Source organism: Nanhaiella sioensis, from assembly GCF_046557775.1.
GTDB lineage: Bacteria > Bacillota > Bacilli > Bacillales > SM2101 > Nanhaiella > Nanhaiella sioensis.
The window spans coordinates 2,295,343-2,353,013 of record NZ_JBKAEG010000001.1 but is presented as its reverse complement, the minus strand read 5'-3'; the positions used below and the strand labels follow the sequence as shown (position 1 = coordinate 2,353,013).

At 35.4% G+C, this 57,671-nt stretch carries 55 protein-coding genes and 1 pseudogene (1 of these 56 running past the window's edge); 15 read left to right on the top strand and 41 right to left on the bottom strand.

Going from position 1 to position 57,671, the window contains the following annotated elements; genetic code table 11:
- From icmF to V1503_RS11085, 7 genes are all read right to left on the bottom strand, one after another.
- Positions 1 to 1,722 carry the 5' portion of a fused isobutyryl-CoA mutase/GTPase IcmF gene (gene icmF, locus V1503_RS11115; RefSeq protein WP_410626907.1) on the bottom strand. 1,536 nt of this gene lie to the left of the window's left edge, so 1,722 of the gene's 3,258 nt are visible here — the first part of the coding sequence; it begins with the start codon at positions 1,720 to 1,722; its stop codon lies off the left edge, out of view.
- Entirely contained in the window at positions 1,712 to 2,347 is a 636-nt protein-coding gene (locus tag V1503_RS11110) for a TetR/AcrR family transcriptional regulator (protein WP_214480899.1), read from the bottom strand. The genes icmF and V1503_RS11110 overlap by 11 nt, the downstream gene beginning before the upstream one ends.
- A 142-nt stretch (positions 2,348 to 2,489) precedes the next feature.
- Positions 2,490 to 3,629, bottom strand: coding sequence for an acyl-CoA dehydrogenase (locus tag V1503_RS11105; protein WP_214480900.1), 1,140 nt, complete (start codon positions 3,627 to 3,629; stop codon positions 2,490 to 2,492).
- Positions 3,630 to 3,662: 33 nt separating this feature from the next.
- Positions 3,663 to 4,796: an acyl-CoA dehydrogenase gene (locus V1503_RS11100; RefSeq protein ID WP_214480901.1), complete on the bottom strand. Its 1,134-nt coding sequence runs from the start codon at positions 4,794 to 4,796 to the stop codon at positions 3,663 to 3,665.
- 23 nt (positions 4,797 to 4,819) lie between these two features.
- A complete protein-coding gene (locus tag V1503_RS11095) occupies positions 4,820 to 5,671 on the bottom strand; it encodes a 3-hydroxybutyryl-CoA dehydrogenase (protein WP_410626904.1) in 852 nt (283 codons plus the stop codon).
- Positions 5,672 to 5,717: 46 nt separating this feature from the next.
- The gene (locus tag V1503_RS11090; RefSeq protein WP_410626902.1) at positions 5,718 to 6,899 is read right to left on the bottom strand and encodes an acetyl-CoA C-acetyltransferase; all 1,182 of its coding nucleotides are present in this window, start codon (positions 6,897 to 6,899) and stop codon (positions 5,718 to 5,720) included.
- Between the two features lie 684 nt (positions 6,900 to 7,583).
- Positions 7,584 to 9,701 (bottom strand): (Fe-S)-binding protein, encoded by a 2,118-nt coding sequence (locus tag V1503_RS11085; RefSeq protein WP_410626900.1) that lies wholly within the window; start codon positions 9,699 to 9,701, stop codon positions 7,584 to 7,586.
- Between the two features lie 184 nt (positions 9,702 to 9,885).
- Here V1503_RS11085 and cls point away from each other — a divergent pair, with 184 nt between their 5' ends.
- Positions 9,886 to 11,088 carry a cardiolipin synthase gene (gene cls / locus V1503_RS11080; protein ID WP_410626898.1) on the top strand — a complete coding sequence of 401 codons (1,203 nt, stop codon included), beginning with the start codon at positions 9,886 to 9,888 and terminating at the stop codon, positions 11,086 to 11,088.
- 563 nt (positions 11,089 to 11,651) lie between these two features.
- Here the strand turns inward: cls and argS are convergent.
- From argS to speE, 4 genes are all read right to left on the bottom strand, one after another.
- Positions 11,652 to 13,322 (bottom strand): arginine--tRNA ligase, encoded by a 1,671-nt coding sequence (gene argS, locus V1503_RS11075; RefSeq protein ID WP_410626896.1) that lies wholly within the window; start codon positions 13,320 to 13,322, stop codon positions 11,652 to 11,654.
- A complete protein-coding gene (locus V1503_RS11070) occupies positions 13,319 to 13,765 on the bottom strand; it encodes a YwiB family protein (RefSeq protein WP_410626894.1) in 447 nt (148 codons plus the stop codon). The genes argS and V1503_RS11070 overlap by 4 nt, the downstream gene beginning before the upstream one ends.
- Before the next feature lie 436 nt (positions 13,766 to 14,201).
- Positions 14,202 to 15,077: an agmatinase gene (speB, locus tag V1503_RS11065; RefSeq protein WP_214480909.1), complete on the bottom strand. Its 876-nt coding sequence runs from the start codon at positions 15,075 to 15,077 to the stop codon at positions 14,202 to 14,204.
- A 39-nt stretch (positions 15,078 to 15,116) separates the two neighbouring features.
- The gene (speE, locus tag V1503_RS11060) at positions 15,117 to 15,944 is read right to left on the bottom strand and encodes a polyamine aminopropyltransferase (protein WP_410626892.1); all 828 of its coding nucleotides are present in this window, start codon (positions 15,942 to 15,944) and stop codon (positions 15,117 to 15,119) included.
- A gap of 289 nt (positions 15,945 to 16,233) precedes the next feature.
- Between speE and V1503_RS11055 the strand changes: the two genes are divergently transcribed.
- Positions 16,234 to 18,300 carry a transglycosylase domain-containing protein gene (locus V1503_RS11055; protein WP_410626890.1) on the top strand — a complete coding sequence of 689 codons (2,067 nt, stop codon included), beginning with the start codon at positions 16,234 to 16,236 and terminating at the stop codon, positions 18,298 to 18,300.
- Between the two features lie 376 nt (positions 18,301 to 18,676).
- Here V1503_RS11055 and V1503_RS11050 read toward each other — a convergent pair whose 3' ends face one another.
- Positions 18,677 to 19,192, bottom strand: coding sequence for a YwhD family protein (locus V1503_RS11050; RefSeq protein WP_214480912.1), 516 nt, complete (start codon positions 19,190 to 19,192; stop codon positions 18,677 to 18,679).
- 78 nt (positions 19,193 to 19,270) lie between these two features.
- Positions 19,271 to 19,936 carry a site-2 protease family protein gene (locus tag V1503_RS11045; protein ID WP_214480913.1) on the bottom strand — a complete coding sequence of 222 codons (666 nt, stop codon included), beginning with the start codon at positions 19,934 to 19,936 and terminating at the stop codon, positions 19,271 to 19,273.
- 344 nt (positions 19,937 to 20,280) lie between these two features.
- On the opposite strand from V1503_RS11045, the pseudogene thmT reads away from it, so the two are divergent.
- Positions 20,281 to 20,508 (top strand): annotated as a pseudogene (gene thmT / locus V1503_RS11040) (2-hydroxymuconate tautomerase); the annotation flags it as partial.
- A 115-nt stretch (positions 20,509 to 20,623) separates the two neighbouring features.
- Here the strand turns inward: thmT and V1503_RS11035 are convergent.
- From V1503_RS11035 to V1503_RS11025, 3 genes are all read right to left on the bottom strand, one after another.
- A complete protein-coding gene (locus V1503_RS11035; RefSeq protein WP_214480915.1) occupies positions 20,624 to 21,130 on the bottom strand; it encodes a YwgA family protein in 507 nt (168 codons plus the stop codon).
- A gap of 119 nt (positions 21,131 to 21,249) precedes the next feature.
- Complete coding sequence (locus tag V1503_RS11030) at positions 21,250 to 22,563, bottom strand: HD domain-containing protein (RefSeq protein WP_410626888.1); 1,314 nt, start codon at positions 22,561 to 22,563, stop codon at positions 21,250 to 21,252.
- A 166-nt stretch (positions 22,564 to 22,729) separates the two neighbouring features.
- The gene (locus V1503_RS11025) at positions 22,730 to 22,957 is read right to left on the bottom strand and encodes a YuzB family protein (RefSeq protein ID WP_214480917.1); all 228 of its coding nucleotides are present in this window, start codon (positions 22,955 to 22,957) and stop codon (positions 22,730 to 22,732) included.
- 427 nt (positions 22,958 to 23,384) lie between these two features.
- Here V1503_RS11025 and V1503_RS11020 point away from each other — a divergent pair, with 427 nt between their 5' ends.
- Positions 23,385 to 24,020 carry an RsfA family transcriptional regulator gene (locus V1503_RS11020; protein ID WP_214480918.1) on the top strand — a complete coding sequence of 212 codons (636 nt, stop codon included), beginning with the start codon at positions 23,385 to 23,387 and terminating at the stop codon, positions 24,018 to 24,020.
- Positions 24,021 to 24,320: 300 nt separating this feature from the next.
- Here V1503_RS11020 and lipL read toward each other — a convergent pair whose 3' ends face one another.
- Positions 24,321 to 25,163: an octanoyl-[GcvH]:protein N-octanoyltransferase gene (gene lipL / locus V1503_RS11015; protein WP_410626884.1), complete on the bottom strand. Its 843-nt coding sequence runs from the start codon at positions 25,161 to 25,163 to the stop codon at positions 24,321 to 24,323.
- Between the two features lie 26 nt (positions 25,164 to 25,189).
- Positions 25,190 to 26,167: a phosphate acetyltransferase gene (pta, locus tag V1503_RS11010; RefSeq protein ID WP_410626882.1), complete on the bottom strand. Its 978-nt coding sequence runs from the start codon at positions 26,165 to 26,167 to the stop codon at positions 25,190 to 25,192.
- 485 nt (positions 26,168 to 26,652) lie between these two features.
- Here pta and hemQ point away from each other — a divergent pair, with 485 nt between their 5' ends.
- The 3 genes from hemQ to gerQ all read left to right on the top strand — a co-directional run bounded on the left by hemQ (position 26,653) and on the right by gerQ (position 28,481).
- Positions 26,653 to 27,396: a hydrogen peroxide-dependent heme synthase gene (gene hemQ, locus V1503_RS11005; protein WP_410626880.1), complete on the top strand. Its 744-nt coding sequence runs from the start codon at positions 26,653 to 26,655 to the stop codon at positions 27,394 to 27,396.
- A gap of 217 nt (positions 27,397 to 27,613) precedes the next feature.
- The gene (locus V1503_RS11000) at positions 27,614 to 28,036 is read left to right on the top strand and encodes a cell wall hydrolase (RefSeq protein WP_214480922.1); all 423 of its coding nucleotides are present in this window, start codon (positions 27,614 to 27,616) and stop codon (positions 28,034 to 28,036) included.
- A gap of 28 nt (positions 28,037 to 28,064) precedes the next feature.
- Positions 28,065 to 28,481 (top strand): spore coat protein GerQ, encoded by a 417-nt coding sequence (gene gerQ, locus V1503_RS10995; RefSeq protein WP_214480923.1) that lies wholly within the window; start codon positions 28,065 to 28,067, stop codon positions 28,479 to 28,481.
- 473 nt (positions 28,482 to 28,954) lie between these two features.
- Here the strand turns inward: gerQ and V1503_RS10990 are convergent, their stop codons facing one another.
- The 12 genes from V1503_RS10990 to deoR all read right to left on the bottom strand — a co-directional run bounded on the left by V1503_RS10990 (position 28,955) and on the right by deoR (position 40,117).
- Complete coding sequence (locus tag V1503_RS10990; protein ID WP_214480924.1) at positions 28,955 to 29,326, bottom strand: DUF423 domain-containing protein; 372 nt, start codon at positions 29,324 to 29,326, stop codon at positions 28,955 to 28,957.
- Positions 29,327 to 29,345: 19 nt separating this feature from the next.
- Positions 29,346 to 29,597 (bottom strand): YwdI family protein, encoded by a 252-nt coding sequence (locus V1503_RS10985; RefSeq protein WP_410626876.1) that lies wholly within the window; start codon positions 29,595 to 29,597, stop codon positions 29,346 to 29,348.
- 233 nt (positions 29,598 to 29,830) lie between these two features.
- Positions 29,831 to 30,829 carry a potassium channel family protein gene (locus V1503_RS10980; protein WP_410626874.1) on the bottom strand — a complete coding sequence of 333 codons (999 nt, stop codon included), beginning with the start codon at positions 30,827 to 30,829 and terminating at the stop codon, positions 29,831 to 29,833.
- A 466-nt stretch (positions 30,830 to 31,295) separates the two neighbouring features.
- On the bottom strand, positions 31,296 to 31,976 hold the full coding sequence (locus V1503_RS10975) for a uracil-DNA glycosylase (protein WP_410626872.1): 681 nt from the start codon (positions 31,974 to 31,976) through the stop codon (positions 31,296 to 31,298).
- 42 nt (positions 31,977 to 32,018) lie between these two features.
- The gene (locus V1503_RS10970; RefSeq protein ID WP_410626870.1) at positions 32,019 to 33,065 is read right to left on the bottom strand and encodes an LCP family protein; all 1,047 of its coding nucleotides are present in this window, start codon (positions 33,063 to 33,065) and stop codon (positions 32,019 to 32,021) included.
- A gap of 499 nt (positions 33,066 to 33,564) precedes the next feature.
- Positions 33,565 to 34,746 carry a toxic anion resistance protein gene (locus V1503_RS10965; protein ID WP_410626868.1) on the bottom strand — a complete coding sequence of 394 codons (1,182 nt, stop codon included), beginning with the start codon at positions 34,744 to 34,746 and terminating at the stop codon, positions 33,565 to 33,567.
- A gap of 50 nt (positions 34,747 to 34,796) precedes the next feature.
- Entirely contained in the window at positions 34,797 to 35,468 is a 672-nt protein-coding gene (locus V1503_RS10960; RefSeq protein WP_410626866.1) for a 5-bromo-4-chloroindolyl phosphate hydrolysis family protein, read from the bottom strand.
- Between the two features lie 443 nt (positions 35,469 to 35,911).
- Complete coding sequence (locus V1503_RS10955) at positions 35,912 to 36,367, bottom strand: cytidine deaminase (protein WP_483297242.1); 456 nt, start codon at positions 36,365 to 36,367, stop codon at positions 35,912 to 35,914.
- A 135-nt stretch (positions 36,368 to 36,502) separates the two neighbouring features.
- Positions 36,503 to 36,676 (bottom strand): XapX domain-containing protein, encoded by a 174-nt coding sequence (locus V1503_RS10950; protein ID WP_214480932.1) that lies wholly within the window; start codon positions 36,674 to 36,676, stop codon positions 36,503 to 36,505.
- Between the two features lie 50 nt (positions 36,677 to 36,726).
- On the bottom strand, positions 36,727 to 37,416 hold the full coding sequence (gene deoC, locus V1503_RS10945) for a deoxyribose-phosphate aldolase (protein WP_214480933.1): 690 nt from the start codon (positions 37,414 to 37,416) through the stop codon (positions 36,727 to 36,729).
- 42 nt (positions 37,417 to 37,458) lie between these two features.
- A complete protein-coding gene (locus tag V1503_RS10940; protein WP_214480934.1) occupies positions 37,459 to 38,673 on the bottom strand; it encodes a NupC/NupG family nucleoside CNT transporter in 1,215 nt (404 codons plus the stop codon).
- A gap of 502 nt (positions 38,674 to 39,175) precedes the next feature.
- Positions 39,176 to 40,117, bottom strand: a complete 942-nt coding sequence (gene deoR / locus V1503_RS10935; protein ID WP_214480935.1) for a DNA-binding transcriptional repressor DeoR — start codon at positions 40,115 to 40,117, stop codon at positions 39,176 to 39,178.
- A gap of 514 nt (positions 40,118 to 40,631) precedes the next feature.
- Here deoR and V1503_RS10930 point away from each other — a divergent pair.
- On the top strand, positions 40,632 to 40,994 hold the full coding sequence (locus tag V1503_RS10930; RefSeq protein ID WP_214480936.1) for a hypothetical protein: 363 nt from the start codon (positions 40,632 to 40,634) through the stop codon (positions 40,992 to 40,994).
- Between the two features lie 604 nt (positions 40,995 to 41,598).
- On the opposite strand, the gene tatA is transcribed toward V1503_RS10930, so the two are convergent.
- Positions 41,599 to 41,805: a twin-arginine translocase TatA/TatE family subunit gene (gene tatA, locus V1503_RS10925; protein WP_214482906.1), complete on the bottom strand. Its 207-nt coding sequence runs from the start codon at positions 41,803 to 41,805 to the stop codon at positions 41,599 to 41,601.
- Positions 41,806 to 41,893: 88 nt separating this feature from the next.
- Entirely contained in the window at positions 41,894 to 42,502 is a 609-nt protein-coding gene (mobA, locus tag V1503_RS10920; RefSeq protein ID WP_352223491.1) for a molybdenum cofactor guanylyltransferase, read from the bottom strand.
- A gap of 357 nt (positions 42,503 to 42,859) precedes the next feature.
- Here mobA and V1503_RS25180 point away from each other — a divergent pair, with 357 nt between their 5' ends.
- Positions 42,860 to 44,338 (top strand): methyl-accepting chemotaxis protein, encoded by a 1,479-nt coding sequence (locus V1503_RS25180; RefSeq protein WP_410626860.1) that lies wholly within the window; start codon positions 42,860 to 42,862, stop codon positions 44,336 to 44,338.
- Between the two features lie 37 nt (positions 44,339 to 44,375).
- Here the strand turns inward: V1503_RS25180 and V1503_RS10910 are convergent, their stop codons facing one another.
- Entirely contained in the window at positions 44,376 to 44,909 is a 534-nt protein-coding gene (locus V1503_RS10910; RefSeq protein WP_410626857.1) for a methylated-DNA--[protein]-cysteine S-methyltransferase, read from the bottom strand.
- 379 nt (positions 44,910 to 45,288) lie between these two features.
- On the opposite strand from V1503_RS10910, the gene V1503_RS10905 reads away from it, so the two are divergent.
- Positions 45,289 to 46,521, top strand: a complete 1,233-nt coding sequence (locus V1503_RS10905; RefSeq protein ID WP_410626855.1) for an aminopeptidase — start codon at positions 45,289 to 45,291, stop codon at positions 46,519 to 46,521.
- 456 nt (positions 46,522 to 46,977) lie between these two features.
- Here the strand turns inward: V1503_RS10905 and V1503_RS10900 are convergent, their stop codons facing one another.
- The 3 genes from V1503_RS10900 to V1503_RS10890 are packed head-to-tail and all read right to left on the bottom strand — an operon-like array spanning position 46,978 to position 48,901.
- Complete coding sequence (locus V1503_RS10900) at positions 46,978 to 47,763, bottom strand: ABC transporter permease (protein ID WP_410626853.1); 786 nt, start codon at positions 47,761 to 47,763, stop codon at positions 46,978 to 46,980.
- Positions 47,760 to 48,665: an ABC transporter ATP-binding protein gene (locus V1503_RS10895; protein WP_410626851.1), complete on the bottom strand. Its 906-nt coding sequence runs from the start codon at positions 48,663 to 48,665 to the stop codon at positions 47,760 to 47,762. Before V1503_RS10895 ends, V1503_RS10900 begins: the two co-directional genes overlap by 4 nt.
- A complete protein-coding gene (locus V1503_RS10890; protein WP_320257929.1) occupies positions 48,662 to 48,901 on the bottom strand; it encodes a PLD nuclease N-terminal domain-containing protein in 240 nt (79 codons plus the stop codon). Before V1503_RS10890 ends, V1503_RS10895 begins: the two co-directional genes overlap by 4 nt.
- Positions 48,902 to 49,038: 137 nt before the next feature.
- On the opposite strand from V1503_RS10890, the gene V1503_RS10885 reads away from it, so the two are divergent.
- Positions 49,039 to 49,584 (top strand): helix-turn-helix domain-containing protein, encoded by a 546-nt coding sequence (locus tag V1503_RS10885; RefSeq protein WP_410626848.1) that lies wholly within the window; start codon positions 49,039 to 49,041, stop codon positions 49,582 to 49,584.
- Between the two features lie 352 nt (positions 49,585 to 49,936).
- On the opposite strand, the gene V1503_RS10880 is transcribed toward V1503_RS10885, so the two are convergent.
- Positions 49,937 to 51,319 (bottom strand): glycine--tRNA ligase, encoded by a 1,383-nt coding sequence (locus V1503_RS10880; RefSeq protein WP_214482897.1) that lies wholly within the window; start codon positions 51,317 to 51,319, stop codon positions 49,937 to 49,939.
- A 427-nt stretch (positions 51,320 to 51,746) separates the two neighbouring features.
- A complete protein-coding gene (locus V1503_RS10875) occupies positions 51,747 to 52,196 on the bottom strand; it encodes a MarR family winged helix-turn-helix transcriptional regulator (RefSeq protein WP_410626845.1) in 450 nt (149 codons plus the stop codon).
- Between the two features lie 290 nt (positions 52,197 to 52,486).
- Between V1503_RS10875 and V1503_RS10870 the strand changes: the two genes are divergently transcribed.
- Positions 52,487 to 52,906: an organic hydroperoxide resistance protein gene (locus V1503_RS10870; protein ID WP_214482895.1), complete on the top strand. Its 420-nt coding sequence runs from the start codon at positions 52,487 to 52,489 to the stop codon at positions 52,904 to 52,906.
- Between the two features lie 137 nt (positions 52,907 to 53,043).
- On the opposite strand, the gene V1503_RS10865 is transcribed toward V1503_RS10870, so the two are convergent.
- The 3 genes from V1503_RS10865 to V1503_RS10855 all read right to left on the bottom strand — a co-directional run bounded on the left by V1503_RS10865 (position 53,044) and on the right by V1503_RS10855 (position 55,090).
- Complete coding sequence (locus tag V1503_RS10865) at positions 53,044 to 53,382, bottom strand: AzlD domain-containing protein (protein WP_250886660.1); 339 nt, start codon at positions 53,380 to 53,382, stop codon at positions 53,044 to 53,046.
- Between the two features lie 51 nt (positions 53,383 to 53,433).
- On the bottom strand, positions 53,434 to 54,186 hold the full coding sequence (locus V1503_RS10860; RefSeq protein WP_410626842.1) for an AzlC family ABC transporter permease: 753 nt from the start codon (positions 54,184 to 54,186) through the stop codon (positions 53,434 to 53,436).
- Positions 54,187 to 54,280: 94 nt separating this feature from the next.
- The gene (locus tag V1503_RS10855) at positions 54,281 to 55,090 is read right to left on the bottom strand and encodes a TrmB family transcriptional regulator (RefSeq protein ID WP_214482893.1); all 810 of its coding nucleotides are present in this window, start codon (positions 55,088 to 55,090) and stop codon (positions 54,281 to 54,283) included.
- Positions 55,091 to 55,471: 381 nt separating this feature from the next.
- Here V1503_RS10855 and V1503_RS10850 point away from each other — a divergent pair, with 381 nt between their 5' ends.
- The 3 genes from V1503_RS10850 to V1503_RS10840 are packed head-to-tail and all read left to right on the top strand — an operon-like array spanning position 55,472 to position 57,637.
- Positions 55,472 to 55,972: a hypothetical protein gene (locus tag V1503_RS10850; protein WP_410626839.1), complete on the top strand. Its 501-nt coding sequence runs from the start codon at positions 55,472 to 55,474 to the stop codon at positions 55,970 to 55,972.
- An 11-nt stretch (positions 55,973 to 55,983) separates the two neighbouring features.
- The gene (locus V1503_RS10845; RefSeq protein ID WP_410626837.1) at positions 55,984 to 57,219 is read left to right on the top strand and encodes a glutathionylspermidine synthase family protein; all 1,236 of its coding nucleotides are present in this window, start codon (positions 55,984 to 55,986) and stop codon (positions 57,217 to 57,219) included.
- A gap of 22 nt (positions 57,220 to 57,241) precedes the next feature.
- Positions 57,242 to 57,637, top strand: coding sequence for a DUF350 domain-containing protein (locus V1503_RS10840; RefSeq protein ID WP_214482890.1), 396 nt, complete (start codon positions 57,242 to 57,244; stop codon positions 57,635 to 57,637).
- The last annotated feature ends 34 nt before the right edge of the window (positions 57,638 to 57,671 follow it).

The window sequence follows — 57,671 nt, the reverse complement described above, 5'->3', positions numbered from 1 at the left end:
TACGCCAGCTGAATATGGAAATGCCCCAGGTACATTCTCTTTGAAAACCCAGCGTAAAATCTCCCCAAAATCCTCGTATTTCGGCAAAGCGATTTTAGGTATGTCTAAGCCTGACAAGCTTTTCGTAGTTAACTCCGTTACTATTTCTTTCCCCCTAATCAATGAGGTAAATTGTTTAGAAGAATATTTTTTCTGTTGTTCGCCCCAACCTTCTAATATAGCCTTTGATTCCTTCGTTAGCATATTATCAAATTCATTTTTAATCGCTGTTAACGAGGAAATAACAGCCTCATTTCCTTCTTTTTCTTTCACACTTGCTATTGCACCATCAATTTGATAGAGCTTTCGAGCAATTTGCACTTGCTGCTCAGCCTTTTGATGATAGTCTCGCACTGTATCAGAAACTTCTCTTAAGTAATGACGTCGATCATTCGGAATAATGATATTTTGCTTTTCAACATCTGTTACCATTTGCAAATCAGTCGTCCAATTGGTACTATATTTTTCATTAATTTTGTTAACTAAAGCAACAAATAAAGTATTCGTACCAGGATCATTAAACTGACTAGCCATTGTAGCAAAAACTGGCATTTCATCTAGCTCTTGATCATACAACATATGACTGCGTTGATATTGCTTTTGTACTTGTCGTCTAGCATCCTCAGATCCTTTTCTTTCAAATTTATTAATGACTACCATATCTGCAAAATCTATCATATCAATTTTTTCTAACTGTGAAGGTGCGCCAAATTCACTCGTCATTACATACATGCTAAGATCACATATTTCCGATATTTCTGCATCTCCTTGACCTATTCCACTCGTCTCTACGATGATAAGATCAAACCCAGCTGCCTTCACAATAGCTATTGAGTCATGAATAGCTAATGACAGCTCAGATTTAGAACCTCTTGTAGCTAAACTTCTCATATAGACGTTAGGAGAAAAAATTGCATTCATGCGTATACGATCTCCTAAAAGTGCTCCTCCAGTTTTTTGCTTTGTAGGATCTATAGATAAAACAGCTACTCTTATATTCGAAATTTCATTTATAAAACGACGAATAAGCTCATCGGTTAACGAGCTTTTCCCTGCACCTCCAGTACCAGTTATCCCAATAACTGGTACATGCTGCCCTAAATCCTTTATGCGTTCTAGAGTAGTAGAAACTAACTCGTCAGTTTCATTCACATTTATTTCGGCAGCAGTAATCATTTTAGCTATAGACCTACTATTTGTTGATTTTACCTCTTCTACTTCATCCGCTAACGAAGACGACATCGTGGGAAAATCACATTCTGCTAACATTTTGTTAATCATTCCTTGTAACCCTAAGTTCCTCCCATCATCAGGAGAAAATATTCCAGCAACGCCATACTCTTGTAGCTCTTTTATTTCACTTGGAATGATTACTCCTCCACCACCACCGTATATACGGATGTGTGAAGCTCCTTTTTCTTTCAATAAATCGTACATATACTTAAAATACTCAACGTGACCACCTTGGTAAGAAGATATCGCTATACCTTGTACGTCCTCTTGAACAGCAGCATTTACTACCTCTTCCACAGATCTGTTATGACCAAGGTGAATGACCTCTGCGCCACTCGCTTGAAGAATTCGTCTCATAATGTTGATTGATGCATCGTGCCCATCAAACAAACTGGACGCTGTCACAAAACGAATATGGTTTGTTGGACGATATACTTGTTCAGTATCCATGGTGCCCCCCTCTTATTCCCTTTAGTAATAATTCCGTCTGAAGTTCTATATACTCCTCTAAACTATATAATTTCTGAAGTGCCCAGCGTCGAAAGCCCCACATTTGGCCTTGCACAAAGATATTATGTGCTAGCAACTTTATCGCCCTATCACTTAGATGAAATTCATTGTTTTCGACACAGCGATTGATAACACTTTCAAACATGCCAACCATCTCTATTTCTTTTTTTAGCACATAAGGCAACGCATCCTTAGAAAGTGATTTAGCCTCCTGATACATAACGAGTACTTCATCCTGCATTTCATCCATGACTTTAAAATAAGATGAAATAGCTAGTTTTAAGCTTTCAGTGGTCCCTTGCTTTGTATCGATATTTTCTTCTAAGCGGTTATGCACCTCATCATAAATACTGTCACATACTAAATAAAGAACATCCTCCTTCGTTCTGATGTATTCATACAAAGTTCCGATACTAAAACCAGAAGCCTTTGCTATCTCTCTTGTAGTTGTCCTATGAAAGCCTTTCGCCTTGAAAAGTGTTACTGCTCCTTTAATCATTTGGCTTCGTCTCTTTTTAACGAGTTGCTCATCCTTAACAGAAGCAAGCACCTCTCGTTTATTCATTGAATCACAACCTTCAGCCGAGATATATCTAAAGCATCGTTTGAAGAGTATATACCCTACCTCTACTACGATTATTTAAAAAGGTGGTGTGAGGATGAATCTACTCACACCATAAATTGGTATTATGCCGTTACCTAATTAGTTATTTCGTTAACATGCGTGATATTACAAGGCGTTGTATTTCTTGTGTTCCTTCATATATTTGGGTAATTTTTGCATCTCTCATAAAACGTTCAACTGGATATTCCTTCGTATAACCATACCCACCAAATACTTGTACAGCTTCAGTTGTCACATTCATAGCAGCATCTCCTGCAAATAACTTAGACATAGCAGACTCCTTACCGTATGGTAAACCCTCTGACTCTAACCAAGCTGCTTGATAAGTCAATAATCTAGCTGCTTCAATACTTGTTGCCATATCCGCTAGCTTAAAGCCTATCCCTTGCTGGGCAGCTATCGGTTTACCAAATTGATGCCTTTCCTTTGCATATTCAGTCGCCGCATCAAGTGCTCCCTGAGCAATACCAACTGCTTGCGCAGCAATGCCATTTCGCCCACCATCCAGTGTCATCATAGCAACTTTGAAGCCTTCTCCCTCTTGACCTAATAAATTCTCCTTAGGTACACGACATTCCTCAAAAATAATTTCAGTTGTTGGTGAGGAACGAATACCAAGTTTACTCTCCTTCTTACCTATAGAAAACCCTGGGAAATCTTTTTCAACAATAAACGCACTCGTGCCTTTATGTTTATGAGAAGGATCCGTTACTGCAAAAACAACGTAATAGTCTGCTATTCCACCATTCGTTATGAAAATTTTGGAGCCGTTTAGTACATAGCTGTCACCATCAAGTCTTGCAGTCGTTTTCATACCTCCTGCATCCGACCCAGATCCTGGTTCTGTTAAACCATAAGCACCTACCGCACTTCCTTGCGCCATTGGTGTTAAGTATTTTTGTTTTTGCTCTTCATTACCAAACTTAAAAATTGGCCAACCCGCTAAAGATGTGTGCGCAGATAATGTCACTGCTGTAGAAGCACATACCCGAGATAGCTCCTCTATCGCGATACAATAAGCCAAATAGTCACTACCAATTCCTCCGTATTCCTCTGGCCAAGGAATACCTGTCAAACCTAACTCTGCCATTTTTTTAAATATGCCATGATCGTATCGTTCTTCTTCATCACGTTCTGCAGCAGTAGGCGCAACCTCATTTTTTGCAAAGTCCCGGACCATTTTGCGAATCATTTCATGCTCTTCAGATAATTTGAAATGCATATCAAAATCCCCCTTAAATTAAATAGAAAACGTCTACAAATGTTTGTTAATTACAATCCGTTGTATTTCACTTGTTCCCTCATAAATTTCAGTTACTTTGGCATCACGAAATAATCTTTCGACAGGATACTCCTTCGTATATCCATATCCACCAAATATTTGAATGGCTTCTGTTGCATTTTCCATAGCCGTTTTGGAAGCGAACAACTTAGCAATCGATGCTTCCTTGCTACATGGCAACTGATTTTCCCGTAAAAATGCAGCTTGATAGACTAGTAGTTTTGCAGCTTCAACATTTGTAGCCATATTTGCAAGTTTAAATCCGATCCCTTGCTGTGCAGCTATCGGTTTACCAAATTGTTGTCGTTCTTTGGCATAAGCAATTGCATGTTCTAAAGCTGCTTCTGCAATTCCTAGTGATTGAGCAGCAATGCCAATTCTTCCTACGTCAAGGTTTGCCATTGCAATCTTAAATCCTTGACCTTCTTCACCTAACAAGTTTTCAGCAGGAACCTTCATATCTTCAAAAGAAAGCTGGACTGTTCTCGACCCGTATAAACCCATTTTGTGTTCATCTTTACCAATTATTAAACCAGGTGTATCTTTGTCAACGATAAACGCTGAAATCCCCTTACTGCCTATATGATCTTTATTAGTGCGGGCAAATACGATATACGTGTCTGCTTCCCCGCCATTTGTAATAAAAATTTTCGAACCATTTATAATATAATAATCATCTTGCTTTTCTGCTCTCGTTTTTAAACTAGCGGCATCAGACCCTGCACTCGGTTCAGTCAAACAAAACGCTCCTAAATATTTCCCTGATGCAAGCTTAGGTATATATTTTTGTTTTTGTTCTTCATTCCCAAAATATAGAATCGGATTTGTTCCGACTGAAGTATGCACAGATAAAATGACTCCAACCGTAGCACTTACTTTAGACAGTTCGTGAATGGCAATAATATACGATGTAAAATCCATCGCAGCACCGCCATATTGTTCAGGAATAGTAATCCCCATGAGACCAAGATCCGCCATTTTATTTATGATGTGGCGAGGAAATACTCCTTGCTCCATTTGTTCAATGGACGGGGTAATTTCTGCTTGTGCAAAATCTTGAACCATCTTCCGCATCATTTCTTGTTCTTCTGTAAAATTCAGGTTCATTTTCTGTTCCCCCTTATCACTAATTACTCATACACATAAAAGCCACGGCCAGATTTCTTTCCTAACCACCCAGCTTTCACATACTTTCTTAATAATGGGCATGGACGATATTTGTCATCACCAAACCCTTCGTGTAATGTCTCCATAATGTACAAGCAAGTATCTAAACCAATGAAATCTGCAAGCGTTAAGGGGCCCATTGGATGGTTCATCCCTAACTTCATCACTTGGTCAATTGCCTCTTCGGATGCTACACCTTCATATAACGTATAAATCGCCTCATTAATCATAGGCATGAGAATTCTATTTGAAACAAACCCTGGAAAATCATTGACTTCTACAGGTGTTTTGTTCAGTTGGTTTGTCATCGCTTCAATCGCTTCGTACACCTCGTCGCTTGTAGCTAAACCACGAATAATTTCTACTAACTTCATAACTGGTACAGGATTCATAAAATGCATACCAATCACTTGTTCTGGACGTTTCGTTGCTGCCGCTATTTCAGTAATTGGAAGTGATGATGTATTTGTTGCTAAAATAGCATGTTCAGGAGCAATTTGATCGAGCTCAGCAAAAATTTTTGTCTTCACTTTCATATTTTCAACTGCTGCTTCAATGACTATATCAATGTCTTTTGCATCTTGTAATTGCTCTGAAGAAGTAATTCGATCTAATATCGTTTGTTTTTGTTCTAACGACATACGGTCTTTTTCTACTTGTCTCGATAAATTTTTCGAAATATTAGCTAAGCCGCGATTTACAAACTCTTCTTTAATATCATTCAGTATGACTGAGAAGCCTGCTGTCGCACATACTTGAGCAATACCAGACCCCATCTGTCCTGCTCCAATGACCATAACTTTTTTTATATTCATTTCTATACCCCCATACCTAAAGCTTAGTTAACAGCATTTATTGACATTATTTAACTTCAACCATGATTGCATCCCCTTGGCCTCCACCGCTACAAATAGCAGCAATTCCTAAACCACCTCCACGACGCTTTAGCTCATGAATGAGTGTAATAATAATCCTAGCTCCACTAGCTCCAATTGGATGCCCAAGTGCTACTGCACCCCCATTTACATTCACTTTTTCTTGGTCAAGTGATGCTATTTTTCCACTTGCTAATGCCACAGCGGCGAATGCTTCATTAATCTCAAATAAATCGATATCGCCCACTGTTTTTCCAGTTTTTTGAAGTATTTCATTTATGACTAAACCAGGTGTCTTCGGAAAGTCTTTAGCTTCAACAGCGATAGCTGCATGCCCAACGATTGTTGCAAGAGGTTCTCTGCCTTCACGATGTGCCCTCTCTTCACTCATAAGAACTAGAGCTCCAGCTCCATCATTAACGCCTGGAGCATTACCTGCTGTAATCGTGCCAGTTTGATCAAATACTGGCTTTAAAGTTGACAACTTTTCGATAGATGTATCTTTTCTAGGTGCTTCATCTTGCTCAACAATGATAGATTCTCCTCTTCGTTGAGGTACTTCAACAGATACAATTTCTTCAGCAAGCTTACCTGATTCAATTGCCGAAATAGCGCGTTGATGACTTCTGAAAGCCCATTGATCCTGCTCTCCTCTGCTAAGTTCAAATTCTGCAGCTACCCCATTTCCATATGTACCCATATGTACTCCCGTGAAGCTACATGTTAAACCGTCGTGAATCATCAAATCTTTGACATCCGCATCACCCATTCTCATACCCCATCGAGCTTTTGGCATCATGTAAGGTGCATTACTCATCGATTCCATCCCACCAGCAACGATCACTTCTTCATCTCCAGCACGAATAATTTGATCAGCTAAAGTGACACTGCGTAAGCCTGATGCACAAACTTTATTGATCGTTTCAGTTTTTACCTCCCAAGGGATTCCAGCTAATTTAGAAGCTTGGCGTGAAGGAATTTGACCTTGTCCCCCTTGTAGCACAGAGCCTAGAATCACTTCATCTACATCTGAAGCTTCCACATTCGCACGTACTAGTGCTTCCTTTACAGCTATAGCGCCTAAATCAACAGCTTTTTTAGAACTTAGACCGCCTCCAAACTTTCCAAAAGGTGTACGAACCCCACTTAAAATAACTGTTTTCCCCATGTAAATCCCCTCCATAAATTTTGTGGTTTATTTAGTAAGCGTTTTCATTTTTGCGTTAAAAAACTGTCTTCACATGAATCCGAAGCATCTGTTCTTGCTAATAACAATACCCATCCTATGGAATGTGGTTTGCTGGCGTAATTTGAACCAAAGCTACGAAAAGAGCCAAATAAGTAAAGGTCAATGCTTTCCTATACCAACTAAAACCGACCTACGTCTTGTCAGCAACGGTAGCATGTCGTTAACTATGATTCCTTTTATGAACCGATTTTTTACTTAGGAGGTGTAGAATGAAGCGACTCAGTACAGCTAGAACATGTACCAGCACCTTATGCTTGCCAAAAGAACTGCTCTGTATAGCTGACTGAACGCTCGCTCATTCATCTCCATTTGAAGGAGGTGTACTTAAGCACACCTCTAGATTACTAACTTTGATTTAGGACGTTTTCGAATCAATTGTTGTTATTCGTATTAAGAAATAAACCGTACTCAACTAGTGTTCGTGGCATCTTTTTTTCTGTACAAAGATGACTAACAATATAAATCCAGTTTTGTGGTACTAAATTGATAACAATAGCAACAAAGTTTACGAAAATAGCCTTAATTTATAACTCTATTGTACTGAAAAATAGTCAAAATAGAAATACTTTACTAAATTTTCTATCTGTTTTATGTTACTAAAATTTAAGATGCTACTTCTTCCGCACTACCAATGACTGATTTTTCTAGAAGTTCTGCTACATCATATGTTCCAATACGCTCTTCAACTTCCTTCGCCTTCGTGCCATCACTTAACATCGTTAAACAGTATGGACATCCAGAACTAATGACAGTTGGATTCACAGCTAATGCTTGCTCAGTTCTAGCCACATTAACGCGATTTCCTGTCGTTTCTTCCATCCACATCAGTCCTCCACCTGCTCCACAACACATACCTGTTTCGCGCTTGCGTTCCATCTCAATAAGCTCCACACCAGGGATAGCTTTTAAAATATCACGAGGTGGTTCATACACTTCATTGTATCTACCTAAATAACAAGAATCATGGAATGTAATTGTTTCTTTTACTTCGTGCTTAGGTACTAACTTCCCTTCTCTTACTAATTGATCTAATACCTCAGTATGATGGAATACTTCAGCTTCTAATCCGAAGTCTGGATACTCATTTTTGAAAGTATTATAAGCATGTGGGTCAATTGTTACAATCTTCTTCACATCATGTTTTTGTAGCTCAGCAATATTATTCGCAGCTAGTTCTTGGAATAAAAATTCGTTACCTAAGCGTCTTGGCGTATCACCTGAGTTTTTCTCTTTGTTACCAAGGATAGCAAATTTTACTCCCGCTTCATTCAATAGCTTAGCGAATGAAAGAGTTATTTTTTGGCTTCGATTATCAAACGCTCCCATCGAGCCCACCCATAATAAATATTCAAACTGTTCTCCAGCTTTTTTCATTTCTTTCACAGTTGGGATATTCACATCTTCACGAATATCACGCCATTTGTCTTTTTCTTTACGATTTAATCCCCATGGGTTACCTTGTCGCTCGATATTCGTCATTGCACGTTGCGCATCTGCATCCATTTTTCCTTCTGTAAGAACTAGATAACGGCGAAGGTCAATAATTTTATCTACATGTTCATTCATTACAGGACATTGATCTTCACAGTTCCTACACGTTGTACATGCCCATAACTCCTCCTCCGTAATGACATCACCAATTAAGCTCGGGTTATATGCAAGCTCTACAGCTGCTGCAGATTCATTCACACCTTTTCCAGCGCCAGATACAGCTAATTGATTCCCTTGAGTATTTGAAAATGCAAATGTTGGCACCCAAGGAGCTTGTGAAGTAATAGCTGCTCCCTTATCAGTTAAATGATCTCGTAGCTTTAAAATGATATCCATCGGTGAGAGCATTTTTCCTGTCCCTGTTGCAGGACACATATTCGTACAGCGTCCACACTCAACACATGCGTATAAATCAATTAATTGTGTTTGAGTAAAGTCTTCAATTTTCCCTACCCCATAAGTTTCTTGCGTTTCATCTTCAAAATCGATCTTTTCAAGCTTTCCAGGGTTTGATAAACGATTAAAAAATACATTGGCAGGACCTGCAATCAGATGAGCATGCTTAGATTGTGGTACGTAAACTAAAAACGTTAATAAAATAAGTAAATGAATCCACCATGACACATAAAAGACAACGATTGAAGCTGTTTCACCAATCCATCCAAAAAGGTATGCTATCGACGAAGCAACTGGCTCACTCCACGATAACTCTTCACCATGCCATACTAGCCCCATGCCATTACCAAGAAGAACTGAAAGCATTAAGCCACCGATAAATATAAGCACTAAACCTGACTTAAATCCTCTTTTTAAACGAACAAGCTTTTCAATATAACGGCGATAAAATGCCCAAATAACTGCAACTAAAATGACTAAAGTAACAAGCTCTTGAAAAAAAGTAAACGCAGGATATAGAGGTCCTAGCGGTAAATGAGAACCTGGCTTTAATCCTTTCCAAATAAAATCAATCGCTCCAAATTGAACGAGGATAAAACCATAAAAGAACATGACATGAATTACGCCACTTTTTTTATCCTTCAATAATTTTTTTTGCCCAAACACGTTTATCCATATTTTATTCAGGCGTTCTTTATATTTTTTATCAAATTCAACCTTCTTTCCTAACTTTATATACGCAATTCTTGTTTTCACAAGGTATGCAAATAAATATAAACCGTAAGCGGTTACAAGTAGGAATGCTATTAAATTAATGATTAGTAGATTCTCCACGGTAGTAATCTCCCCTCAAATAATTAATTTTCTGACTAATATTATAATTCCATTATATAATGAATGAGCATTCAGTCAATATTTTTTATATAAATAATGAACTCTTATTATTTTTTGCAAAAAATAAAATCAGCTAAAATCGGTAAAAATAACACAATGATGTATTGGATGGAGGGATAAATGAATGAAATTTGTTCTTTTTCTAGCAATTTTGTTGTTACTCTTAATTATGTGGGTACGTTTGGATTTAAAACTTGGACGACATAAGTATATGAAAAAAGTAACGGATAAAACATATCCATTACATCAAGGTGAGTTAACTTTGTTTACAAATGGTCATGAATTCTTCAATGATTATTTTCAATACATTAGAAACGCAGAAACACACATTCATGTGCTATTTTTTATTATTAAAAATGATGAGATTAGCTCAGAATTTTTCTCATTATTAAAGCAAAAAGCAAGGGAAGGCGTTGAGGTTCGTTTACAAGTAGACTGGCTCGGTGGTTTTAAAGTTTCTAAACAAATTGTACGGTCTTTACGTGAAAATGGAATCTCCTTCTCTTATAGCAACACCCCTAAGTTCCCATTCTTTTTTTATACACTAAATAGACGTAATCATCGAAAAATAACAATTATAGATGGAAAGGTTGGCTATCTAGGTGGGTTTAACGTTGGAAGAGAATACTTAGGGAGAGATCCTAAAATGGGATTTTGGCGTGATTATCATTTAAAAATTATCGGAGAAGGAGTTGTTGACTTACAAAAACAGTTTAATAAAGATTGGTATTCGGCAACAAAAGAAAAGCTTAAAGACGAACCAAAGAAGATAAAGTTAAACGATGATTCCATTGTATTACACCGTATCGTACCATCTGATGGTGCATTTCTAAAAGAATCTTTCATTACAATGATAAAACAAGCTAAAAGAGAAATTTATATAGGGACCCCCTACTTTATTCCTGGTAAAGAAATTGTCAATGAATTACTTGCTGCAGCAAAGAGAGGAGTGAACATCAATATTCTCGTCCCAATGAAAGCTGATCATCCATTTGTTAAAGAAGCTGCATATCCATTCTTTAAGCCATTGCTCGTTGCTGGTTGTCATATATTTCGGTTTTATAACGGATTCTATCATGCAAAAGTCGTAGCAATCGATGATGACATATGTGATATCGGGACTGCAAACTTTGACAAAAGGAGTTTTTTTATCAACCATGAAATCAACTGCTTTATTTATGATCAGAAATTTAATGAACAAGTGAAGACGACAATAAAAAAAGACATTCAGCTTGCAGAACCATTAACAATTGATTACTTTACAAAACGCTCGTTACTAGATCAAGGTAAAGAATCTTTTTCAACATTAATCAATGGTTTTTTATAAGAAAAGCGAAAGTGCCTTGTTTATCCCCGACAAGCGCTGGAGGCATTTCTCAAGAAGTCGCTTTTTGACTTCATGTGAAATGGTGAAGCGACTCGAGGGGATAGGCACTGTAGCTGGACAGGAAGAAAAGCGGAGCCGACTGCTTAGTCCCGACAAGCACTGGAAGCATTTCATCCGAAGACGTTTTTTGCCTTCGGATGAAATGGTGAAGTGACCTCGAGGGACTAGGAGGCAGAGCTGGACAGAAAGAAAAGCGAAGCCGACTTGAACTGCCTCGACAAACGCTGGAAGCATTCACGAGAAGTCGCTTTTTGACTCCATGTGAAATGATGAAGCGACTCAAGGGGATAGGTGATGGAGTTGGACAAAAAGAACAGCGGAAGCTCCTTGATCATTCTCTATAAGCGTTAAATCGCTTTTTATTTCATGTGAAATAGCAAAGTACGAATCCATAGACAACCCAGCAGAAAGACGTTGAATCCTAAACAAACGAAAGGATAGTATTTTTTCTATCCTTTCGTTAATATAATATACTATAAAAATCGTTGACCACTTGCGATAAACTACATTTGTTCAGGTGCTGAAACTCCTACTATAGATAGTGCACTCCGTAAAGTTATTTGCACTGCTTTCATAAGCGCAAGGCGAGCTTTACTTTGTTCTTTATTTTCTATGTTTATCACTTTTTCAGCATTATAAAAACTATGCAGTGCTGTAGAGAGATCATAAATATAATTTGTTATACGATGTGGAATGCGCTTTTGTGCTGCTTCACTTACAGCTATCGGATATTCCCCTAACTTTTTGAGAAGGTCAATTTCCTTTTCAGATGTAATGTGTTGTAAAGCAATTTCTTCATCAATTAATAAGCCTTGCTCCTCACCTTGACGTAGCATACTACAAATCCGTGCATGAGCATATTGGGCATAGTATACGGGATTTTCATTAGACTTTGATACCGCTAAATCAAGATCAAAATCAAGGTGTGAATCTGGACTGCGCATCGCAAAGAAATAACGAACTGCGTCAAGACCAACCTCATCAATGAGCTCTCGCATTGTAACAGCTTTACCAGTACGTTTACTCATTTTGACCTTTTCCCCATTTTTAAATAAGTTAACCATTTGTATGATTTCTACTTCAAGTGTATCTTTTTCATACCCTAGTGCTTGTATAGCTGCTTTCATTCTTGGAATATAACCGTGGTGATCTGCTCCCCAAATATTAATCAGCTTTTCAAAGCCACGATCCAACTTATCTTGATGGTAAGCAATATCTGGAGTTAGATACGTATATGACCCATCATTTTTGATTAACACGCGATCCTTGTCATCACCAAAAGTTGTGGAGCGGAACCATGTTGCACCATCCTCTTCGTATACATGTCCATTTTCACGCAATGCATTAAGTGCTGTATCAATTTTACCGTTTTCATATAATGAAGTTTCTGAGAACCATTTGTCAAAGGAAACTCTAAACGCTTCAAGATCCTTCTGCAGTTTACTAAGCTCAAACTGTAAACCATACTCACGAAAATATGTAAATCGTTCATTTTCATCCATATGAACAAATTTATCACCATGTTGCTCTGCAAGCTCTTTTCCAATTCCAATAATATCTTCCCCATGATAACCGTCTTCTGGCATGTCTTGCTGCATCCCAAGTGCCTGCATGTACCGTGCCTCTACAGAGTAAGCTAAATTATTGATTTGATTGCCAGCATCATTTATATAATATTCTCTACTAACATCATATCCTGCCTTTGCCAAAACATTAGATAATGTATCACCTACCGCTGCGCCGCGTGCATGACCTAAATGAAGATCGCCTGTTGGATTCGCTGATACGAACTCTACTTGAATGGTTTCTTTTCGACCAACATTTGTCTCTCCATATGAATCACCAGCCTTTAATATCGTTGGGATTAACTCGGTTAAATAGCTGTTGTTCATGTGAAAATTAATAAATCCTGGGCCAGCTATGTCAATTTTTTCAATAGATGCCTTTGATTTATCAAAATTATTCACCAGTTCTTCCGCAATCATTCGAGGAGCTTTTTTAGCAATTCTAGCAAGCTGCATTGCCATATTTGTAGAATAATCACCGTGTACCTTCTCTTTAGGTATTTCTAGAATAACCTCTGGAAGTTGCTCTCTTGTAGCTAACCCTGCCTTAACGACAGCTTCAGATATTTCATCCTTCAATCGATCCTTTATTTGCTCAACAATGTTCATATTTGTTCCTCCCTAAATTGTATCGTTACATTGTACCGTCCAGCTAATTCTCCTTGTATTCGTAACAAATATGTTAACAACAAGTATCCACTTTTCTTATCTTCAGTCCACTCGTACTTTATTTGTTCAGTTGTCGTAACCATTTCTAATAAGCCGATTTCATTTCGATACTTTCCGTATGTTTCCTTATGTTGCTGAAAATACTGCTTCATTGATACGGCACCTTTACGCATAATCAGCACATCACCATGTTCATTTATTTTAACAATCGTTTTGATTTCATGTGGTGCTTCACTTTCATTAAAAGACAAATATGTAGTTTTTCCTTTTATGTAGTATAAACCATTTGTCGTAAAAGCAACACGATCGCTTTTTGAGCCATCTTTTATTTCAGAAACAAAATTAACTTTAATTGGAATACCTTTTCCATCTGATTGAACCAAAATATACACTTCCTCAAACGTACGTTATTGACTTAAATAGTATAATGATTCTTAAAAAAAAGTTCAAATACATTTGCTAGTTTTCACTCGGATTTGCTGTTTCTATCCGATTGTTCAATAACCATTATCAACTTTTCCAGCTAATCTTAATGTTATCATTTCAAATTAGTAGTAATACCAGGTAATTGACTTACTAAAATATCCCTGATGCTTTTATTAGCCGAATTATACCCCTTACTGTTCAAATTGAGTCGTTTATTGTCCGAATTCAGTTCTTTACTGTCCAAAATAAAGACTTTACTGTCCGAACTCATTTCGCTATTAAAGAAAAAACTGAACTTTTTTAACAAATAGTTCAGTCTTTCACACAAATTTTGAATGGATTTAAATTCAATAACATCAAAGCGCAGGATACGTAATTACTGTCTTTGAAACATTACTTCTTTACCCAACCGAGTAAAATTTCACGCACGAATTTACTAGCAGCAATTTGTGTTTGTTCAGTTGGATCATACGCAGGTGCTACCTCTACTAGATCAGCACCTATAATATTTAGCTTAGAATTAGAAATAAGTGTAATGGCATCCAATAACTCTTTTGAAGTAATTCCTCCCGCTTCAGCAGTACCTGTTCCAGGAGCATGGGCAGGGTCTAAGACGTCAATATCTATCGTTACATATACATTCCGACCAGCAAGTTTAGGTAATACTTCTTTCAAAGGCTCAACCACATCAAATTTAGCCATATACATGCCTGAATCCTTTGCAAATTGGAATTCTTCCTTCATTCCTGAACGAATGCCGAAAGAATACACATTTTCTGCCCCAATCAGTTCACATGCTTTTCGAATTGGAGTTGAATGTGATAAAGGCTCACCTTCATATTCTTCTCGTAAATCAGCATGTGCATCTATATGAATAATTGCCATATCCTGATATTTGTTGTACATCGCTTTAAAAACCGGCCACGAAACAAGATGCTCGCCACCTAACCCAAGTGGAAACTTATTAGCTTGTAGTACTTTCGTTACAAATTCTTCAATCATTTCTAGACTTCTCGCGGGATTTCCGAATGGAAGTGGAATGTCTCCAGCATCGTAATATTTCACTTCATCTAAATGCCTATCTACATACGGACTATACTCCTCTAGCCCAAGTGACACTTCACGAATACGAGCAGGACCAAATCTTGATCCTGGTCGGAAGCTAACTGTCCAGTCCATTGGCATTCCATAGATCACAGCATCACTTTCTTCGACTAGTGGATGGCTGTTAATAAAAACATTTCCTGAATAAGCTTCATCAAAACGCATTTTGCTTCCCCCATTCTAAAGATACTTCATTATTGTAAACTACTTCGTTAAGTCACTAACAAATTTCGGAAGGACAAAAGCTGCTTTATGAAGCTCTTGCGTATAATATTTCGTATCAATATCATGAAATCTACCATCTTCTACTTGAAGTGGATCATATTTCTTTGAACCTAATGTAAATGTCCATAGACCGCTTGGATATGTCGGTATATTTGCAGTATATAGACGAGTTAGTGGGAAAATTTCTTTCACATCTTTTTGTACAGTTGCAATTAATTCTGGCTTAAACCATGGATTATCTGTCTGAGCAACAAAGATCCCATCCTCTTTTAAGGCTTTTGAAATTCCTGCATAAAAACCCTTTGAAAATAGATTGACTGCAGGTCCAACTGGTTCAGTTGAGTCTACCATAATAACATCATACTCATTTTCACTTTCGGCAATATGCATGAAGCCATCACCGACTATGACTTCTACTCGTGGATTGTCAAAGTGGCTCGCAATGCTCGGTAAGTATTTCTTTGAATACTCAATAACTTTACCATCTATTTCCACTAAAGTGACTTTTTTTACACTTGGGTGCTTAAGAACTTCACGGATTACCCCACCATCTCCACCGCCTACAACTAGTACATTTTCTGGATTAGGGTGAGAAAATAACGGTACATGGGCAACCATTTCATGATAAACAAATTCGTCCTTTTCAGTTGTCATAACCATGCCATCAAGAACGAGCATATTTCCAAATTGTTCAGTTTCGATCATATCTAATTTTTGAAAGTCAGTTTGCTCTGTATGTAAAGTACGCTTAATTTTCGCTGTTATTCCATAACTCTCAGTTTGTTTTTCTGTAAACCATAGTTCCATTTATTCCTCTTCCTTTCTATCTTTAAGCTTCTATTAGTTTTCCCAAACATGATCAGGAAATGTAAATAAGAAAAGCACAACGCGCAATTCCACCGTTGCTCACACCTTGCGAGTAACGGTGGAATGTTGTCATTCAAATCTTATAAGGTACTTGATACCGTCAGCAAGATATTAGCTAAAAAAAGTATAGATGAATCTAGCAAAATTGCAAGCAAATTTTTTAGCAAGGTATAAAAAAGAAAAATCCACCCCATACTGTTCTTGTGATAGAAAGATGAGGTGATTGGTATTGGAAATCATCACAAATCAACGATTTAAAAAAGCACTTAAATATTTTAGAGCTCTTATTTTTGTTACTCTTATACTACTAATCTTCATGTCGGTAACTTTAATTTCTCTTTTTACGTATGCAACCGTTAAAGGTGCCCCACCGTTAACTGTACTGCAATCTACAATTTACTATGCAAATGACGATGTCATCATCGGAGAAAGCCATAGCAAAGAAAAGCGATACTGGATTTCACTTGATCATATTTCTTCTTCTTTAATCGCAGCAACGATTGCGATAGAAGATCAAAGTTTTTTTTCACACCCTGGATTTGATTTTAAGCGAATTGCAGGTGCTGCGTTAGCAGATATAAAAGCCTTAGCAAAGGTTCAGGGAGCAAGTACAATTACACAACAATATGCGAGAAACTTATTTTTAGAGCATGATAAAACTTGGAAAAGAAAATTCGATGAAGCACTTTATACCATACGTTTAGAAATGAACTATAGCAAAAATGACATTTTAGAAGGTTATTTAAATACGATATATTATGGGCATGGGACTTATGGAATTGAAGCAGCTGCTCAATACTATTTTGGAAAGTCAGCTAACGATTTAATGTTAAGTGAAGCAAGTATGTTAGCGGGGGTTCCAAAAGGACCCTCACATTATTCACCACTTATTAACGAAGAAAAAGCAAAAGATCGGCAATGGACGATATTAAATGCTATGGTTAATAACAACTACATTACAGAAAATGAAGCAAGCAAAGCCTATGAGCAAGAATTACAATATGTCGAACAGCAAAAGGTTAAGCATGAAGAAGTAGGGCTCTATTTCCAGGACATTGTGAAGAATGAATTAGTGAACAAACTAAACATTGATGAACGGATTATTGAAATGGGCGGACTTCACGTGTATACAACACTTGATATAGAGCTACAAAAGTTAGCTGAAGAATCAATTTCTAACACTATTAATCCTTCATCTGATATACAAGTCAGTTTCGTAGCTTTGGATCAATATACCGGTGAAGTAAAAGCATTGGTTGGAGGAAGAGATTATGATGAAAGTCCCTTTAATCGGGCTGTTCAAGCTGAAAGGCAGCCAGGGTCAACTTTTAAACCTTTTTTATATTATGCTGCATTAGAAAAAGGTTTTACTGCCTCAACAAAGTTACGAAGTGAACAAACAACCTTTATCTTTGATGAAGGTAGAGCGACTTACACACCTCATAATTATAATAATTATTACGCAGATGATACGATTACATTAGCACAAGCAATGGCTTTGTCCGATAATGTATATGCAGTAAAAACTAATTTATATTTAGGGAATAACATTCTTGTAGAAACTGCTAAGAAATTGGGGATTACAAGTAAACTAGACAATGTACCGTCACTAGCTCTCGGTACTTCTCCTGTCAGGATGATTGACATGGTACAAGCGTATGCTACTATTGCTAACAATGGAAAACAGATACACCCTACGTACATCACAAAGGTTATTGATCATCATGGTAATATTATTTTTGAAGAGGCTCCATCACCTGAACAAGTTCTTGATCCGGACCTAGCATTTGTTACGACGCAGTTAATGAAAGGAATGTTTGATGAGAAATTAAACGATTACACGAACGTAACAGGTAGCATTATTCAAAATGATTTAACTAGGCTATATGCTGGCAAATCCGGCACTACAAAGACGGATAGCTGGATGATTGGTTATTCACCACAAATAGTAACTGGCATATGGACAGGATATGACAGAGATTACACTATTGATAAAGTAGATGAAAGAGCTTATTCAAAACGTATATGGGCTAATTTCATGGAACAATCATTAACAAAAGAACCTGTGCTCACTTTTCGAAACTCAACCGGAAATCTTAAAAAAGTGTACATTAACCCGGACAATGGAAAATTAGCCACAAATGATTGTCCTATTACCTTACAAATGTATTATGTTAAAGGGACTGAGCCAGAGGAATATTGTGATGAACACTCACAAAAGCCGCCACTTGATAAAAAACAAGCACCTATTGAGGATAAAGGTTGGTTTAAACGGTTTATTGACTGGTTTAATTAGGCTGTTTTCGCTTTAATTGTTGTTTTTTCATATTAGAAAAAATTAACACATAAATTGCTAGAGTTTGGTTTCAATGATATTACATTAAACGAGCATAGCATGACATTAGATAAGTAAAAAACCCTTAACTAATCATACATAGTTAAGGGTTTTTGTCCTAGTTTTTACATGTGAATAACATTAAAACTAAGTTTACTCCGATTCGTTTAAAACATCAAGATTAATCATTGTAAAATTTGGCGCTTATTAATCAAGATGAGAAGATGTGGTAAGTAAGTTACAACAGAAAAAAGAAACCACAAACTCTTGAAGCATGTGTTACTTCTTAATACGAAAACAATTATAAATTAAGATGACTCGATAGAATATAATAGCACTATGATGATTGTAGATCTTTCTTTAGCTGCTCACCAGATCTATTCCACATATCAATATTATGCTCTTGTAAAAATTCTGCTAGCACTTGCTTTGAAGATACATCCATATGTTCAACGATAATCTGGCGCTTAAGCGATCTATCCATATTATTTACATGTTCAGGAAGCGATTTATAACCACGACGTATGTCACGATCAACAGTCATTTCACAAGCAGTTACACCTGTATAAAACGGTCCTTCCTGATTCTGTTCTATCGTAACCCAAACGAGCCAATATGATTTTCCATTAGGTACTTCATCTCTGTTTGGTAGAAATTTTATCCCTCTTTCTACATCACTACGCGCATGCATTGCACCGATATCAACAACAGCAGATTTTTCTTCTACATCAATAATAACAGGTGATATATTATCTAAGCTTAAAACACCTACTCCAAACCCACCATGGCCATCTGTCGAATCACTTTTTTTTATAATTGTAAACCCAACTTTTTTCTTGTTATCTTTTTCCATACCATATCTTCCTCCTTTGCGAAACTGCTATATTGAAGTTACTTCACTACACTGTAGTAACATGCCTTACAAAATACACTAAAATATAATATTCATTATGGTTGCTAGTATGTTATTAACAAAAGGAATAAACGTATTAAAAATCGGTTGAATTGTATATCTGTCTAAAGGTGTTATGACTAATATTAAAAAAATGAGAGCTCCATAGTTTTCATACTGTGTCAATTTTGCCCGAATATCAGGTGGTGATAAGTCTTCAATGACGCGATACCCATCAAGTGGTGGAAATGGTAACAAGTTAAATACGAATAGAAGAACATTTAAATTTATTAGTATAATAAAAAACGAATATAAGCTGTCACCAAACCCTATTGGTAAAAGGCCAATGATACCAAAATGAACCATAGCATTCAAAATGAATAGCCCAACAAAAGCAATTACCAAATTACTTAAAGGTCCAGCTATTGATACTAAGACACCAGCCAAACGAGGATTTTTAAAGAAGTAACGATTAACGGGTACTGGTTTAGCCCAGCCAAAACCTGCAATAAATATTAATAAAGTTCCTATTGGATCCAAATGTGAAAGTGGTGAAAGTGTAAGTCTACCTTGATTTTTTGCTGTCATGTCACCAAATTTATATGCGACATAAGCATGAGCAAATTCGTGTAAGGTAAATGCTATTACTAAAGCAATCACTACATATGGGATTTGTTCAATAGGAAATGCTAAAAAATTGCTCACTATGTTTCTCCTTTTTGTTCACTTTTTATATATGCAATAATAGTATACACAATTGACTATGAAAATTCGAATTGTTAAATTAAACGTGGTAGAATTAAAACGAAAAGCGGAGATAATACATAAGTGTATTTTGTACATAGAGCGTTAAGCAAAAGTGAACCCAAGGATAGGGCAAAAGAATGTTGAAACGGTCTTAACATTCCATAAACATCGGAGTCCTCATGCATGGAGTGCTTTGCTTCCGGTAAAGTGGTTTGAGCTCTGTAGCTAAACTTTGAAAAGCCCGTCCATATAGCTAGCGTCCATACTATGAATATAGCTCCTCCGCAAAGCTTACACATGCTAATTTTTATATACCTTACCACTGTAAAAAGGAGAGACATCAAATGCCATATATTACTGTCAAAATGCTTGAGGGACGTTCAGAAGAACAGAAGAAACAGCTTGTTGAAAAGGTAACTGCTGCTGTTTCTGAAACAACAGGTGCACCTGCTGAAAAAATTGTAGTATTTATAGATGAGATGACTAAAAGTCATTATGCTATTGGTGGAAAACGTTTAAGTGATGAATAAAAGGTAGACATTAAAGGGATGAGTGATTAGCTCATTCCTTTAAGCTCTATGTAAACTCTGTTACTACTATTTTTAATAGCAAAAGTGCCATGTAACAAGCAATGCGAAAACAGCCTTAGCTTGTTACTGACTTTCTTAAGACGTCAATATATGTTATAGCTTCTTCAAATTCTTCCTCTGAATAGTTTTGCTTACTTTTTATCGTGAATACCTTTTCCTTCACTTCATCCTTACTTAAATCTTCAAAATAAATAATCGTAGAGACAAGCTCCAAAAATCTAGCATTTTGCTCATTTAAATCACAGATCCAATTTTGCAAAAAAGGCATGTCCAATTCATAGTGATTCAAGAATTGTTCTCCTGATTCAGTTAGTGAATATCGATACTGGGAGTATCCTGCTTTCTTCTCAATTTCTTCATGTATATAACCTAAATTACAAAGCTCTTCAACTCGTAATGTAAGTTCTTCGGAATAAGGTCCGTAAAAATGAAAATTATATTTTTCATAAAATGGATCTTTCATTTTTTTTGCGATAAAAATCATCTTTTGAAGCTTTTTACGTCCGACTATCTCTCCTGCTTCCGAGAATGCTTTCATAACTTTTGCATGTTCTAATAACAATTCCGTTCATCTCCTAACGCCCTTTTAACACACCTTAAAAAAAGAATGGAAAAATGGAAAAATGGCTAAATTTATATAGGATATACTTACGACAATGTTGTCGTCCCTTTTAAATACATCTATGACTTAACCTTCGTATATAGTAATTCTGTTATTTTTTTCTTAATATTTGGATTGGATGAACGATCTTCTAACAAATCCTGAGGGAAATAAAGTTTATGGTCAGTTCTACGCTTTCCAGAAATCGCTTCAACAATTGCTGACTCTCTCGATAGCTCATGGATTTGTTCATTCGCCATTAATAATTGGATAGGTAATCTTTCCTCTTCTTCACCAGGACGGTAAAAATCATAAGGTAAATCTGATGAGGAATCAACTACTAAATAATATTCAGGGTCAATGCCTGCTTCATTAAAAAGCTTTGTTAATTCAATTAATTTAGTCATTTCGTCATTCGATGGATTGAACTCGACATACTTAAATAGATTTCGATTTAAAAAACGTTGACACAAATCACGTAAAATAGCATCTTCTTCCTCTTGCCACGCCTGAAAATAGTACAAGATCACACCTTCGTCTAATTTCAAATAGTCAGCAAGCGCAAGTTTATTCTCGAACAATGAGTAAAAATGTACAGGTGGGCTTTTAAATGAGTAGTTTTCTTTGTATAAGTGCATAGCTCGATGCAATATCTTTGTTAAAATAACTTCAGCACTGCGAGTAACCGGATGAAAATATACTTGCCAATACATTTGATAACGACTCATAATATAATCTTCTACAGCATGCATGCCACTTTGTTTTATTACTACTTGATCTTCACGAGGTCGCATCACACGAAGTATTCGTTCCATATCAAAGTGTCCATAACTAACGCCCGTATAATAAGCATCTCGCTGTAGATAATCCATACGATCTGCATCTATTTGACTTGAGATTAAACCGACTACTAACTTATTTTCGTATGTTTTTGCTATCACTTCAGCGACCTGTTTTGGGAAATGTTGGCCAACCTTTCGCAAAACACGGTTCACCTCTGTATCCTCACGAATAATTAATTGAGTAAAATTTTCATGATCAAGGTGAAAAACCTTTTCAAAAGAATGTGAAAATGGGCCATGACCTAAATCATGTAACAGTGCTGAACACAAGCAGAGTAGCCTCTCTTCACTATTCCATTCTGGCCGGCCGTCAAATACATCATCTATAATTCTACGAATAATTTCATAAACTCCCAGTGAATGACTAAACCGACTATGCTCTGCACCATGAAAGGTTAAATAAGTTGTACCTAACTGTTTAATTCGCCTCAAGCGCTGAAACTCTGCAGTTCCTATTAAATCCCAGATGACTTTATCGCGTACGTGGACATATCGGTGGACAGGGTCTTTAAAAACCTTTTCCTCCGTCAGTTTTTCATTGGCATATGTCATCCAATTCCCTCTTTTCGTTTGACATATTTAATATTATATCTCCTAATCAATGACAAAAAAACTCTTGATTTTATCATTATTTATCTCACTAAAAAAATTTATAAGCACATGGGAATAATCCGTTACAAAAGTAAAAATCACCTTATTCATAAAACAAAGGTGATTTTTACTTTTTCTTCATTTTTTTCTCTACCTTCTCGAGTAACTCATTTTCATCCTTTGCGGAAATAGGACGATTATTTACAAATGCAAATGCTTTTTTTCTCCCAGGTCCACAGTAGGACTGACAGCCTATATCTATGCTTGCATTTGGATCTATTTTCTTTAAACGAGGTAGCAATGTTTTAATATTTGTTGCTTGACAATCGTCACAAATACGAAATTCATTTGCCATACAGTACAGCCCCTTCTAAAACCTTCTTCATGAATAATAATAAAAATATATATTATTTCGTCAATGGCTAAAGGGTATTGTACATTTAATTGATGGGTAATGCAAGTGCTGAGTTTTAATTACACCATTTGCCAGAGATAATATCTTAATCTACTTGGAAAGAATTATATGCACTATCGATAATAAGCTTCGCATTAGCTTTATTGCTTTTTCCGCTTACATTTGAGTAACTGATGTGTAATATATGAATTTTATAGTTTTTATAGGAGGAAAAGTGCCCCGAACGCTTGTTATATTCATCTTTAGCACTAATGACGAAAGCAGCAAACAGCCGAAAGAAACTAAAATAAAAAACAGTAAGTATAAAGCAATTTGAACTTGTCAATGCTATTAATAAAATATTTTATAAAAATTGGGAGTTGAGAGTATGAAAGAAAGACAGGATGCATGGACAGAAGAAGATGATTTATTATTAGCTGAAACAATACTAAGACATGTTCGTGAAGGTAGTACACAGTTAAATGCCTTTGAAGAAGTTGGAGACAAATTAAACCGCACATCGGCAGCATGTGGCTTTCGTTGGAATGCAGTCGTACGTAACAACTATCAGAAAGCGCTAGAGTTAGCAAGAAAGCAACGTAAGCAACGGCAACGCTCTTTAGGAAAACACCAACAGGTTAAAAAGACTCTATTATATAAACCGACTGTTCCTTCTATTAAAGACTTAAATATAAATGCTATAGAAAGTAACAAGGACGTTACACTAGATCAGGTGGTCTCTTTCTTACAATCATTACAACAAAACACTAGTAATATCGATTTTCTACGTAAAGAAAATGAAAGATTACGACAAGAAAATGAAGAAATGTCTAAACAAAATAAAACATTTTCTGAAAACATTTCAAAACTACAGCAAAGTTCTATTTCAATACAAGAAGATTACGATACGCTAATGAAAATCATGAATCGTGCAAGAAAGCTAGTTTTAATTGAGGAAGAACAAAGTCCGGCTACAGCCTTTAAGATGGATAAAAACGGCAACCTTGAAAAAATGGCGAAGTAGGAAGAAAAGCGCAAGGTGCCCGCTTATCGGCGACAAGTAGAAAAGCGCAGCCGACTTGAACTGCCTGGAAAGCGTTGGAACCTTTTCAACAGAAGACGCTTTATGTCTTCTGATGAAAAGGTGAAACGACTCGAGAGGCAAGGAGGCGTAGCTGGACAAAAAGAAAAGCGCATGCGCCTTGATCATCCCCGACAAGCACTGGAAGTATTTCACTTGAAGGCATTTTTTGACTTCAAGTGAAATGCTGACGCGCCTCAAGAGGATATACAATGGAACTAGATATATGAAAAAGCACCTAACCTAGATGTTAAGTGCTTTTTCATTGCGTTCAATGACTCTCTTATAATTGTGTTCAAATAATGCTAATTCATCTGCTGTTAATTGAGAAGAATAGATAGACGTACTCATATTCTTTAGCGTAGTTAACAATGCTAACATCATATCTTGAATTGTGCTTGATTCACCTGTCAATTCGTTTAATGAAGCCATCGTTTCAGGCTTTACGTCAGGGTAAACATATTTAGTTTGGATGCCTTTGATTGATTTGTTATAAAAATCCTTAATCAAATTTGCACGCTCTCCCCCACTACCAGTCACACAAAGATAAATTTGTACCGCTACTCCACCTCTAACCCTTCGTTGAGAAATTCCTGCAAATTTCTTTCCTGCTACACTTAGGTCGTAACTTCCAGGACAATATGAACCGATGATTTCCTTAGCCTCGATCTGTAAATGAAAAGGAGAAAGCATATGCTTTACTAGTTCCACCATGGCATCATAGCCCCTATTTATATCGATCCCTTTTTCTGTATCAGGGAAAATGAGAGATATATTCAAAACTCCTTCATCTAATACAACTGCTAAGCCCCCTGAATTTCTTACAATCACTCGATATCCTTGCGACTGCAAATAACGAACGCCATCAGTTAGGTAAGGGAGCTTTGTATCTTGAATACCCAGCACAATCGTATTGTGATGAACCCATGAACGTGCTGTTGTCACAGCTTCATTTTTCCCTACAGAAGAGCATAACGTATCATCAATAGCAAAGGATTGGAGCGCATCAAAATGTGGACCTACACTAGATTGATCAATGATTCTCCATCTATTTTGCTCTAATAAGCTCTTTGACTGAGTATACATGATATGCGTCCCCTAACATATTTTCATTATTTTTGCAGTGCTTGAGCTGCTGTAATAAGAGCTAATTTATATACATCCTCTTGGTTACAACCACGGGACAAATCGTTGACAGGCTTATTTAACCCTTGCAATATTGGACCTACCGCTTCAAAATTCCCTAATCTTTGAGCAATTTTATATCCAATATTCCCTGCTTCAAGGCTCGGGAATATAAACACATTAGCATCGCCTTGAATAAGCGCATCAGGTGCTTTCTTTTGTGCAACAGAAGGTACAAATGCTGCATCAAATTGCAATTCTCCCTCAACCATTAATTCAGGGTTTCTTTCTTTTGCCAAACGAACTGCTTCAATTACCTTTTCGGTTTCAGGTGATTTGGCTGAACCTTTTGTGGAAAAGCTGAGCATAGCAACTTTTGGTTCAATATTAAACATTTGTGCTGTATGGGTACTTTCTATTGCAATTTCAGCTAAGTCTTGACTATCAGGTGCAATATTAATTGCACAATCAGCAAATACATACTTTTCGGTATCACGAACCATGATGAATACACCCGATGTCTTCTTAACACCTTCTTTTGTTTTAATTATTTGTAATGCCGGACGAACTGTATCTGCTGTAGAATGGGCTGCGCCACTTACTAACCCATGAGCTTTTTCTGTATATACAAGCATTGTACCAAAATAATTTTCATCTAGTAACATTTTGTAAGCTTGTTCTTTTGTAACTTTGCCTTTCCTTCTCTCAACAAAAGCATCGACTAACGTGCTCATTTCATCATATTGTTCAGGATCGTATATTTCTACTCCACTCAACGATACTTCTAGTGCTTCAGCTTTTGCTTGGAGTTCACCTGGATTCCCAATAATGATTGGTTTAATAATTTCCTCTTGTGCTAAACGGCTTACAGCTTCTAAAATTCGATTATCATTCCCTTCTGGAAAGACAATACGGATGTTTTCACCCTTAATTTTCTCTTCTAATATGTTGAATAACTGTGACATATGTTTTTCCTCCTTTGCTCTCATCATTACTCGTTATATTTAGAATACTTGACTATTACTGAAAATCAATAAATCTATCTTAAGATAACGCTTACATGAAAGAAGTTTATCTTTTCATAATTCACAAAAAAAACACATTTATACGTAAGTAGAGGTAAATTTGTCAAAACTAATATACGTAGTCACACTTCGTTCACACATATTACAGCGTTAGCCTTTTCAGAAAGCTCTTTATTATTATTTTGCTGAATTATAAAAACCAAAGAAAGTTCATGCAAGTGTCATCTGTTTTATAGAAGGATAGCTGGCCACAAACTCTAGGGATGTACGTGTTAGTACGAAACACTAATGAACAAAAATGTTTCGTGTTTCTTAGTAATGCATAAACTGTGGTATATTAGAAATGCTATATATTTTATATCATGATCTAATTAGAGTAAACTATAATTGTCATATCATACATAATGAAGGAGATGGGTATCAATATGAGTGAAGCAGCTAAAACGTTAGATGGCTGGTATTGTCTACATGATTTACGTGCAATTGACTGGTCTTCTTGGAAACGACTAACAAGTGATGAGCGTCAAACCGCAATTCACGAGTTTGTTGGTTTACTTGAAAAATGGGGTCTTGTTGAAGAAAACCAACAGGGTAGCCATGCATTCTATTCAATTGTTGGGCAAAAAGCAGATTTTATGCTCATGATTTTAAGACCTACAATGGAAGAAATTAATGAAATAGAAAATGCATTTAATAAAACTAAACTTGCTGAGTATACCATTCCTACATATTCGTATGTGTCAGTGGTTGAGTTAAGTAACTACTTACCAGCTGATGAAGACCCGTATCAAAACCCTGAAATCCTAAAAAGGCTATACCCTACCTTACCTAAAGCAAATCATATTTGCTTCTATCCTATGGATAAGCGTCGTCAAGGTGATGACAATTGGTATATGCTCCCGATGGAGGAACGTCGAGCATTAATGCGTTCACATGGCATGATAGGTAGGAAATATGCAGGAAAAGTTAAACAAGTAATTTCAGGTTCAGTCGGCTTCGATGATTACGAATGGGGTGTAACACTTTTTGCAGATGATGTTTTACAATTTAAGAAGTTAGTGTACGAAATGCGTTTTGATGAGGTAAGTGCTCGTTATGGTGAATTTGGAACGTTTTTTGTCGGTAACCTTTTGAATGAAGAAAAATTAAATCAACTACTACACGTGTAAATATCTATACTCATTCAAACAAAAGGAAAGTGGCTCATATACATATATGGGTCATTTTCTTTTTACTTGAATTTAATGCATATCTAAAATGCTCAACTCATATCTATTAAATAGAAATCATCATTTTTCAAAAATAAGGAACCATTTTCACTTACTTAAATAGAGTAATATTGTACGAAATTGTAGGTGGATACCTATTTGTAAGTGAGGTGAGAAGATGGCGGTAATTCCTTATACAGAAAAAGATGTAGATTTACTTGCACGCTTAATTCGTGCAGAGGCAGAGGGAGATGGCAAACTCGGTATGTTAATGGCCGGTAATACTAGTGTGAACCGAGTTAGAGCCAGTTGTTTAGATTTTAGAGACATTACATCAATACAAAAAATGGTCTTTCAGCGCCCGGGTGGATTTGAAGCAACCATAAAAGGATACTTTTATCAGCGTGCAAGAGAATCTGACAAACAGCTAGCTAGAAGACTCATAAATGGAGAAAGATTTCACCCTGCAACAAATACATTATGGTTTTTCAGGCCTGAAGGCGATTGCCCAGCACAATGGTTTAATCAATGGAATACCGGACGTTTCAAATCCCATTGTTTTTTTGCACCGACTCAGTCGGAATGTCCTAAAGTGTATTAAACCTATTTTGATGTAGAGGAGGAATTTGATGACAAATAATTATAATCAGGGGAACTATGGAGTTTATCAATCCCAGACATCATACCCATATAGATACCCGTACCAATATGGACAGCAACAACAAGTACCACAACCAACTTCTGCCCCAACAACAGGTCCACAAGTACCAGATATGTTACCACTTGAAGAATCTTATATTGAAAATATACTACGATTAAATAAAGGGAAGGTAGCAACTGTTTATATGACCTTTGAAAATGGTCGAGAAGGAAGAACACAAATATTTAAAGGAATGATTGAGGCTGCTGGGCGTGACCATATCATACTTAGCGATTCTGAGTCGGAAAAGCGCTATGTATTATTGATGGTGTATCTAGATTATATTACCTTTGATGAAGAAATAGAATATTACCCAGATAGAATTGTAAGCTACTCTCCTAGGTGATAAAAAAACTAAACTAACTACAATTTCACCTAGAAGCAGCCCTCTTCTTGTGGGCCAGGTGAAATGTCATTAACCATGACTTCTCCTAACAAGCATTCGATCCATTTCAGATGAAGGCGCATTTTGCCTTCGGATGGAATGGTGAAGTGCCCTTGAAGGACTCTGGTGGCTTCGCTACGATAGCATTTAGGATAAATATCCATAAGGTATGTAATCCTAGGCAGTGAAAAAAAGCAATAAAGTTTATGAAAGGCTCTTTTTCGTAAACTTTGTTGCTATTTTTATCAAATTAGTACCATAAATATGTTATTCATCTTTGTACAGAAGAAAAGATGCCACGAACGCTAGATATATACGTGCTTACACCTTAGAACGAAAGGCAAGAATCAATGCGAAAACAGCCTTATGAAAAGAGCTTTACCAATAGAAAAGGGGAGTCTATTTGTCGAAATTCGACTTAGACACCCCCTTTTTTACATATGTTTCATGACTGCATACCCGAGAAGTACCCATCCAATTAAGAACGCCACACCACCTAATGGTGTAATTGCTCCTAACACTTTTACTTGAGTAACACTTAGAACATAAAGACTTCCGGAAAATAAAATAATTCCAATTAACATAAACCAACCAGCCCACGTAAGTGAAGGTGTATTTGGAAATTTACCTGCAATCAAAGCGATAATCATGATTGCCGTAGTATGAAACATTTGATAAGTGACGCCAGTTTTCCATGTCTCTATATACTTTGCTGGAATTTTGCCCTCTAAACCGTGTGCACCAAATGCTCCTAGTGCTACCGCTAAAAAACCATTAATTGCTCCAATCATTAGCAATATTTTCATCTTTGTTAGTCCCCCAATTTTAAAAATCTAGTAATGAATCTCCATTTGCTTCATCTACATTTACTTTATTATGTTGTTTAATTGACATTTGTTGTATTTCTGGAATCGTTTTTTTACGATTGTCCTCTACAGAATTAGATGATAATACGACATCACACAAAGAGTGGATACTAGCAATATGTTCGCGAAGTCTGCCTTCATCATTTGACTGGTTTGCTTTTGACAGCTCTTCACCAATTTTATCAAGTATCATTTGAACTGGTACCTTCAAACTCCCCACCTCCTGAGTTCATATTTTTTAAGAAGGCTCTTTTCGTAAACTTTGTTGCTATTGTGATTCAATTAGTACCAATAAAAAGTGGTTTTACTTGGTTCGTCATTGTTGTACATAAGAAAAGATGCCACGAACACTAATCATGTACGTGTTTGGCTCTTAGTACAGAAAGCAACAATTAATGCGTAAACAGCCTTTAAGAAAGTTCCAAAGTATAGGATAAATGATTATTATATACTAGATTTTGTAGCTTCTTCAAATTTCACTAATTGATCCTTTGCACCAAACACTATTGTTAAGTCACCTTCTTTTAATCGTTCATCTGGGTGAGGGTTACTAATTAGCTCATGTTTTCTTTTTATCGCTACAATCGTTACACCGTACACACTGCGAATATTATTATCTCGTAAAGAGCTATTGACAACTTTTGATCTAGGTTGGATCATAATTTCTTCAACCCCATATTCGTCTTTACCTAATTGTAGAATCGTATCTATGTAGTCAACACTAATAGGTTTTACAACTGACATTGCCATCCTCCTCCCCCCTAGTGAGGAAGGATTAATAACTTTGCTTGCTCCAGCAATGCGAAGCTTTTCTTCAGATTCAACTTTCTCTGCTCTAGCCACAATTTGAATCTCTGGGTTTAATCCTTTTGCAGTTAATGACACAAATACATTTGAAGCATCATCAGGTAACGTTGCTACTAACCCTTTTGCTCGTTCTATTCCTGCATTATATAAAACCCGATCCTCAGTTGCGTCACCTACTATGTATAGAAAATTCTCTTCTATTTGTTCCACTCTTTCTTTATCACGTTCAATAACAACAACTTGAACCCCTTCTTGTATAAATCTCTGCAGCACTTGTTCACCTACACGACCTATTCCGCAAATAATCATATGATTTGATAGATTGTCAATTTGTTGATGCATACGACGCCTCCATACACTTTGTGATAACTTTCCTTCAATAATTGCAGCCGACATTGCTGCTAGTGTATACCCTACTAGTCCAACTCCAATAGGAATAATGAGCAAGCCAAATATGCGCCCGCCTATTGTTTGAGGAATAATATCACCGTAACCTACCGTCAGTACGGTAATTGCTGTCATCCACAAAGCATCAAAAAAACTAATCCCTTCAAGAAAGGCAAACCCAAGTCCTCCAACGATAATAATTATCGTCATTCCTATTAAAGAAATAACGATATGTTTGGATACTTTCACCACGCCCCTCCTTCTATCAAGACCCTCTTTTTCTCTTCTCCTGAAATTTCATGCACGACTTCCCTGAGGATTGGAATACACGTAAGGATGGAATAATGTCTGTTTTAAAATTAAAAGCTTTGCAGCCTCTTGGGAATTTTGGATCCCACGTTGTGTAAAAATGGGTACAATTAAAACAATTTACTCTTTGGTCACTCATATTATTTCACCCTTTATGCTCCCCATTAATTATATTGTGTTTTTATTGTATCACTATCATCTTCACGGTTCAGCAAATATACCTTTAATAGTATACCTAGGGTATTTTCGTAAACTCCATTTATTTATGCTAAACCTTTTACAATTAGATACATTTTATCCAAGCCACATAATTTTTATAGTAAACAAAAATGCCGCTAACGTTAGATATATGCGTGTTTTTCCCCTTAATACGAAAAACAACGATCAATGCGTAAACAGCCTTTATCTATGTATTTAGTGAATCGATTTGCCAATCAATTTCTTCGCTATCAATTTGCCGTAAATAACTATTTGCTTTCGAAAAGGGGTTACTGCCGAAAAAACCACGATTAGCAGAAAAAGGACTCGGATGAGGTGACTCAATGATAAAGTGATGACTATTTGAAACTAGTTTTTGTTTTTCTTGAGCATGTCTACCCCAAAGAATAAAAATTACCGGCTTTTCACGTTCATTTAATACTTCAATTATTTTGTCTGTGAACAATTCCCACCCAAGCCCTCGATGGGAGCTGGGCTGTCCTTTCCTCACAGTTAATGTTGTATTTAACAACAATACCCCTTCTTCTGTCCACTTTAATAAATATCCATGGTTCGGTATAGTGCAACCGATGTCATTTTGTAATTCTTTATATATATTTTTTAACGAGGGTGGAACAGGAATACCAGGTTGAACCGAAAAGCTTAAGCCATGTGCCTGATTTGGACCATGATAAGGGTCTTGTCCAATAATGACAACTTTCACTTTATGATATGGTGTATGATGTAAAGCATTAAATATACTATACATATCAGGGTAAATCGTTTCAGTATTATATTCGTGTTTCAAAGTTTGACGTAGCTTTTTATAATACGTCTTGTTAAATTCTTCCTCTAATAATTGTGACCAGTCATTATTAAGTATTGTCATTCAAAACCACCTATCAACTTTCATAGCATCACTACTAATATATTATTCTTTATTGAAATGTTTCAACAGTTCATTCATCTCATTCACATCAGGTATCCAATAATACAATCGCGAATTAACTAAAGGATCCATCGCATACCCTTCATTTCCTGGTAATTGAAAATAGGAGATATCTTCGGTTGTAATCCCTTTAAACAGCATAGCCATACTAAAGATATCACTTTCAGATACGTTTGTATCAATTATTGCTTGTTTAACGTTTCGATAAATGGTAGGTACCTTTGGAATATTCTTTGGCTGGAGGGCTGTCTTGACTAATGATTTTAGTACGAGTGCTTGATGTTGCTGGCGCCCAAAATCTCCTTCAGACAATGATTTACGTTCTCTAACAAGTGACAAAGCTAGATCCCCATCAAGATAAAGAATATTTTTATTATCAAGCGTAATATTTTTATCTGTCAATGTTATAGGTTCCTTTAGCTCTATTTCAATACCACCCACGGCATCCACAACATCTATAAAGCCTTCAAAATTTGTTTTCACATAATAATTAATTGTGCACTTACATAAATTACTTACCGTTTGTATTGTAGCTTCCGTCCCAGATCCATTTCCGCCTTTAAGCTCTCCAAGTAAATGAGCGTGATTAATCTTAGTGGCACCTACACCTTCTACTTGAACTAATGTATCGCGTGGAATAGATAAAACAGTTATCTTTTCTTGTTCGGGATGGATATTTGCAAGCATAATTACATCTGTACGTGAAGCTTCTTGTTTACGTGCGTCAAGGCCTAGAAGTAACAAATTAAAGCTATCAATTTGTTTGTATTTCTTATCTAAATTCTTTTTTTGTAAGTGAATGGCCTTCCTACCTTTTGTAATATCAGCATTTTCTTCTTGTTTCTCTCCTTCTTCCTTACTTTGAAGACTGTCTTGCACTTTTAATTCGTCTACCTTTTCGGGTATTGCGATTTGCGGTATTTTATGTTCAGCAAAATGATTTACCGGCTTAAGTTTAATATAATAATATCCGCCTATACAACCGAATAAAACAATAACAAACAGCGTTATTCTTATCCCCTTTTTCATTGTTATTCAGTCCCTTTACTCGTCCTATTTACTTATATATATTACCCCTCACCTATTCAAATTACAGCTTATTTTACAAGTTCTTAAATAAAGACTCTTTTTGTAAAACTTGTTTTAATTTCAACTAAATTAGAACATCAAAATGGTAATTATATCTATTTATATAAGATACCAGGAACGTTAATTGTGAACGTTTTTAATACCTTAATAAGTAAATTAACAATGAAGGCAACATTTCAAAAGATTACCAAAGGCTGTTTTCATCACTTTTTGCTTTATAAACACTAGAACGTCTAGGGCGATTTTGTACGGCTATCACAATTGGACATATGGTAAAAATTAAACAAAAGTAGGTCAGAACAAACCAGCCCACGATAAAGTACAACGACTAGCTTGTACCTTATTGTGGGCTGACCCTTTATAGTGTTCATTTATACATTGCCTGTTCAAATATTGCATCTAAAGCAACAAAGGTTATAAATAGCATCTTTCAAGCAAATTATGCGTTTTTCATCGATAATAACTTGTTTTTTAAATCCTGTTCCATTGTTGTAATATCCTTTTCAATTTGCTGGCGCTTCATTCTGCCTTCTTGCTGAATTTTTAACGTTTCTTCTAATGTTGTTAATAAATTCGTTTGTGTTTGCTTTAGTGTTTCAATATCTACTACTCCCTTTTCATTTTCCTTCGCAACATCAATTGTGTTTGCTTTAAGCATATCAGAGTTTTTTAATAGTAACTCGTTCGTTGTTTTTGTTACTTGCTTTTGCGCCTCAACAGCTTTCTTTTGTCGGAAAAGAGTAATAGCTATAACAATTTGATTTTTCCATAATGGAATTGCAGTAAGTATTGAAGACTGAATACGTTCAACTAATGTCTGATTCATATTTTGAATCATTCGAATTTGTGGAGCAGTTTGAATTGTAATTTGCCTGCTGAGCTTTAAATCATGAGTTCGCTTTTCTAATCGATCAACAAATTGCATAAGGTCATTTATTTCTTGAATCTCCATTTGATTACCAGAAGATTGTGCTTTTTGTTGCAAGATGGGGATTGTATTCGTTCGAAGGTCTTCTAGCTTGACTTCAGCTGCGGCAATGTAAATGTTTAATGCTTCAAAATACTCCTTATTTTTCTCGTATAAAGTATCAAGCATCATAATATCTCGAAATAGCATTTGTCGGTTTTTTTCAAGCTTGTCGCCTATTTTATCAATTTCAAGTCCAATCTTCTGATACTTTGACAGTATATTATTAACCGATTGAGCAAAAGAACCAAATACGCGAGAGAAGAAACCACGTTTTTGTACTTCGAAGTCTTCTGGATTTACCTCTTTAATTCTACTCATTAATTCTGTTATTACTTCTCCCACTGGACCTGCATCTTTCGTTTGCACATGATTTAACATATCATGAGAAAACTTAGATAACTCTGCCTGAGCCGCTACACCATATTGAACAATTGCTTGTTGATTAGTAGGGTCTATTTGCTCAGCTAATGATTTGGCCTTTACTTGATGTTCGGGCTTCAAAGTTAAAATAAGCTTTGTTGGTTCTACTGTTTCAGTACTTTGTTCGTTCATTAATGAACGCTGTGGGTCACCAAATGGGTTTTCTAGTAGTGTATCAATATTAGCTGTATCTAAACGATTCATTTGAAGGTTTAATTCTTTTTCATTCATTCTTTTTTCCCCTTTCTTTTACTATAGCGAATAGAGCCTAGCAATATCGTTCATCTAATAATGTTGTTTTTTGCTGAAGCAGTCTGTTCTTTCGTACGCTCTTCAAATGAATAACCAGTTTCCTGAAGTGACTGCTTTACTAATTTACATTCTATATCAAGGTCTGTAATGTCATCTGAAAGGATTTGTAGGAGTTCTTTTTCTATGGATGCTGCTAATTCTTCAAGTGTTTCCTCCACTTCTCTCATCGATATATACAATTCCTTGTTTTTGACTGGTTGTGAAGCTAACTCAGAATATTTTTTTACAATAAGTAATGTTGAGTCCACATACGTTGTAAAAACAGATTGAACGTTTCTATATCGCTGTGGTTCTCTTTCAGCTATCTCTAAAATTTGCTTAAGAATTTTATGAACCTTATTTACTGTTTGATATACTCTAATAGAGCGAACTTTGTATCGATAGCTCCCAATTTCTTTAACTTTAGGTTTTATCTCACGAATATTTTTCTTAACATATGCCCTTTCTTCTTTTACAACGTCCTGATTGGACGGTAGAAATTTTCTACGAAATATTGCCGAAACGAGAAAGTAAGTGGCACCCCCACCTAAAATAGCTGCCCACCATATAAAACCAGTCACAAAGAAAAGTACAACCGCACCAACAACACTTATACTAAATGAAATAGCTATTCTTATAGTATGAAGGATCAATTTTTTCATGTTCACTCTTCTCCTAACTATAGAGTTCAAAATGTAACATTGCACATAAAAAATTCGAATATTAAGGTTATTTTCCCCTTATATTAGCATTGTTACATTTTGTAAACAAGTTTATTCCTGTTATATTTTATACGTATCGTTAAGGCAATTAGTTTCAAAACATGGAGAAAAGTTTTTAACCATTTTTACCGATGGAAAATTAAGTATTCATCAAGGTTCTTTTCGTAAACTTTGTTGCAATTTTTATAAAAAATGGACAATACAATGAGTTTTATCAGACTTAAATAATTCTAAAAGCAGAAAAAACAGAACGAAATGTACGAAAAACAACAATCTATGCCGAAAGCAGACGTATAGAAGTATTCTTCAAATTATTAACTAACCGTTTCCATACAAAAAGCAGACCTATTATTGTTAGGCCTGCCTATTAGTTTTGCGACATATTATTGTTTTTCTAAATCTTTTGGTGAGAATCCACCTGGCAATAAATCCTGTACAGTGGTTTCTTGAACATCACCATTTAGGTTGGTTAATACAACTTCCATATCTGGGTTACACAATTCTGATATTACTTGTCGACAAGCACCACAAGGTGGAACAGGTCGTTCAGTATCAGCGACTACAACTAAAGCTTTGTACTCTTTATTACCATCAGAATAAGCCTTAAAAAGGGCTGTTCTTTCTGCACAATTACACATGCTGTATGCAGCATTTTCTATATTACACCCATGATAGACTTGATCATCCTTTGTTAATAAAGCAGCGCCAACCTTAAATTTTGAGTAAGGCGCATATGCGCGCTCTCTCGCCTTTTTCGCCTCTTGAATGAGAGTTTCTTTGTTCATCTGACTCATCCCTTCAACCCTTTTTTGGAGTTTGTTCAAAAAGTCAAGCAACATGATCAGAATGGTCAAAATTGTTTAATCCGTATTTGCCATTGAAAGATGCAATTCTTAGCTGGACTTGCTTTTACATTTGCACTCTTTTTGAACACTCACTAATAGATAAGAAATAAACCCTTTTCTAAACTCAATTTAGCTTTGGAAAAACATACCGAATAACCAGTTTGCTACAATTCCCCCAAGATACACACCGAATACGCCTAATACGCCTGCTAAAACAGGTGGAGCTGGTAATGGAAGTTTTAATGCTTTAAATACAATGCCGATTATCATACCAGCTAATAAACTTAAGACTAGTTCTTTCATTGTTAACCCTTCTTTTCAAATATTTTGAATAAGCACTAAGAAAATGAGACTTAATATGAAGTCGTTGATTCTTCGCCTTTTACTAGTTTCACGCCAGAGCTCGTTCCGATACGAGTTGCACCAGCTTCTGTCATTGCGTCAGCATCTTGTAAGTTTCGAACGCCACCAGATGCTTTCACACCGATATTAGGTCCAACCGTTTTACGCATTAGTGCGACATCCTCAACAGTTGCGCCTCCCGTTGAAAAGCCTGTTGAAGTTTTTACAAAATCTGCTCCTGCACGAACTGATAATTCACAAGCGCGGACTTTCTCTTCTTCAGTTAATAAACATGTCTCAATAATAACCTTTGTCAATGCTTTCCCTTTTGCTGCTTCAACAACTGCTTTAATATCTTTTTCAACTAGTTCATCGTTCCCGCTTTTTAATGCACTAATATTGATAACCATATCAACTTCTGTTGCTCCATTTTCAATCGCATTATTCGTCTCAAATGCCTTCACTTCAGGAGTTGTTGCACCTAAAGGGAATCCAATTACTGTACAAACTTTTACTTCTGGCGTATCCTTTAACATTTCAGCTGATAGCTTTACCCACGTTGGATTTACACATACTGAAGCAAATTTGTATTCCTTCGCTTCATTTACTAATTTCTCGATTTCTTCTTGACGAGTTTCAGGTTTTAATAAAGTATGATCGATCATTTTTGCTAAGTTATTATTCACTATATTTTCCTCCATTTTATGAAATTACTAAACCCTCTGAAATTTGTATATTCTAATCTATAATAACATTCCAGCGATAGCGGCACTAAGCAATGACGCAAGCATTCCTGCTAACACTGCCTTTAATCCCATTCTTGCTATATCACCACGACGATTTGGCGCTAAATTTCCTAGCCCACCTAAGAGAATTCCTAATGATGATATATTTGCGAATCCACAAAGTGCAAAACTTATAACAGCAACTGTTTTCGGAGTTAGGTCTTCAATTTGTGGAGCGAAAGAAGCATATGCCACAAATTCATTTAACACTAACTTTTGACCGATAAATCCTCCAGCAGTTACAGCTTCGGCCCAAGGTACACCTATTGCAAAAGCGATTGGTGCAAATAAATACCCTAAAATTATTTCAATCGTTAAACCTTCAAAGCCTAATAGATTTCCTACGCCACCTAATAAACCATTCAATAATGCAATTAATGCAATAAATGCAAGTAACATTGCACCAATATTTAACGCAAGCTGAAGACCAACACTTGCTCCTCGTGCTGCTGCATCGACGACATTAGTTGATTCTACATCTTTCTCCATTTTAATATCATCAGTCGTCTCAGATTTTTCAGTTTCTGGCATCATAATTTTTGCTATGATCAGACCTGCTGGTGCAGCCATGAAACTTGCAGCAAGCAAATACTCTAGCGGAACACCTAATAATGAATATCCGACTAAAACTGATCCGGCAACTGAAGCAAGACCTCCTGTCATTACCGCAAATAACTCTGATTGAGTCATCTTCGCTAAAAACGGTCTAACAACTAGCGGAGCCTCTGTTTGTCCAACGAAAATATTGGCAGCTGCTGATAATGATTCAGCTTTACTTGTTCCTAATAGTTTGGAAAGCCCCCCACCAATAAATTTTATCACGAGTTGCATAATACCTAGATAATAAAGCACAGATATTAAAGAAGAGAAAAAGATTACAATTGTTAAAACGTTAAAGGCAAAGACAAATGTAATTTCTTCTGCGGCAAATAATCCACCAAACAAGAAGTTAACACCTTCGTTAGCGTAATTAATGATTGCTTGAACGCCTTCAGAAAATGTTTGCAAACCTCTTTTTCCAGCTTCCCATTCTAGTACTACAAAAGCAAATGTAAACTGGATTAACAAACCTATCAAAACAGTTTGGATCTTAATTGATTTTTTACTACTTGAAAACAAAAATGCGATTCCTAATACTACAAGGACACCAATGATACCCCATAAAAAATTCATGAAGAACACCCCTAAGACAGTTTTCTTGATGCTTACGATGCTTAGTATTCTTAAATAATTATTTTTTAATCCCTATAGTGGATTTATAATTACTTGTTAAACATTGAATCATTTATGAACATTTGTTCATGAACCATTTAAGAATACAAAATAAAAACAAATCTTGTTCTATTGTCATAAACCGTTTTCATTTCTAAAAAAGCTGGTTTATGCTAAAAGAGAATCGTATTGTATTAGCTTCATGCTCCAAAAATAAATTGAACAAAATTTAATTTTCGATATTACTATAACAAGGTATTGAACAAATGTAAACACAATATTGAACAAACGTTATGTCTATTATTTGACAATGTTATAAGAATCAACAATAAAGAGTCACTCGTTTCTATGTCAAAACGAGTGACTCTTTATATTTCATCGACCTTCTTCGATATATCATATTCACATTCTGCTAAATAACGCACAAATGTCATTTGAATAACTTACCATATTCGAGGTTTAATTATAGCTTTTCCAGCAAAGATTTAGCGGTAATTTGATCTGTAATTAACACATTGGCGTATTCTCCCATTAAAGCACCATAAATTCCTTCTAGTCGATCCGCTCCCCCTGCAACGAGAATGGACTGTTCTTTATTTCTTAAATCGTCTAATTCAATACCTAAAGTTCTAGCATTCAAGCTCTCATTACATATTTCCCCATCTTTTGTAAAAAACCTAGAGCAAATATCTCCTACAGCATTGGAGAAAATCATGTCTAAATCCTCTTCTGTAAAATAGCCTAGTCTGAATAACAAAGATTCTGATCGAATGGGGCCTACAGTAAATAAAGCAATATTAGCATTTTTACCAAGCTCCAAAATGCGGTGGATGTGTCGGTCTGCCACCATTGCTTGTTTAACAACCACATGATCAACGATTGCTGGAACTGGTAAATAATGAGGTGTGGTGTTAAAGGCTTTGCCAAATAAATGAAGAATTTCATCAGCATAAGTATTTGTCTCTGAGTGACCAACTGCCCCTTTCAGTTGAACAACTTGCACATCTTTTAAATTTTGTTGATTTAACTTATTAGCAATATTATATAAGGTTCTACCCCATGTGAGGCCTATGATATCACCATCTTTGACTGTTTCATGTAAATATATTGCAGCTTGTTCTCCTAGACTGTTATGGATGACGCTTTTTTCATAATGAGGAATAGATGTTACAACCGCTTTTTTTAACTTGAACTTTTGTTCAAGTTCTTCAGATAAAGATTCAACATCCTCTGTAGGATCATTGATTTTAATTTGAACGATCCCTTCGTTTTTTGCTTGTTGCAAAAGTCTTGACACCGTTGGTCTTGATACACCAAGTTTTTTTGCAATATCGCTTTGATTATAATCTAATAAGTAATATAGTTTTGCTGCCTCAATTACTTTCTTTAATTTGTTTTTTTCCATAATTTCACCTTTTGTACTTTTTAAGTATTGTATGAAATTAATTTTACCAAAAAAATGAACGTTTGAAAAATATATCAAATGTTTATCCATATTCTTAAAATGAGTATAACCTCTATCCATCAAACCTGTATTATTCATTAATCATATTCTGTATTAGTTTAATTTCTATACTCATTATAAAATATAATTATCATCTAGTATGCTTGTATAATATAAAAGTTACTCATCATCTATATTTCACACATTATCTCCGGCACATATCTATAATTATTATTTTTTTAGAATAGTACAATAAATTTCCTGATTTTTGTTATCTATTATTTTTTTATCTGTTATAGTTTTTTGTATCTACTGTTATATTTTTTATTTGGGATTTTTTAGAAATAAAATAAGTGAAAAAGAGGGAGAAAAGAGGTTGAGTTAATGAATGATTTTCCAAATACTGTAGGCACAAATCCATAGTGTAAAACATATATTGTTCTAATTCTAACTAGTAGAAAGGAGATTATTTATCATGCATTTTTTTAGATTCCCACCACCACGTCCCCATCCCCATATTCATCCAGGAGGTAGTATGTTACCCTTCCCTGGATCGACGCCAATTCATGGCACCCAAGCTCTCCATCATGCTCCTTCTGCTCCACCACCTTCTTTTGTACCTCAGCAACATCAACCTGACTTACAAGCTATTGACCCACGAGCACTTATTAGATGTTTATATCGATACACGTATATTTGGCTTCGAGGTAGAAGATCATTTTGGTTTTATCCTACATTTATTGGAAGAAAATCAGTTTCAGGGTACAGATGGACTGGAGTAAGGTGGGTATATTTTGGCATTGATGCACAAAGAATCATATCATTTCAATGTTTTTAAATGTTCCTTTTCGTAAGCTTTGTTGATATTTAACTAAAAAAGCATTGCTAGATGAGAATTTAATGAAGCTTCATCGTTATATCAAGAACTATAATTAATTACTTAGTAGTCTTTTTAGGTCGAATACAGTTTTGTTAACAACAAAGGGTTTGCAGAAATGACCATCATAGAAAGCCCTATCCCACATGAAGGTACTAACTTCCTTCATGTGGAATGCCTGACGCTTGAGTTAGCCAATTGACGCTAACAAGCTATCTAATCAAGGTAAGGAAAAACATTCGATCTAAATGTGGTTTCGTTAGGATGACAAATTGAATATGACCTATAGGGGGAAGTATCGCAAAACAAATAACAAAGACGCAGACACTCTGATCACCAAATTGAGAAGAGACTAATAAAAAAAAAGGGTCACTATTTTTACTAAAAATGGGCAGTATGATAAGTTTTATGAGAGCTAAATAATTGTAAAAGTAGAAAAGATGCCACGAACACTAGATGTATACGTGCTTATATCCTGGAAAGAAAGTAACAACCTATGCGAAAATAGCCAAAAAAAGAAGGTTAACCCAACTTATTCGCCTTGAAAGGTGGATCAACCTAATTATTACTTTTTCTCTTCACTTTTGACGATTTGATTCACTTCTTTTACTTCATCTGTTACGTCACTCGTTAGCTCACGAGCTGATTTTTTAAATTCTTTTAATGTTTCTCCAGTAGCTCTACCAATCTCAGGTAATTTTTTCGGTCCAAAAATTATTAAAGCTAAAACAAGAATTAATATTAATCCAGGTATTCCGATGTTTGTTAACATTCATACCATCTCCTTTTTATGATGCATGCACATATTGTTAGAGATAACTACTAAATGTAGTTTATCATGTTCACCTAAAAAAAACGAACTACTTATTAGGATCTTTGTCCTTTACCCAACGTTTTACCTTTTCATAATCCATCGGATAGTTCATATTAAAAAATACTCTTCCTAAGTCAATGTCTTCTAACTTCATTAACTCCTGCTCATTAATGTATCGTACTTGAAGACGAGATAATACATCTACAACTTTTAATTGATTTTCCTTTAAGCATGAATGAATAATTGGTAATGCACTTTTGCTATAAACTGCATACAATGGATGGATTTTGCCACCAATAATAGGGACGACTGCGTCACAACCATTCGCTTGCGACAGTAAATATGATGTAACTGATGTAGATATAAACGGCATATCACAAGCCACAACAACATTTTTATCATTTTGGGCCGCTTGTAAACCAGCTTGCAAGCCAGCAAGAGGTCCTTTTGCATCTACAAGATCAGGAACAATGGGGATCTCTAAAAACTTGTATTGTTGCTCTTGATTAGTTACAAGGATGATTTCTTCAAACATCAATTGTAACGCCTCTTTCATTCTCACAATATTGTATTTTCCTTCAACCCTTAATAATGCTTTATTTGTGCCCATTCTCTTAGATTGGCCACCTGCTAAGATAATAGCCCCAACATCCACTTTGATCACCTCTGGTTGGACGCTGTAATAATTTTTGGCTGCTTTCGCATAGACTGTTGTTATTCATACAAAAGTATACCACTAGATTTCTTGGCATCTTTTCCTCTAAAAAAGAATGACTGTTAAGTAAAACAACATCATTATCTTCTAGTTTAGGATAAATAGCAACAGGGCTTACGAAAAAAGCCTAGTTATTTATATTAATATTATATCAAATAGCCTTCTCAATATATGAAGTAGAAATTCTATTGTCACAAATATGTCAAAAACCGAATTTATATCTTAATGAATTAATTATATAAAAAATGGTAAAATCAAAGAGCCCAAGAGGCATTTTAGGTAAGGGGGTTCATACTTATGACAAACATAGAATTAGTTGAAAAAAGAAATAAACTACTTATCTCAATACTATGGTTTACATTTACAAGTGTTTTTTTATGGAATTTTTTCCATGCTGGATTACGCTTAAGCCTTATACAATCCATACCTGATCTAATTATTAACACAATCATCACTGTATTAATTTTGAAAAGGAAATTCATCTTTTATACGATGTATCTAGTCGTTCTTTCTTCCGTTATTACTACATATGTCGTTTTTAGTGTAGACCCATCAATTATTATGTTTTTCCTAGTTGTTCTTTACGTAACAGTGATCTCACTGTATGAAAATTACATACCTATCATTTTAACCGCTATTTCAAATATTGCTATATCCAATTATTTCTTTTTGAATCATGATTCTACTGCTTTTGCTGCAATGAATAAGACCGATATTATCGGTATCGATGCGATGATTGTACTTATTATATTGGTAAATATTATTCAAGGTGTATTTAGTAAACGTATGCGTTTAGAAAATCAAGAAACATATGAACAAGTTTTACAAGCGAAAGAACATACCGACTCTTTACTTGGGAATATTAAATCTACAGTTGAATTTTTACATAGATTTGAAACTGACTTAGAAGATCACTCCAAAAAAACAGAAGAAATTTCTGAAGAAATTACTGTTTCATTTTTAGAAGTAACTAAAGGGATAGAAAGTCAAGCCGCTAGTGTTGTTGATATTAATGAAGCTATTCAATCAGCAGATAGCTCTATAGAGAATGTTACATCCGTCTCCAACCATATGAATAACCTATCAGAAGAGACATTGAAAACGATACAAGATGGCAACAACAATGTTGAAGTTTTAATGGGAGAAATAGAGAAAGTTCACACAATAATAAATTCGACAGTAGCTGTTATGAATGACTTAAGCAATCAAAATCATAAGATAGAAGGGATAGTAAATAAAATAACTGGCATCTCAGAGCAAACAAACCTGCTAGCTCTCAATGCGGCAATAGAAGCAGCACGTGCAGGGGAACACGGAAAAGGCTTTGCGGTCGTTGCTGACGAAGTGAGAAAGCTTGCGGAGGACTCTCGACACTCGACTGCAGAAATCACTTCTATTTTAAATGGTATACAAGACAAAACGTTACATGCTGCCGAACAAACAAACCTCGGAGAAAATGCAATTTTACAAAGTGAGCAAGTAATGAAGGTCGTCCAAGAGACCTTTAAAACAATTAAAAGTACAAGTGAAGAAGTAGAAGAAGAATCCGGAAAAGTTAATGACATGCTTGCTGAAATCTTAGGGGATAGTCACCGTATTTCAAACGAAATCTTGTCAATCTCAAGCATAACACAGCAAAGCTCTGCTTCATCTCAAGAGATACTGGCACATATGGAAGAACAAAATAATCGTATTAAAAATATCGTTTCAAGCTTCAAGAAATTAGAAGATATGATCGAAACATTAGAAAATTTAGTAGCTGAAAAAGCTATGTAACAATATAGGATGTAGCTAAGAACGTAACTCCATCCTCTTAAGGGTGAGTTACGTTCTTATAGTATTTTTCTTCATGCTTTAGTAATGCCTCTTTAATATCAATTCCTCCAGCAAACCCTGTTAGCTTACCATTTTTCCCAATCACTCGATGACAAGGGATAATGATAGGTATTGAATTTTTACTATTAGCGCCACCTATCGCCCTAGCTTTTTTCGGGTCACCTAACACTTGAGCTTGTTCTTGGTAGCTTATCGTATGTCCAAAAGGAATCGTTGTTAGTGCTTGCCATGCCTGTTTTTGGAATGACGTTCCTTCCACTTTCAACGGAAGATCAAATTGTATTCTTTGTCCACGAAAATATTCTTCTAATTGCTTTACCGATTCATTTAAAATTTCGTTATTTTCATTGTTATTCATTGAATCATAATACTCTTTATTGAAGGTACTTGACGAAACAAAGATAATTTCATATAAAAATTCATCTGATGCTATTAATAAAATCGGTCCAACCGGACTGTTCATCTGTCTTTTGTTTAATTCTCTTTTTTTTGTAGCCATTACACCAACCATTTGACACCTCTTTATTTCAATTAGCTTTTTTCGTATACTTTTTTGCTATTGTAATTATATTAAAAAGGCAGATGAGTTGTATTCAGCTTTCATCATTTAAGAGCTTGAATACGTACTTATTGTTTAGTACGCAAAACAACATGCATGTAAAAAACAGCCTTTTAATATGTTTAGACATTTGAAAATCTATAGGAAGATAATGATATAATAAGAAAATATTCGAGAAATAAAACAGTAGCACTTAACTGTATTTCCTTGGATCTATTCATTATGCGTACTTAACTTAGTTAGTGTACAATGATGAAAGGATCATTTTCTTACATAAGTATATCATGTCCTCACATACCGAAAAAATATTATGATAAAGGAGAATCTAATGATGGCAAATTTTCAGCGTAATTTAGAAAAATATGCAGAATTAGCTGTGAAAATTGGTGTAAATATTCAAGAAAAACAATCCCTATATATATCAGCATCAATTTCAACAGTTGAATTTGTTCGTCTTGTTACTAAAAAAGCCTATGAAGCTGGTGCAAAAAATGTTCATGTTGAATGGGGCGACGACACGATTACAAGAATGAAATACGACCTCGCTCCAGACGATGCATTTAAAGAATTTCCACTTTGGAAAGCTCAAGGACGAGAAGAGATGGCTGAAGATGGAGCAGCATTCTTATCGATTACTTCTACAAATCCAGATTTATTACAAGGTGTTAACCCTGATAGAGTCGCTGCTGCACAAAAAGCACAAGGTAAAGCATTAGAAAAGTTTAGAAACTATATTCAATCAGATAAAGTTAGTTGGACTGTTATCGCTGTTCCGTCGAAAGAATGGGCAGCAAAAGTATTTCCTGATGCAAAAGAGGAAGAGCAGGTAGGCTTGCTTTGGAATGCCATTTTTAAAGCAACACGTGTTGATTTAGAAGACCCAGTTCAACAATGGCAAGAGCATGACAAAACTTTACAAGCTCGTGTAAAGTTTCTCAATGAAAAGAAATATAAAGCATTACATTATACAGCATCTAATACAGACCTCACCATAGAGCTACCTACGAACCATATTTGGCTTGGGGGTGGAGGCAAAAATGAAGATGGTACGTATTTCATTGCGAATATCCCGACAGAAGAAGTATTTACTATGCCACTAAAAACTGGTGTAAATGGCTATGTATCGAGTTCCAAACCATTTAATTACCGTGGTAATTTGATTGAAAACTTTACATTAACCTTTGAGAATGGCAAGATTGTTGACTGCAAAGCTGAAAAAGGTGAAGAAACATTAAAACGTCTTATTGAAACAGACGAAGGGTCGCATTATTTAGGAGAAGTCGCATTAGTTCCACATGACTCTCCAATTTCAAATTCTAATATTATTTTTTATAATACATTATTTGATGAAAATGCCTCTAATCATTTAGCTATCGGTAGTGCATATCCAACATGTATCGAGGCTGGTACTACGATGGATAAAGAAGAGCTAGAGAAAAACGGCGTAAATACAAGTGTACTTCACGAAGACTTTATGGTAGGTACCGCTGATATGGATATTGACGGTTTATTACCTGACGGAACAAAAGAACCACTGTTTCGTAACGGGAATTGGGCAATATAATAATTCTCATTTATGATGTAAAATAAAATGAAAAACACTCACTGTAAGCAAATTTATTTACCCAAATCTTGTGTGAGCAACCACGAATAACATTAGTTTGAAAAAATTTGGTATAAGAAATGATTAGTCATGTTTTTTGAGCGATCATTTCTTATACCATAACAAACGATGTGCTGTAATTTCCTCAAGATTATTCTCAAATTATAATTCCCACTTTCCAAGTAATTCTTCTTAATAAAGCTGATTTATTTTGTTTAGCATTCGCTATAATATCTTCATATTCGAAACAGGTGTCCCCTGCTATTAGTACAAAGGTATAAATTCGACACTATACTAGAGTTTCATAGTATCTATTGTTCTGAAAACAATGAGAATAGCATAAATGCTATATTATTAGTAAATAGCCTTTTATCATACGCACCTAAGGCTATACATATTTTTTTATCTGTAGCCCATCTATTTATTATACTTTTTGTTGGAAATCCAATAATTTATTACAAAAAGTATAAGTGCAACCCATATAAGTGTTATAAACAAATTACCGGCAGCACTAGAACTTATTGACCCTGTAGCTAGCACTTCCATACCATTTTTACTCATTATAGCAGGATTAACAAAGTCCATAATAGGGTTCAAACCGAGTATCATTCTACACACTAGTAGAAAGACAATGGAAAGAATCGCGATAAGTCCTTGACTGTTAAAGATAGTACTAATCATCGTTGTAAATGTGACAATAAATAGTACCCATACAAGATAAAATAACATAGCAATAATCATTCGTGAAAATGAAACATGTGTAAATAGATAAATAACATATAGATAAGAAACAAAGAATCCTATTATTACACCAAAAGACGCCATTAAGAAATTTGGTATAACCTTTCCACTTATATATGAAATAATATTAACTGGTCTTGTTAAAATAAATGCCAACATACCATTTACTTTATCTGTGTGTATGATACCCATTGTTGAAATGATAAGAATGATAAGTCCAAGTTGATCAAATTGTGAGCCAAAAGTGCTTGCAAGTACTTCTCCTCCGCTTTGGGTATATATACTTGGATCAATTGTAATACCTGTCCCCCCTCCTAATGATTCAATGATTGATGGTAAAAAAAGTGTGACCACTGGTTGAGTTATCCCTAGGATGATAAAAATAAGAGGAAGCCAAATTAATTTATAGTCACGTAACATCTGTACAAACTCTTTTTTAGTTAGGACAATAAAGCTATTCATGCTCCCACCACCATTCTCAAGAAAATATCTTCTAATGTATCACTATTGATTTCAAACTTGACCAGGTTTACTTCATGTTCTAATGCATTTTTTAACAATAAATCTTTACTTGTTTCTATATTTTCGACTTTTATTTTCAATGTATGTCCAGTGACTTCCACATCCTTCACAAAGGGAAGTGCTTTTACAACATCAACCCATTTTTGATCATTGCTATCAATCACTACTCTCAAGATCTTTTGACTATACTGACTTAACAAATCGATGGCAGTAGTATCTTTAATTTTCTTCCCATTTTTAATGATAATAAATCTATCACATATTTCTTCAGCATCTGCAAGTATATGAGTTGATAATAATACTGTCGTCTCCTTTTTAATTTCTTCGATCAAATTTAACACTTCTCTTCTCCCAATGGGATCTAAAGCTGATACTGGTTCATCCATTACGATAAGTGCAGGTCGATGTAATAAAGCTTGAGCTATACCAAGCCGTTGTTTCATTCCACCAGAAAATGTACCTACTTTTGAATTTTCTTCTCCTTTCAACCCCACTTTTTCTAAAACATTAGGTATTGAGTGAGTTAATTCCTCTTTGTTTACATTAGATAACTGACCCATAAACATTAATGTTTCAATGGCTGTCATCCATGGGAAAAATTCTGGATGTTGAGGCAAATAACCGATTTCCCTCTTCATTTTTGAAACATGCTTCCCATCCAATAGCACTTCTCCTGAATTAGGAAAAATAATATCAGAGATCACTTTTAATAATGTAGATTTCCCCGCCCCATTTGGTCCTATTAAACCTACACATTCTCCTGTTTTTATGTCCATTGAGAAATGATTTACAGCCAATTTACCCTTAAATTTTTTTGTTACATTCTTAACCTCTAATTTCATCTTACCTCACCATCCTTTCTCCCATGAATAAAGTAAAATACCGGTCCAAATGTATTTACCAAAAGTATAATAAAGGACCACATAAGTACGTTTTGTCTCGTATTTCGATGCCTATACAAGTCAATTAACGCAATTAAAACCAATAATGTACTCAATGCTATCACTGGCAAAATAACAGGTAACAAAGGCATAAAATCAACACCTTTTAATTCATCCAGCCCATAATGTAACTTCATATTATCACTCCTCAATTTTATTATCATTATTGATAATGATAACATTGAACTGTACGTATTGCAAACGTTATTATTATTATTTATAATGAGAATGAAATTAGAACAGTAAAACACACTACTAATAAAAGGTGAGATATATGAAAAATAAGGTAGAAATCTTAATGCACCCTGTGAGAATGAAAATTTCTCAGGTGCTTATGCGCAACAATAAAAATGGACTAACACCATTAGAGATGGTTAAGCTCATTAAAGATGTACCCCAAGCAACACTATACAGACATATACAAGTTATGCTTGATGCTGGTGTTATTAGCGTATTGAAAGAAAAAAAGGTGAAATCTGTTTCAGAAAAGTATTACACCTTAAATGAGGATGCAGCTAGACTAAATATTGCAGAATGGCAAACAATTTCTAGTGAAAAAAAAATTGATTATGTTTCCTATTATCAATTGACACTATTGAATCAATATCAAAGTTATTTGACTAAATTAGAAGAGCAAGGTAATTCAGAGGATGGCGCTACTTTTTCGGTAGTGGAGCTAAAATTAAATGATGAAAAGTTTTTAGAATTTCAAAGCGACCTCAATACATTAATAACTAAATACTACAATCATGCTAACGATCGTAATGAAGAAGATATTCCAGTTCGAACACTTGCCGTTACTATCATTCCTGAATCTTAAGTTACTTGACTAATAAATCACACTTTCATTTATTGAAGCCCTTTACTTTCTATGAGGTTCTTGATTGCATCAAAACAGCTGCTTACGCTTTTTTAAATTTTTTAGCTAAGGATCGCTTACAAAGAAACACCAGAAGGTAAAATGCACCCTCTGGTGTTTTTGGGTTCCACCGTCGCCCACAGGACGTGGGCTGGTTTTAGATGGAATTGGGTCGGCTACACTTTTCTACCTGTCCAGCTACTGCGCCTATCCTCTCGAGTCGCTTCACCATTTCTCATGAAGTCAAAAAGCGACTTCAAGCGAAATGCTTCCACCGCTTGTCGGGGATGAACAAGGCGCTTACGCTTTTCTATTAAAATCTAACTTTTTCTTCTAGGAAGCTTTTTAATTCATTAATAGGTAAACGCTGTTGTTCCATTGTATCACGATCACGAACGGTTACCATGTTATCATCCTTCGAATCGAAGTCATATGTGATACAGTATGGTGTTCCAATTTCATCATGTCGACGATAACGTTTCCCAATAGAGCCGGCATCATCGTAATCAACCATAAAGTCTTTAGCAAGATCTTGGAATACTTGTTTTGCTTCATCGGATAGTTTTTTCGATAATGGCAAAATTGCAGCCTTAATAGGTGCTAAAGCTGGATGAAAATGCATCACTGTTCGGGAAGTTCCATCTTCCAATGCTTCTTCTTCATAAGCATCAATTAAAAATGCTAATGTTACACGGTCCGCACCAAGCGAAGGCTCAATACAATATGGAATATAACGTTCATTTGTCGTCTGATCAATATAATTGAAGTCCTCACCTGAGTGTTCCATATGCTGCTTAAGATCGTAGTCCGTTCGAGATGCAATTCCCCATAACTCACCCCAGCCAAATGGGAATTTATATTCAAAATCAGTTGTAGCATTACTGTAGTGAGATAATTCTTCATCAGAATGATCTCGCAAACGAATGTGATCCTTCGTCATACCTAAAGAAAGTAGCCACTGTTCAGCCTGTTCCTTCCAATAGTCAAACCAATCAATTTCTTCACCTGGCTTACAGAAAAACTCAATTTCCATTTGTTCAAATTCCCTTGTACGGAAAGTAAAGTTACCAGGCGTAATTTCATTACGAAAACTTTTTCCTATTTGAGCGATACCAAAAGGTAACTTTTTTCTCATTGTTCGCTGAACATTTTTAAAGTTAACAAAAATCCCTTGAGCTGTTTCTGGTCGTAGATAAATCTCATTGGTACTTGATTCAGTAACTCCTTGATGTGTTTTAAACATAAGGTTGAATTGACGAATACCCGTAAAATCATCACTTCCACAATCTGGACATGTAATTTGATGCTCTGTCATCAAATCTTCCATTTTTTCAAATGGAAGTCCATCAACTACCAATTCAATCCCTTTGTCTTCAAGTGCATTTTCAATTAACTTATCGGCACGATGTCTTGCTTTACATTTTTTACAATCAATCATCGGATCATTGAAATTTCCTAAATGTCCAGATGCTTCCCACGTCTTTGTGTTCATTAAGATGGCAGCATCAAGTCCTACATTATAAGGTGATTGCTGAACAAATTTATTCCACCAAGCTTTTTTAATATTATTTTTCAACTCTGTACCTAGTGGTCCATAATCCCATGTATTAGCTAATCCCCCGTATATTTCCGAACCTGGGAAAACAAACCCTCTATGCTTTGCATGTGCTACAACTTGCTCCATTGTTACAGACATAGTTAGACACTCCTTCAAAAAATGTGTTTTATATGGAAATTATTAAGCTTTTACACCTAATAACGCCCATATTTTATATCATTACTATTCCTCCTGTAGATAGAGAAAAAACAAAAAAACCCCCATCCCTCGGCGAATAGCGCCTAGGGACGAGAGTTTGTCTCCCGCGGTTCCACCCTAGTTGATACTAATAATTAAGTACCCTCTTTGGAAAATTAACTCCAGATTGCCGTTTCACTGATTTTTTATCAGGCTTCCACCATCCCTGATTCGCTTAAACAACATTTTCAGTTACTATTGATCCTTCATCGTTTAATAAATATATAAGTTTGAAAATTATTTTATCAAAAATCTACATTAATGCAAGTGGTTAAATATCATTACATTTTAATTTTAACATTTTATATAATTGCATGTATGATAATCACTACTTTTTTACATTCACTTGATGTACTTGATTAAGTAGCTGTTGAACTAGTTTCCTCATACTAACCAATTCATTTGATGACATCTCACCATTGTCAATTAATGACATTGGTATACAAATAGCTTTTTCTTGTAACAGTTTCCCGTCCTCTGTTAATTTAATTAACACTCTTCTTTCATCTACACTAGACCTTTCTCTAACGATCAACCCTCCATCTTGCATTCTTTTTAATAAGGGCGTTAAAGTCCCAGAATCTAAAAACAATTGTTCACCTAACTCTTTCACTGTGCTCTCTCCACTTTCCCACAGTACAAGTAAAACAAGATATTGAGGATATGTTATGCCAATCTCATCTAATAATGGTCGGTACATTTTAGTAATTTCTCTAGATAAGGCATAAACAGAGAAACAGAGCTGGTTATCTAATTTAAGTAATTCATCATTGTTCATTTTTTCCACCTACATTTCAAAAAAGTTGTGCACAATTAATTTCTTACAAATAAAATTATCTTTTTACACATTAATTGTCAACTACTCAGAATACGTTAGTTATTTTTAACGTAAAAACATATTGAATATTTACATGTTGATCAGCACATAATGATTCTGATGACACAATACTCTTCCAAAACATAAATAAAAACTGTTGACAAATAAAATTTTACTAGTTATATTAGTATTACAAAATTAAATTGTGCACAACTAAATTGTGTAACGCTTATTATAAAGGAGAATGAAAAATGGAAGCAATTTATACAGCAAAAGCTACAGTTCAAGGTGGAAGAGAAGGAAAGGTTTCTTCAAGTGATGGTGCTATTCAATTAGATTTAAGCATGCCGAAAGAACTTCAAGGTCCTGGTGGAAGTGGAACTAACCCAGAGCAATTATTTGCAGCAGGATACGCAGCTTGTTATGAAAGTGCATTAAAATTAGTTGCTCGTAATAAAAAGATGGCGATTGGAGATACTCAAGTAACTGCACAAGTATCAATTGGAAACGATCCAGCTGGCGGATTTAAATTAGCAGTTCAACTTGATGTGAAGATCCCTGGTGTGGAAGTTGATGTGGCGAAGGAATTAATTCAAGAAGCTCATCACGTTTGCCCATATTCAAAAGCTACTCGTGGTAATATCGATGTAGTATTACGTGTTGTAAAATAACTTACTTGAAAATAACAAAAAGGTGGAACAAGATTGTATCCACCTTTTTTGCGTTGTCTTATTATGACCTCATCGTTATGGGGCTCAGATAAAACTTCATCACTCTACCCATTAGCAACAAAGCTTCCGAAAAGAGACTACATCATTATTAACATGATAACGACAGCTATGATTGAACCTGATAACACTAACAAAATGTGTAAACGTAATAACGACAATAATACAGCAACAATTCCTCCGGTTAAGCCAATAAAAATATTATCTTCTTGAATTGTTAAAATCCCTGGGAAAATCAGTGCCCCCAATGCAGCATATGGGATATATGATAACCAACGATTAACCCAATTGGGAAATGTAACAAAATTAATGACAAATGCTGGGATAACACGAGGTATAAATGTTACAATTGCCATACCAATAATAATTAATAATATCTCCATATCATCTACAAACCTCATTTCTATCATTGATAACATTTATTAACCTACCCTTTTGTGATTGGGTATACTTTGATCAATGCAAGTTTACTAGCTATTTTGTTGTATAGATTCTCGTTCTTTGAAAAACACACCTATGAGGCTACTTATAAGTGTAGCTATGACAATAGCCCAACCTGAGCTTACAATCATTGACGCAAATGTACAAATGACCATACTTATTACAACGATGCACAATACTAACCTTGATTTCCGCGCTACTGGTACTACCAGGGCAATGAACATTGCATATAGACCGACGGACATACCTTGACTAATAACCGGCGGAAAAATACTCGAAAAAAGTCCACCAACAAGAGTCCCTGCTATCCATGATACATACGCTGTTGCAAATATGCCTAGAATAAAAAAATGATTTGTGGCATCTTTTTCCTTACCTTGTAATGAAAATACTGAAAATGTTTCATCTGTTATACCGAAAGATAACAAAGCTTTCCACTTAATCGGAATATGGTTTAGTTTATTTATGAATGACATGCTCATAATGAAATGACGAAAATTAAGGACAAATGTAGCTACAATAATTTCGATTACTGTTGCATTGACCATCACCATACTTGCTGCCATAAATTGACTCGCACCTGCAAAGACAGCGATTGACATAAAGGTTGAATGCCATAGCGACAAACCTGATTGGACAGCAATCATTCCGAATGTAACTGCAATCGGAAAATAACCAATCGCAATTGGTAGAGCAACCCTTGATCCTTTTAAGAACAAGTGACTATTTTGTAGTTTTTTTCTCTGGGATATGTTTTTTTGTTCAACATTTATGCTAGGCATCACATTTCTCCCTTCACAAGTTTACATAACAACTTAATATTAGATGTTATCTTTCTAACTACTAATAATTCGTGTGTAAAAAAGGCGGCTCAATTCATTTGAACCGCTTTCCTGTTACAACATGAAGAAGGTCATTGTCCTTTCTCCATAGTGAATCTAATTTATCCTCACCAAATTTACGAGTGATTTCTTCAATCATAATATCATGCCTAATATATTCAGTTGCGACTAATATAAGTGCAGGATCTTTCGATTTGACTGCCCAAGCAGGTGTTTCTTCAGAAAAATTTGCTATGATTACCTCTTCTCCATCTCTAGCAGCAATTGTTAAATGACCACCTGTTCTTTCTTTCACTACATCTGGTGGCATGTAGTTATGGTGATAAGTCGAACCTAATTGTAAATGTCGATTACCGAACAAAATAGTAAAGATTTTAACTCCTTCTTCATGACGCTGATCGACAGCTTCTTGTATCATAGGAGTTTGTGGCTCCCATACTGATAACCATAGTTCTTTTTCAGCCTTGCCAATTAAATCAACTATTTCCGCTATAACTAGTTCGTCACTTCGGATATGCCAAATAACATCTGCTTCGCGTTCTCCTTCTAATGTCATTAAATTTTTTTCTAGGTAATCAAATGACTGTTCAAATTGGCTCCTAAACCTTGTAATTAATTCCTTAGCAGGTACAGGACTATATTTCACTGGATCAGAAGGCACTTTATATATCGCACCCTTATCCAACAATTTAGCTATCACTTCATATATCATCGATCGTGGAACTCCTGAAAGCTTACTAATTTCATATCCTGTACTAGGAGATTTCTTTAGCAAGCTTATATAAGCTTTACATTCATATTTAGAAAAACCCAACTTTTGAAGTTCATTATAAATTTCTTCCACTTCTTACTCCCTTTAGTAGTTATTATACTACCTACTATAAACACATTAAAATAATTGTCAACTTTTATATATCTGCTTTACCATGTTTTTCTCACTAAAAATTAAATATATGTTTACAATTACCGTTTGTAGCGTATTATCTCCACAAAGAGATGTCTATCGATAATTCGGTTACAGAAGCTACATCATTAACAACAGGAAGCATGTAGGATGAAACTTTTATTAACGCAACACGTAAAAGAGATAAGGGGAAGAAAATATGATCGTAAAATACTCTTTATAAAGAAGGACAAATCAATCATTTTTTACCATATGTACCTAATTACAACATTAAGTTTCTATGGTACGATATGAATGTGATTTTTTGAAAGCAGGTGTACTATGAGCAAAACTACAAAATTAATTAAAGGTTTATCAGCGGCTGTGATTGCAACTGGGTTATCTGGTTGTGCAAGTGCGGCAAATGAGTATACTTATGAAACAACTGATAGCGAAGATGGGGATACAAGAACCATTCCAATCGAGCCATCGGTAGTTGGCTGTGATGAGTGGGACTGGGATGTTGATGATGAAATGTATGAATGTGATGACGATGATTCAGATTATCGCGGTCATTATTTTTATCAAAATAAGCTATTCAAAACAAAAGCTGACATAAAAAGTGGGAAGTATAGTAAAAGTTTTGTTTCATCTTCAACGAATGCTGTAAATAATAATACTAACAATTCCACCTCCCAATCAAACCAGTCACAAACTAAATCTTCAAATAATTCCGTGTCAACTAATTCTGAACAGTCAACAACTTCCACTCAAAAGTCACAATCAAGTTCAAGTAGTTCATCTGGATTTGGTAAGAGTAGCAGTGGATCATACGGAGGGTAATAACTACTACGATGAAGGAATGGGAAATTCGCAGAAGAGAGTTTTACGATCGTATACCCAAATTTTGGCCTGACATGTATGGTCAAGAATACGCATTATTTGATATTCATCCTCTCACTAAGGATGAAGTAGAAAACATCCGCCTTGCTTCAAGTCACATTGGGAGCATCTTTTTTAAGGTTGCTCGACTATTAAGGCACGTTAATAACGAAACACTGCAGCAGCTTGGGTTCCCCAATGAATCAATTCCTTATCTTCGTCTACAAACCATCGACGTAGAAACGATCATTGCACGACTTGATCTAGTAAAAGTAGGTAGCACTTATAAGGTTTTAGAATTTAATGCTGATACACCTACCTTTATTAAAGAGCTATTCTCAATAAACGGTAAGGTATGTGATGCATTCGGGTATCAAAACCCTAATCATCATGAAGAAGAACTTTTAGCAAATTCTGTGCGACAGGCGATTTTCTCTAGTATTAATTATGTACAGGAGATAAGCAACCCGTATGTCGTATTTACATCCCACGAAGAAAGTGATGAAGATTTAAACACCTCACTTTACCTTCAAGACTTGGCAAATATTCCTTCAAGATTCGTGCCGCTTCATAAGCTACAAATTAAACAATCAGAAGGATTATACGATGAAAATGGGCGTAAAATCGATGTGTTATATCGTCAAACATATCCATTAGAGCATTTGGTATGTGATAAAGATGAGTTTAACAATAATATAGGGGTCATGTTACTTGACCTTGTTCGTGATCAAAAGCTTGCAATTATCAATCCACCCTCAGCATTTTTATTACAATCTAAAGCGATTCTTGCAGCCATTTGGGGGCTACATGAGGATAAGAGTGACTTTTTTTCTAAAATCGAGCATGATCGAATATCAACATATTTTCTCCCTACTTATTTAGAGGCAGACCCTTTAATAGCAAATGAACTAAACTATGTCAAAAAACCTTCTTTCGGACGAGAAGGAGATACTGTTGAAATATTCTCATCAAAAGGAGAAAAAATACTAGAGGATAAGAATAAGTCCTATACGAGCTCTTTGCCTGTGTACCAACAATTAGTCGAGTTACCAACGACTAGCTTTCAAACAGTGAACGGAATGAAAGAAGGCCATATTATTATAGGTTCTTTTTTACTCCAAGGAAGAGCAAGTGCCATTGGCTATCGTGTCGGAAACAAAATAACTGATAATCTATCTTACTTTTTGCCAATCGGTATCAAAAGATGAAAATGTTGAGAGGAGAACTATAATGAATTTATACTTAAACTTTCTAGCTTATGCTGGTACTGCACTATTGATGTTAATTATTGGGCTTATTGTTTTTGAACTAACGACAAAGAATGAAAAATTCAAAATGATAGGACAGGGGAACAGAGCAGCAGCTATGGTCATTGGTGGTAAGCTCCTTGGTATCGCCTTTGTTATTGGATCGGCAATGGAATACTCGATCTCTATCATTGACATGATTATTTGGGGTTCAATCGGGATACTCGCACAAATTATTGCTTCCATTTTAGCTGAAGTTGTGACGATTCGATTTAGTATTAAAGAAGCAATTGATAAAGATAACCGTGCGGTTGGTACATTCTTATTATTAATGTCATTAGCAATAGGCTGGGTCATCTCCAAAGCCCTAACTTATTAAGAAAAGCGTAAGCGCCTTGTTCATCCCTGACAAG

Coding starts and splice junctions, on each gene's coding strand:
- V1503_RS11110 (WP_214480899.1), bottom strand. CDS start 2,347: ATGAATAAACGAGAGGTGCTTGCTTCTGTTAAGGATGAGCAACTCGTT.
- V1503_RS11105 (WP_214480900.1), bottom strand. CDS start 3,629: ATGCATTTCAAATTATCTGAAGAGCATGAAATGATTCGCAAAATGGTC.
- V1503_RS11100 (WP_214480901.1), bottom strand. CDS start 4,796: ATGAACCTGAATTTTACAGAAGAACAAGAAATGATGCGGAAGATGGTT.
- V1503_RS11095 (WP_410626904.1), bottom strand. CDS start 5,671: ATGAATATAAAAAAAGTTATGGTCATTGGAGCAGGACAGATGGGGTCT.
- V1503_RS11090 (WP_410626902.1), bottom strand. CDS start 6,899: ATGGGGAAAACAGTTATTTTAAGTGGGGTTCGTACACCTTTTGGAAAG.
- cls (WP_410626898.1), top strand. CDS start 9,886: ATGAAATTTGTTCTTTTTCTAGCAATTTTGTTGTTACTCTTAATTATG.
- argS (WP_410626896.1), bottom strand. CDS start 13,322: ATGAACATTGTTGAGCAAATAAAGGATCGATTGAAGGATGAAATATCT.
- speB (WP_214480909.1), bottom strand. CDS start 15,077: ATGCGTTTTGATGAAGCTTATTCAGGAAATGTTTTTATTAACAGCCAT.
- speE (WP_410626892.1), bottom strand. CDS start 15,944: ATGGAACTATGGTTTACAGAAAAACAAACTGAGAGTTATGGAATAACA.
- V1503_RS11050 (WP_214480912.1), bottom strand. CDS start 19,192: ATGGAAAAAGATAACAAGAAAAAAGTTGGGTTTACAATTATAAAAAAA.
- V1503_RS11030 (WP_410626888.1), bottom strand. CDS start 22,563: ATGACATATGCCAATGAAAAACTGACGGAGGAAAAGGTTTTTAAAGAC.
- V1503_RS11025 (WP_214480917.1), bottom strand. CDS start 22,957: ATGGCAAATGAATTTCGTATTTGTGACGATTGTCAAGCAACAAATATT.
- V1503_RS11020 (WP_214480918.1), top strand. CDS start 23,385: ATGAAAGAAAGACAGGATGCATGGACAGAAGAAGATGATTTATTATTA.
- lipL (WP_410626884.1), bottom strand. CDS start 25,163: ATGTATACTCAGTCAAAGAGCTTATTAGAGCAAAATAGATGGAGAATC.
- pta (WP_410626882.1), bottom strand. CDS start 26,167: ATGTCACAGTTATTCAACATATTAGAAGAGAAAATTAAGGGTGAAAAC.
- hemQ (WP_410626880.1), top strand. CDS start 26,653: ATGAGTGAAGCAGCTAAAACGTTAGATGGCTGGTATTGTCTACATGAT.
- V1503_RS11000 (WP_214480922.1), top strand. CDS start 27,614: ATGGCGGTAATTCCTTATACAGAAAAAGATGTAGATTTACTTGCACGC.
- gerQ (WP_214480923.1), top strand. CDS start 28,065: ATGACAAATAATTATAATCAGGGGAACTATGGAGTTTATCAATCCCAG.
- V1503_RS10990 (WP_214480924.1), bottom strand. CDS start 29,326: ATGAAAATATTGCTAATGATTGGAGCAATTAATGGTTTTTTAGCGGTA.
- V1503_RS10975 (WP_410626872.1), bottom strand. CDS start 31,976: ATGACAATACTTAATAATGACTGGTCACAATTATTAGAGGAAGAATTT.
- V1503_RS10970 (WP_410626870.1), bottom strand. CDS start 33,065: ATGAAAAAGGGGATAAGAATAACGCTGTTTGTTATTGTTTTATTCGGT.
- V1503_RS10965 (WP_410626868.1), bottom strand. CDS start 34,746: ATGAATGAAAAAGAATTAAACCTTCAAATGAATCGTTTAGATACAGCT.
- V1503_RS10960 (WP_410626866.1), bottom strand. CDS start 35,468: ATGAAAAAATTGATCCTTCATACTATAAGAATAGCTATTTCATTTAGT.
- V1503_RS10955 (WP_483297242.1), bottom strand. CDS start 36,367: ATGTTGCTTGACTTTTTGAACAAACTCCAAAAAAGGGTTGAAGGGATG.
- V1503_RS10950 (WP_214480932.1), bottom strand. CDS start 36,676: ATGAAAGAACTAGTCTTAAGTTTATTAGCTGGTATGATAATCGGCATT.
- deoC (WP_214480933.1), bottom strand. CDS start 37,416: ATGGAGGAAAATATAGTGAATAATAACTTAGCAAAAATGATCGATCAT.
- V1503_RS10940 (WP_214480934.1), bottom strand. CDS start 38,673: ATGAATTTTTTATGGGGTATCATTGGTGTCCTTGTAGTATTAGGAATC.
- deoR (WP_214480935.1), bottom strand. CDS start 40,117: ATGGAAAAAAACAAATTAAAGAAAGTAATTGAGGCAGCAAAACTATAT.
- V1503_RS10930 (WP_214480936.1), top strand. CDS start 40,632: ATGCATTTTTTTAGATTCCCACCACCACGTCCCCATCCCCATATTCAT.
- tatA (WP_214482906.1), bottom strand. CDS start 41,805: ATGTTAACAAACATCGGAATACCTGGATTAATATTAATTCTTGTTTTA.
- V1503_RS25180 (WP_410626860.1), top strand. CDS start 42,860: ATGACAAACATAGAATTAGTTGAAAAAAGAAATAAACTACTTATCTCA.
- V1503_RS10910 (WP_410626857.1), bottom strand. CDS start 44,909: ATGGTTGGTGTAATGGCTACAAAAAAAAGAGAATTAAACAAAAGACAG.
- V1503_RS10905 (WP_410626855.1), top strand. CDS start 45,289: ATGGCAAATTTTCAGCGTAATTTAGAAAAATATGCAGAATTAGCTGTG.
- V1503_RS10900 (WP_410626853.1), bottom strand. CDS start 47,763: ATGAATAGCTTTATTGTCCTAACTAAAAAAGAGTTTGTACAGATGTTA.
- V1503_RS10895 (WP_410626851.1), bottom strand. CDS start 48,665: ATGAAATTAGAGGTTAAGAATGTAACAAAAAAATTTAAGGGTAAATTG.
- V1503_RS10890 (WP_320257929.1), bottom strand. CDS start 48,901: ATGAAGTTACATTATGGGCTGGATGAATTAAAAGGTGTTGATTTTATG.
- V1503_RS10885 (WP_410626848.1), top strand. CDS start 49,039: ATGAAAAATAAGGTAGAAATCTTAATGCACCCTGTGAGAATGAAAATT.
- V1503_RS10880 (WP_214482897.1), bottom strand. CDS start 51,319: ATGTCTGTAACAATGGAGCAAGTTGTAGCACATGCAAAGCATAGAGGG.
- V1503_RS10875 (WP_410626845.1), bottom strand. CDS start 52,196: ATGAACAATGATGAATTACTTAAATTAGATAACCAGCTCTGTTTCTCT.
- V1503_RS10870 (WP_214482895.1), top strand. CDS start 52,487: ATGGAAGCAATTTATACAGCAAAAGCTACAGTTCAAGGTGGAAGAGAA.
- V1503_RS10865 (WP_250886660.1), bottom strand. CDS start 53,382: ATGTTATCAATGATAGAAATGAGGTTTGTAGATGATATGGAGATATTA.
- V1503_RS10860 (WP_410626842.1), bottom strand. CDS start 54,186: ATGCCTAGCATAAATGTTGAACAAAAAAACATATCCCAGAGAAAAAAA.
- V1503_RS10850 (WP_410626839.1), top strand. CDS start 55,472: ATGAGCAAAACTACAAAATTAATTAAAGGTTTATCAGCGGCTGTGATT.
- V1503_RS10845 (WP_410626837.1), top strand. CDS start 55,984: ATGAAGGAATGGGAAATTCGCAGAAGAGAGTTTTACGATCGTATACCC.
- V1503_RS10840 (WP_214482890.1), top strand. CDS start 57,242: ATGAATTTATACTTAAACTTTCTAGCTTATGCTGGTACTGCACTATTG.